This is a genomic window from Kitasatospora sp. NPDC127111 (assembly GCF_042677465.1).
Classification (GTDB): domain Bacteria; phylum Actinomycetota; class Actinomycetes; order Streptomycetales; family Streptomycetaceae; genus Kitasatospora.
Map to the genome: position 1 here is coordinate 57672 of NZ_JBHXTG010000016.1, position 57671 is coordinate 115342.

A 57671-nucleotide genomic window follows, 5' to 3' on the forward strand; every position below is an offset into this window, starting at 1 on the left:
ATCGCGGCCAGCGAGACGTGCTGCTCGGGCGCCCAGGTGCGCTGGAAGGTCGAGGTCGAGGACTGGTAGACCAGCACCCGGGCACCGTCGCGGGCGGCGGCGCGGGACATGTCGGGGAAGGCAGATTCGAAGCAGATCAGCGCCCCGACCGGCAGCGCCGCGCCCGTCCGGTCGGTGGCCGGGAGGACGTGGAAGGCCGTCCCGGGCGCCCGGTTCTCGCCCGCCGCCCGGCTGACGCCGGCGATCCAGCCGAGCAGCGGCCGCAGCGGGATGTACTCGCCGAACGGCACCAGCCGGATCTTGCGGTAGCGGTCGGCGATCCCGTCCGGGGTGACCAGCACCGCGTCCTTGGAGATCCGGCCGTCCGCCTTGCGCGCGTCCTCGCCGGCCAGGATCTCGGCGCCGGTGACGGCGGCGAGCCGGCGCAGCCGGGCCAGGGCGGCGGGGTCGCGGTCGAGGTCGGCGGTGCTGCTGGACTCGCCCCAGACGACGAGGTCGACCGACCGCCCGCCGAGCCCGGCGGTGGCGGCGGCACTGGCCTCGAACCGGGCCCGCGGGTCCTCGACGACGCCGGGTTGGACGAGTGCGACCGTGACGGCGCCGGCGGGGGCGGGCGCGGAGCGGAGCGCGAACAGCAGTGGTCCGGCCGCCAGCACCAGCACGGTGGTCAGCGCCGCGAGGGCTCGCGGCCGCCCCTCGGTGGCGGTCAGCAGGACCAGCACCCCGGTGTTCACGGCCACGACGGCGGCGCTGACCAGCCAGATCCCGCCGGCCGAGGCCAGCGCGAGGACGGTCGGGTGCTGCCACTGGGTGGCGCCGAGCAGCGCCCAGGGCCCGCCGAGGGCGTGCCAGGAGCGCGCGTACTCGGTGGTCAGCCAGACCGCGGGGACGACGGCCAGGGCGAGCAGCGCCCGACGGGTGGTCAGCGGCGGGTGCAGCAGCAGCCACACGGCGAGCCCGAGGCCGGCCTGCAGCGCGCCGAACACGATCGCGAGCAGGGGCAGCGCGGGCCCGATGGACGGGATCAGCCAGTACATCGCGGTGAGGATGAACCCCGCGCCGAACCACCACCCGCGCACCGCCGCCTCCCGCGCCCCGGGCGCCCGCTGCATCAGCAGCAGCCCGGGGACGAGGCCGACCCAGGCCAGTTCCGCCAGCCCGGCCGACGGGAAGGCGAGCACCGGCAGCGCCCCGGCGGCCAGCGCGGCCACCCGTGGGCGGTACCGGCGGGCACGGGCGTCGCGGTCCCGGGCGGCGGACGCCCCGAGGGCGGGCGGGGTGAGGGCTAGGCGGCGTGACATGCCCCGTATTGTCCGCTTGGCCGGGGCACGCCACCAGTATTCCCGTCACCCGAATGGGTGACGGGAACACCGCAGGGCGGGTACACCGCTCGGCCGGGAACACCGCTGGGCGGGAACACCGCAGGCCGGGAACACCGCTCGGCACCAACGCCCCACGGCGGGAACGCCGATGACAGCGGGCGGCCTCAGCCCTCGTCGCCCTCCAGGTCACCCTCGGTCTCCAGGAACGCCGCCTGCAGCTGCTCGATCAGCTCCGGGTCCGGCTGCTCCCAGAGGCCGCGGCTCGCCGCCTCCAGCAGCCGCTCGCTGATCCCGTGCAGCGCCCACGGGTTGGCGCCGGCCAGGAACTCGCGGTTGACCGGGTCGAGCACGTACTCCTGGGTGAGCTTCTCGTACATCCAGTCGGCGACCACGCCCGTCGTGGCGTCGTAGCCGAACAGGTAGTCCACCGTCGCGGCCATCTCGAACGCGCCCTTGTAGCCGTGCCGGCGCATCGCCTCGATCCAGCGCGGGTTGACCACGCGGGCGCGGAAGACCCGGGCCGCCTCCTCGGTCAGCGTCCGGGTGCGCACCGTCTCCGGGCGGGTCGAGTCGCCGATGTAGGCGGTCGGCGCCTTGCCGGTGAGGGCGCGCACGGTGGCGACCATGCCGCCGTGGTACTGGAAGTAGTCGTCCGAGTCGGCGATGTCGTGCTCGCGGGTGTCGGTGTTCTTCGCGGCGACGGTGATCCGCTTGTACGCGGTCTCCATCTCCTCGCGGGCCGGCCGCCCGTCCAGCCCGCGCCCGTACGCGTAGCCGCCCCAGACCGTGTAGACCTCGGCCAGGTCGGCGTCGGTGCGCCAGTCGCGGCTGTCGATCAGCTGGAGCAGGCCGGCGCCGTACGTGCCCGGGCGGGAGCCGAAGACGCGGACGGTGGCCTTGCGCTCGTCGCCGTGGACGGCCAGGTCGGCCTGGACGTGGGCGCGCACGTGGTTCTGCGCGGCGTCCTCCTCCTGGGCGGCGGCCAGGCGCACCGCGTCGTCCAGCAGGGCGACCACGTGCGGGAAGGCGTCCCGGAAGAAGCCGGAGATGCGCAGCGTGACGTCGATGCGGGGGCGGCCGAGCTCCTCGAGCGGGATCGCCTCCAGGCCGGTGACCCGGCGCGAGGCGTCGTCCCAGACCGGGCGGACGCCGAGCAGGGCGAAGGCCTCGGCGATGTCGTCGCCGGCGGTGCGCATCGCGCTGGTGCCCCAGAGCGAGAGCCCGACCGAGGGCGGGAAGGCGCCGTCGTTGTCGGCGGTGTAGCGCTCCAGCAGCGAGGCGGCGAGCGCCTGGCCGGTCTCCCAGGCGAGCTTGCTGGGCACGGCCTTCGGGTCGACGGAGTAGAAGTTGCGGCCGGTCGGCAGCACGTTGACCAGGCCGCGCAGCGGCGAGCCGGAGGGGCCGGCCGGGACGAAGCCGCCCCGCAGCGCGTGCAGCACGGCGTCCAGCTCGTCGGTGGTGGCGGCGAGGCGGGGGACGACCTGGGTGGCGGCGAAGGCGAGCACCTCGGCGACGGCGGCCGGCAGCCCGGCGGCGACCTTCTCGACCGCGCCGGGCGCCCAGTCCTCGGCCTCCATCGCCTCGACCAGGGCGCGGGCCTGCGCCTCGGCGGCGTCGGTGGCGCCCAGCGTCAGCGCGGCCTCGTCCAGGCCGAGGGCCTCGCGCAGTCCGGGCAGGGCGCTGACGCCGCCCCAGATCTGCCGGGCGCGCAGGATGGCGAGCACGATGTTGACCCGGTCGGTGCCCACCGGCGCCTGGCCGAGCACGTGCAGGCCGTCGCGGATCTGGGCGTCCTTGACCTCGCAGAGCCAGCCGTCGACGTGCAGCAGGAAGTCGTCGAAGCCGTCGTCCTCGGGGCGCTCGTCCAGGCCGAGGTCGTGGTCGAGCTTGGCGGCCTGGATGAGGGTCCAGATCTGGGCGCGGATCGCCGGGAGCTTGGCCGGGTCCATCGCGGCGATGTTGGAGTGCTCGTCGAGGAGCTGCTCCAGCCGGGCGATGTCGCCGTAGGAGTCGGCGCGGGCCATCGGCGGGACGAGGTGGTCGACCAGGGTGGCGTGGGCGCGGCGCTTGGCCTGGGTGCCCTCGCCCGGGTCGTTGACCAGGAACGGGTAGATCAGCGGCAGGTCGCCGAGGACGGCGTCCGGGCCGCACTCGGCGGAGAGCGCGGCGGTCTTGCCGGGCAGCCACTCCAGGTTGCCGTGCTTGCCGAGGTGGATCACCGCGTCGGCGCCGAAGCCGCCGTCCTCCTGGGCGGCCGCGATCCAGCGGTAGGCGGCCAGGTAGTGGTGGCTCGGCGGGAGGTCGGGGTCGTGGTAGATCGCGACCGGGTTCTCGCCGAAGCCGCGCGGCGGCTGGATCAGGACGAGCAGGTTCCCGGAGCGGATCGCGGCCAGCACGATGTCGCCGTCCGGGTTCCGCGAGCGGTCGACGTACAGCTCGCCGGGGGCCGGGCCCCAGTGCTCCTCGACCTGCTCGCGCAGCGCCGCGGGGAGCGTGGCGTACCAGCGGCGGTAGTCGGCGGCCGGGATGCGGACGGGGTTGCGGGAGAGCTGGTCCTCGGTGAGCCAGTCCTGGTCGTAGCCGCCGGCGGCGATCAGGGCGTGGATGAGGGCGTCGCCCTCGTGGCCGTCGTCCTCGTCGGCGGTGACGTCGAGGCCGGGCAGCTGGTCGCCGAGGTCCATGCCCTCCTCGCGCAGGCGGTGCAGCAGGCGCATCGCGCTGGCCGGGGTGTCCAGGCCGACGGCGTTGCCGACCCGGGCGTGCTTGGTCGGGTACGCGGAGAGGACGAGCGCGAGGCGGCGCTCGGCGGCCGGGACGTGCCGGAGCCGGGCGTGCTTGACGGCGGTGCCGGCGACCCGGGCGGCGCGCTCGGGGTCGGCGGCGTAGACGGTCAGGCCGTCCTCGTCCAGCTCCTTGAAGGAGAACGGGACGGAGATCAGCCGGCCGTCGAACTCGGGCACCGCGACCTGGGTGGCGGTGTCCAGCGGGGAGAGGCCGTCGTCGCTGGCCTCCCACTGGGCGCGCGACCAGGTCAGGCAGAGCGCCTGCAGGATCGGCCGGTCGAGCGCGGCGAGCGCGCCCGCGTCCCAGGCCTCCTCGTCGCCGCCGGCCTGCGCGTCGGCCGGCCGGGTGCCGCCGGCGGCCAGCACGGTGGTGACGATCGCGTCGGCCGCGCCGAGCTCGGCGAGCAGCTCGGGCTCGGCGCCGCGCAGCGAGGCGCAGTAGTACGCCTTCGCCTGCGCGCCCTGGTCCTCGACGGCCCGGCAGAGGGTCTCCACGAAGGCGGTGTTCCCGCTCATGTGGTGGGCGCGGTAGTAGAGCACCGCGATGGTGGGGCCCTCGGTGACGCGGGCGGTGCGCTCCAGCGGGCCCCAGGCGGGGGCGGAGGCGGGCGGGGCGAAGCCGTGGCCGGTGAGCAGCACGGTGTCGGAGAGGAAGGCGCCCAGCTCGGCCAGGTTGGCCGCGCCGCCGTGGGCGAGGTAGGCGTGCGCCTCGGCGGCGATGCCGGCCGGGACGGTGGACAGCTCCATCAGCTGGGCGTCGGGCGCCTGCTCGCCGGTCAGCACGACCACCGGGCGGGGGCCGGCCAGCAGCGCGTCCAGGCCCTCCTGCCAGGCCCGGCGGCCGCCGAGCAGGCGGACCACGACCAGGTCGGTGCCCTCGACCAGGGCGGGCAGCTCCTCGGGGGACAGCCGGGCGGGGTTGCCGAGGCGGTAGGGGACCGGGCCCTCGGAGGCGCGGGCGCTGAGCAGGTCGGTGTCGGACGTCGACAGCAGCAGAATCATGCGAAGGCCCTCCCGGCCTTGTCGGTGGACAGGACCGCGAGTGCGGGCATGCGGCGGCGCATGGCTTCAAGCCTTCCTCGGGGTCCGCGCCCCGGGCCGGTGGAGGACGGCAGGAGTTCCTGGCTCCCGCGGCCCCCGGAGCTCCGGTGAACCGCGGTCACAGTGGCGGGACCGCACCGGGCTTGCACCGGTTTCCTCCCCTGCGCCGTCGCTGGCGTGCGGACGACCCGCGAGGGACGCCCGGCAGCATCGTACGGGGTACGACTGACCTGGGGGAGTGCCCAGGTCGGGGAGCCCCGTCCCGCTCCGGGAGTGTGACCCGGAGTACGGGGGCAACCGATCGGATCATCTGTATGCTCGCCGCCATGCCACCGACACCCGACGCCACCACGCCGGGCGCCGCCGTGCCCGACCGGGGTCGCGCGGACGCCTGTCCGGGGGCCCTTCGTCTGCACACCGCCGACGACGGCGCCCTGGCCCGGGTCCGGCTGCCCGGCGGACTGCTGACGGTCCGTCAGGCGCTGGCGCTGGCCGAGGCCGCCGAGGCCCTGGGCGACGGCGAGCTGGAGACCACCTCGCGCGGCAACGTCCAACTGCGCGGCCTGGCTTCGGACTGCGGGGCGCAGCTGGCCGACCGGCTGCGCGCCGCCGGGCTGCTGCCCTCCGAGACGCACGAGCGGGTCCGGAACATCGTGGCCTCGCCCGGCCCCTCCGGCGGCCACGCCGACGTGCGGGCCTGGGCGCGCGAGCTGGACGCCCGGCTCTGCGCGAGCGACTGGGCGACCGGGCTCTCCGGCAAGTTCCTGTTCGCGCTGGACGACGGGCGGGGCGACGTCGCCGCGCTCGACGCCGATGTGACATTGATCGCAGGCCCGGGTGCGGCCTCGGGTGCCGGTGCCGGTGCCGGTGCCGGCTCCGGTGCGGGCCCGGGTGCGGGCACCGGTGCGGGCGCGGACTCCGGGGCGGGCGCGGGCGCGCGCTCCGGGGCGGACGGCGGCACGGTGCTGCTGCGCCTCGGCCGGGCCGCCACCGCGCGCGCCGTCCCCGCCGCCGGTGCGGTGGACGCGGCGCTGGACGCGGCCCGGGAGTTCCTGGACGCGCTGCGGGCGAGCGGACGCAAGGCCTGGCACCTGCGCGAGGTCCCCGACCTGCTGCCGCCCGGCACCGCCCCGCTCCCCGCGCTGCCCGGCACCCCGCCGCCGCTCGGCGCCCTGCCCGGCGGGCTCTCCGTCGGCCTGCGCTTCGGCCGGGCCACCGCCGCGCAGTGGCGGGCGCTCGTCGCGGCGTCGGCCGGCGAACTGCGGCTGACCCCCTGGCGCGGCGTCGTCCTGCCGGGGGCGGCCGCCGACCGGCTGCCCGCGCTGGCCGCGGCCGGCCTCCGCACCGCTCCCGGCACCGCCTGGGACGGCGCGAGCGCCTGCACCGGACTGCCCGGCTGCGCCAAGTCGCTGGCCGACGTGCGGACCGACGCGGCCCGCGCACTGGACCGGCCGGGCCCGGGCCCGGACCTGGCCTGTCGGAGCGACCGCGCGGACCGGAGCGACCGCGCGGACCGGAACGACCGCGCGGTCCGGAGCGACCATGCCCCCCGGAGCGCCCGTGCGGACCGTAACGACCATGCCGATTGTGCGGCCCCCGCGGACCCCGCGGACCCCGCGGACCCCGCGGACCCCGCGGACCCCGCGGGGCCGGCGGGCGGCGTGCCCGGCGGGCTGCGGGTGCACTGGTCCGGCTGTGAACGGCGCTGCGGCCACCCGGCCGGGCGATGGGTCGACGTGCTGGCGACCGGGCAGGGGTACCGGGTGGCGGTGGACGGCACCGCCGTGGACGTGACGAACGAGGAGATGGCCGAGGCGGTCGCCGAGGCCCGGAGGACCACGAAGTGATCGAGTACGAGAAGGACGGCGCGTCGATTTACCGCCAGTCCTTTGCCACCATCCGGGCCGAGGCCGACCTCGCCGCCCTGCCCGCCGACGTCGCCCAGGTCGCGGTGCGGATGATCCACGCCTGCGGCATGACCGACCTGACCGAGGACCTGGTGTACTCGCCCGGCGTGGTCGCCTCCGCCCGCGCCGCGCTGCACGCCGGCGCGCCGATCCTGTGCGACGTCAACATGGTCGCCAGCGGCGTCACCCGCAAGCGGCTGCCCGCCGACAACGAGGTGATCTGCACCCTCACCGACCCGTCCGTGCCGGAGCTGGCCCGCACGATGGGCAACACCCGCAGCGCCGCCGCCATGGAACTGTGGCTGCCCCGGCTGGAGGGCGCGGTGGTCGCCGTCGGCAACGCGCCGACCTCGCTGTTCCGGCTGCTGGAGCTGATCGAGGCGGGCGCGCCCCGCCCGGCCGCGGTGATCGGCGTCCCGGTCGGCTTCATCGGCGCCGCCGAGTCCAAGGAGGCCCTGGCCGCGCACCCGTCCGGCCTGGAGCACCTGGTGGTGCGCGGCCGGCGCGGCGGCAGCGCGATCGCCGCCGCCGCCATCAACGCGATTGCGAGCGAGGAAGAGTGACCGAGCGTCAGATCCCCGGTGCGGGCGCGAGTGCGGGCGCGAGTGCGGGTGCGAGTGTGGGCGCGGGCGCAGGTGTGGATGCAGGCGTGGACGCAGGTGCGGCCGGGGCTGCGGGCGCGGGTGCGACCGGCCGGCTGTACGGGGTCGGGCTCGGCCCCGGCGACCCGTCGCTGATCACCGTCCGGGCCGCCGAACTCATCGGCAAGGCCGACGTGGTGGCCTACCACAGCGCCCGCCACGGGCGCTCGATCGCCCGCTCCATCGCCGAGCGGCACCTGACGGGCGGTCAGATCGAGGAGAAGCTGGTCTACCCGATCACGGTCGAGACCACCGACCACCCCGGCGGCTACCGGGGCGCGCTGGACGACTTCTACGAGGAGGCCGCCGCCCGGCTCGCCGCCCACCTGGACGCCGGCCGCGACGTCGTCGTGCTGGCCGAGGGCGACCCGTTCTTCTACGGCTCCTACCAGCACATGCACAAGCGGCTCGCGCACCGCTACCCGACCGAGGTGGTCCCCGGCGTGACGTCCGTCAGCGCCGCCGCCGCCCGGCTCGGGCAGCCGCTCACCGAGGCCGAGGAGACGCTCACCGTCATCCCGGGCACGCTGCCCGAGGAGGAGCTGACGGCCCGGATAGCGTCCGCCGACTCCGCCGTGATCATGAAGCTGGGCCGCACCTTCCCGGCCGTCCGCCGCGCCCTGGAGCGGGCAGGCCGGCTCGATGACGCCCAGTACGTCGAGCGCGCCTTCCTGCCCGGCGAGCGCACCGCGCCGCTCGCCGAGGTGGACGCCGAGACCGTGCCGTACTTCTCGGTCGCGGTGCTGCCCAGCAAGGTCGCGCCGCTGGAGCCCGAGGTGCGGCTCGCCGACGGCCTCGGCAGCGTCACCGTGATCGGCACCGGCCCGGCCGGCCCGCTCTGGCTCACCCCCGAGGCGCGCGGCGCCCTCGCGGCCGCCACCGACCTGGTCGGCTACACCACCTACCTGGACCGGGTGCCCGTCCGCCCCGGCCAGCAGCGGCACGGTTCCGACAACAAGGTGGAGTCCGAGCGCGCCGAGTTCGCCCTCGACCTGGCCCGCCGCGGCCACCGGGTCGCGGTCGTCTCCTCCGGCGACCCGGGCGTCTTCGCGATGGCCACCGCCGTCCTGGAGGTGGCCTGCGAGGACGCCTACCGCGACGTCCCGGTCCGGATCGTCCCCGGCATGACCGCCGCGCACGCCGCCGCCTCCCGCGCCGGCGCCCCGCTCGGCCACGACTACGCCGTGGTCTCGCTCTCCGACCGGCTCAAGCCCTGGGACGTGGTCGCCAAGCGGCTGCGCGCCGCCGCCGAGGCCGACCTCGTGCTCGCCCTCTACAACCCGGGCTCGCAGTCCCGCACCACCCAGGTCGGCCGCGCCCGCGACCTCCTGCTGGAGTACCGCGCGCCGGAAACCCCGGTGGTGATGGCCCGCGACGTCGGCGGCCCGACCGAGCGCGTGCGCACCGTCCGCCTCGCCGAGCTCGACCCCACCCAGGTCGACATGCGCACGATCCTGCTCATCGGCTCCTCCCAGACCCAGGCCGTGGAACGCGGCAACGCCACCGAGGTCGTCTGGACCCCCCGCCGCTACCCGGAGGCGTGAGCACGGGGGGCGGGCGGGCGTCGGCCGAGCGTGCTTGCCGGCGGAACGTGAGTGCCGGCGGAGCGTGCGTGCCGGCGGAGCGGGAGGTCGGCCGGTCCGGCGTCCTGCTCCGCCCGTTCCGTCCCTCCGGCAGGCCGGGTGGGTCGCGGCCCGGCGGGCGGGGGAGGATGGGGGGCGTCCAGAAGCCGGTGCGGAGCAGGGAGCGGTCGTGAGTGAGGTCGGTGGTCGGGCCGGGCAGCTGCGGAGCAGCGGGCTGCGGCACGGGTGGACGACCGGGGCGTGTGCGACCGCGGCGACCAGGGCGGCGTACCAGGCGCTGCTGACCGGGGAGTTCCCCGACCCGGTGGTGATCACGCTGCCGAAGGGGCAGCGGCCGGGGTTCGCGCTGGCCGCCGAACGGCTGGCGGACGGGCCGGGCGGCCCGCGGGCGATGGCCGGGGTGGTGAAGGACGCCGGGGACGACCCCGACGTGACGCACGGCGCGCTGATCCGCTCCACGGTGTGGGCGGGGGAGCCGGGCTCCGGGGTGGTGTTCCGGGCCGGGCCCGGGGTCGGCACGGTGACCAAGGCCGGCCTGCCGCTGCCCGTGGGCGAGCCCGCCATCAACCCGGTGCCCCGGCAGATGATCCGGGACGCGGTGGCCGAGGTGGCCGCGGAGTTCGGCGCGGCCGGGGACGTGGTGGTCGAGGTCTCCGTGGACCACGGGGAGGAGATCGCCCGGTCCACCTGGAACCCCCGGCTGGGCATCCTCGGCGGCCTCTCCATCCTCGGGACGACCGGCATCGTCGTCCCCTACTCCTGCTCGGCCTGGATCGACTCCATCCGCCGCGGCGTCGACGTGGCCCGGGCCGCCGGCCGCACCCACGTCGCCGGCTGCACCGGTTCGACCTCGGAGAAGGTCGCCGTCGCCGTGCACGGCCTGCCGGAGGACGCGCTGCTCGACATGGGCGACTTCGCCGGGGCCGTGCTCAAGTACCTCAAGCGCCACCCGGTGCCGCGGCTGACCATCGCGGGCGGCTTCGCCAAGCTCTCCAAGCTCGCCGCCGGCCACCTCGACCTGCACTCGGCCCGTTCCCAGGTGGACAAGGGCTACCTGGCCGGCCTGGCCCGCGAGGGCGGTGCGGACGAGGCGCTGGCGCGGGCGGTCGCCGCGGCGAACACCGCGCTGGAGGCGATCCAGCTCTGCCGGGCGGCCGGGGTCCCGCTCGGCGACCTGGTCGCGGAGGCGGCCCGCGCCACCGCGCTCGGCGTGCTGGTCGGTTCGCCCGTCGCGGTCGACGTCATCTGCATCGACCGGGCCGGCACCATCGTCGGCCGCGCCGAGCCGGCCGGGCCGGGGCGGCTCGCGGGATCGTGAGCCCGGCTGCGCCCGGCTGAGCCCGGCTGCGCCCGGTGTGGACTCGGCGCGAGCCGGCGTGGAACCGGGCGTGAGCCGGCGTGGACCGTCATGGGCCCGGCGTGAACCGTTGCCGTGATGTGAAGATCTGACACTCATACGGGGTGAGAAACGGACAAATGTGGCGCCATGCCGCTGCTCGATTCTGTCGCTATCTCAGCCATGAGATATGGTCTGCCGGGTGACAGGCGACTACCTCACCCGTATCGGCACCCTCATCCGTACCGCGCGCCAGCACCGCGGTTGGTCCCAGGCGCAGCTCGGCGAAGCCCTCGGCACCAGCCAGAGCGCGGTCAACCGCATCGAGCAGGGCAAGCAGAACGTCAGCCTTGAGATGATCGCCCGCATCGGCGAAGCACTCGACAGCGAGATCGTCTCCCTCGGCTACGCCGGCCCGATGCACCTGCGGGTCGCCGGCGGCACCCGCCTCTCCGGCTCGATCGACATCCGCAGCAGCAAGAACGCCTGCGTGGCGATCCTCTGCGCCTCGCTGCTGACCACCGGCCGCACCACGATCCGCCAGGTCGCCAGGATCGAAGAGGTCTACCGCATCCTGGAGGTCCTCACCTCCATCGGTGTCAAGAGCCGCTGGACCAACGACGGCCGGGACCTCGAACTCACCCCGCCCGCCGAGCTCGACCTCGCCGCCATGGACGTCGAGGCCGCCCGCCGCACCCGCAGCGTGCTGATGTTCCTCGGCCCGCTGATGCACCGCGCCGACAAGTTCGCCATCCCGTACGCCGGTGGCTGCGACCTCGGCACCCGCACCGTCCAGCCGCACCTGACCGCGCTGCGCCGCTTCGGCCTGGAGGTCGCCACCACCGGCGGCGCCTACCATGCCTCGGTCGAGCCGGGCGCCCCGCTGGACCGGCCGATCGTCCTGACCGAGCGCGGCGACACCGTCACCGAGAACGCCCTGCTCGCCGCCGCCCGGCACGACGGCGTCAGCGTCATCCGCAACGCCTCGCCCAACTACATGGTCCAGGACCTCTGCTTCTTCCTGGAGCGGCTGGGCGTCAAGATCGAGGGCATCGGCACCACCACCCTCACCGTGCACGGCGTCCCCGAGATCACCTGCGACGTCGACTACACCCCCGCCGAGGACCCGGTCGAGGCGATGAGCCTGCTGGCCGCCGCCGTCGTCACCGGCTCCGAGCTGACGATCCGCCGGGTGCCGATCGAGTTCCTGGAGATCGAGCTCGCCGTGCTGGAGGGCATGGGCCTCGACTACGACCGCACCCCCGAGTACCCGGCCCACAACGGCCACACCCGGCTGGTCGACCTCACCGTGCGGCCCTCCAAGCTGACCGCCCCGGTCGACACCATCCACCCGATGCCGTTCCCCGGCATCAACATCGACAACGTGCCGTTCTTCGCGGTCATCGCCGCCGCGGCGCACGGCACCACGATGATCCACGACTGGGTCTACGACAACCGCGCCATCTACCTCACCGAGCTCACCCGGCTCGGCGCGGACGTCAAGCTCCTCGACCCGCACCGCGTCCTCGTCCAGGGCCCGACCACCCGCTGGCGCGCCACCGAGATGATGTGCCCGCCCGCCCTGCGCCCGGCCGTCGTCATCCTGCTCGCGATGCTCGCCGCGCAGGGCACGTCGGTGCTGCGCAACGTGTACGTCATCAACCGCGGCTACGAGGACCTCGCCGAGCGCCTCAACTCGATCGGCGCCCGGATCGAGACCTTCCGCGACATCTGATGTCACGTCAACCCGCGGGCCGCCCTCACTCGTTGACGGCGGCCCGCAGGTATGCGACGTCCAGTCCGGTGGCCAGGTAGTCCACGAACGCCTGGTTGTTCAGCGCCCACGGCGAGCGCCGGTCGCGGATCAACTCGACCGCCCGGTCGGTCTCGTGGCCGAGCTCGACCAAGGCCTGCGCCACCACGAGCCCGGAGCGGTTCTGGCCCGCGTGGCAGCGGACCAGCGTCCGCCGGCCCCGGCGGACCGCTTCGGCGACCAGCCCGGCCGCCTCCAGGACGTCGTGCAGCTGCCCGGCGGAGAGCGGCCCGTCGGGCACCTCCCGGACGAGGTGCTCCACCCCCGGAGCCGGGCCGTGCCCGGGCCGCGTGAACAGGCTGACCACCAGGTCGAACTCCCGCTCCACGACGACGGGTTCGAGGGCGCGTCCGGGTGGCGTGACGAAGTGCCCGCCCATCCACAGCCCGGGCACGATCTCGTCCCACGGCCCCATCGGCCCGGGGGTGTCGCGTTCCTTCCAGCGGGTCCGCATCGGCTCTCCGTCGTCCTTCCGGTCGTCTACTCTCCACCGAGGTCTGTCGTGGCGTCCTCCGGGCGTTCCTACTCCCCGGTCGCGCCGTCGAGGTGCTCGCGCAGCAGGTCGGCGTGGCCGTTGTGGCGGGCGTACTCCTCGATCATGTGCGTGAGGATCCAGCGCAGCGAGAACGCCTCCTCGCCGTGGTGCCCGAGCACGTCCAACGACTCGGCGGCGGCGACGAGTTCCCGGGCGCGGTCGCACTCGCCGCGCCAGACGGCGAACGCCTCCCCGGGGTCGGCGTCGTCGACGTCGAACTCGGCGAAGCCGCCGTCCGGATGCCTCCAGATCCCGGGCGCGGCCTCGCGGCCGAACGTGTTGCGGAACCAGCCGCGCTCGATCTCGGCGAGGTGGCGGACCAGCCCGAGCAGCGACAGCGCGGACGGTTCCAGGACCCGCTCCCGCAGCTGCTCGGTGGTCAGCCCGGCGCACTTCATCGCGAGCGTGTCGCGCTGGAAGTCCAGGAAGCTGGCCAGGGTGGCACGTTCGTCCGCGGTCTGTTCGGTCCGGGTGCGCTGGAAGTCGCTCATCCGGGCATCGTCGCAGCACACGCCCGGATCGGCACCCGGTTCACCGAAGGCCGGTGCCGCGCGCGCCGAGCCACTCCAGCGCCGCCGGCACGGACTCGGCGACCGGGACACCGGAGGGCAGCGGCGGCCGCTCCACGACCACCACCGGCAGGCCGAGTTCGCGGGCGGCGGTGAGCTTGGGGGCGGTGGCGGCGCCGCCGCTGTCCTTGGTGACCACCACGTCGATCCGGTGCTCGCGCAGCAGGGCCCGCTCGCCGTCCAGGGTGAACGGGCCGCGGTCGAGCAGCACCTCCAGGGCGGCCGGCATCGGCGGCTCGGGCGGGTCGACCGAGCGGGCGAGGAAGTGCAGGCCGTCGAGGTGGGCGAAGGCGCCGATGCCCTGTCGGCCGGTGGTGAGGAAGACCCGCCGGCCGAGCGCGGGCAGGGCCGCGGCGGCCGCCTCCAGGGAGGCCACGGGGTGCCAGCGGTCCCCGGCCGCCGGCGCCCAGCCCGGGCGGCGCAGGGCCAGCAGCGGCACGCCGGTGGCCCGGGCGGCGAGGGCGGCGTTGCCGGACATGACGGCGGCGAACGGGTGGGTGGCGTCCACCACGGCGTCCACCGCCTCGGCGCGCAGCCAGGCGGCGAGCCCCGCCGGTCCGCCGAACCCGCCGATCCGCACCTCGCCCGCCGGCAGCCGTGGTTCGGCGACCCGCCCGGCGAGCGAGCTGGTCACCCGCAGCGGCGAGCCGGCCAGCGCGGCGGCCAGGGCCCGGGCCTCGGTCGTGCCGCCGAGGATCAGCAGGTGGGGGGTCGTCCGGTGGGTGGTCGCCGCGTCCCGGGTCGTCGCGTGCTCGGCCATCACGCGCCGCAGGGCTCGTGCGGGCGCTCGCGGTCGGCGGAGTAGAGGTGGCTGTCGCGGAACTGCTCGGCGGCCAGCGTCCGGCCCACGATGATCACCGCCGTGCGGACCACGCCCGCCGCCTTCACCTGCCCGGCGATGTCGCCGACGGTGCCGCGCAGCACCAGCTCGTCCGGCCGGCTGGCCATCGCGACGACGGCGGCCGGGCAGTCGGCGCCGTAGTGCGGCAGCAACTGCTCGACCACGTCGTCCACGTACCCGGCGGCCAGGTGCAGCACCAGCAGGGCGCCGCTGCGGCCGAGGGTGGCGAGGTCCTCGCCCTCGGGCATCGGGGTGGCCCGCTTGGCGATCCGGGTCAGGATGACGGTCTGGCCGACGGTCGGCACGGTCAGCTCGCGCTTCAGCGCGGCCGCGGCGGCCGCGAAGGCGGGCACGCCCGGCACCACCTCGTACGGCACGCCGGCCGCGTCCAGACGGCGCATCTGCTCGGCGACGGCGCTGAACACCGACGGGTCGCCGGAGTGCAGCCGGGCCACGTCCTGGCCGGCCTCGTGCGCGGCGACCAGCTCGGCGACGATCTGGTCCAGGTTGAGCTGCGCGGTGTCGACCAGCCGGGCACCGGCCGGGCACTCGTCCAGCAGCTCGCGCGGCACCAGGCTGCCGGCGTACAGGCAGACCTCGGCGCGGGCCAGGACGCGCGCGCCGCGCAGGGTGATCAGGTCGGCGGCACCCGGGCCGGCTCCGATGAAGTAGACGGTCACGAGGCGTCCTCCTGGGGGGTGTTGGGCTTGACGGCGGACCACTGGGTGACCGGCATCGCCTGCCGCCAGCCGGTGAACCCGCCCACCGGGACGGCGTGCGCGACGGCCAGCCGGAGCAGTTCGCCGCCGTGACGCCGGTACCACTCGGTGAGCAGGGCCTCCGACTCCAGGGTCACGGTGTTGGCGACCAGTCGGCCGCCCGGCGGCAGCGCGGCCCAGCAGGCGTCCAGCAGACCGGGCGCGGTGAGCCCACCGCCGATGAACACCGCGTCGGGGGTGGGCAGTCCGGCCAGCGCGGCCGGTGCCGGCCCGGTGACCACCTGAAGCCGGGGGACGCCGAGCGCGGCCGCGTTGCGGGTGATCCGCCCGGCCCGGACGGCGTCCCGCTCGACGCTCACGGCCCGGTTGTCGCGGTGGGCGCGCAGCCACTCGATGGCGATCGAGCCGGAGCCGCCGCCGACGTCCCAGAGCAGTTCGCCGGGCGCCGGGGCGAGGGTGGCGAGGGTGGCGGCGCGGACGTGCCGCTTGGTCAGCTGGCCGTCGCTCTCGTAGGTGTCGTCCGGCAGCCCGGGGACGAGCGAGCCGCGCGGGCCGTCGCCCAGCTCGACCGCGATGACGTTGAGCGGGTCGCCGGCCGGGTGCGGCCAGCCGTCGGCCGGGCCGTCCAGCCGCCGCTCGCCGGGCCCGCCGAGCTGCTCCAGCACTCGCAGCCGGGCGGCGCCGAAGCCGCGCGCGGTGAGCAGGCCGGCGACGGCGGCGGGCGTCTGCGCGTCGGCGCTGAGGACGAGCAGCCGGCGGCCGGGGTGCAGGGCGAGCGCCAGGGTGTCCAGGGGGCGGCCGACCAGGCTGACCACCTCGGTGGACTCCAGCGGCCAGCCGAGCCGGGCGCAGGCGTAGGAGACGGAGGAGGGGTGCGGCAGGACGCGCAGCCGCTCGGCGCCGACGGTCTCGGCGAGGGTACGGCCGATGCCGTAGAACATCGGGTCGCCGCTGGCCAGCACCGCGATCCGGCGGCCCTCGTGCGCGGCGAGCAGGCCGGGGACGGCGGGGCGCAGGGGGGACGGCCACGGCACCCGGGCGGCGGCGACCTCGTCGTCGGGGAGCAGGGCGAGCTGACGGGGGCCGCCGATCACGACCTCGGCGGTGCGCAGGGCGGCGCGCGAGGTGCCGGCCAGGCCGGGCCAGCCGTCGGCGCCGATCCCGACGACGGTGACGGTGCCCGCGGCGGAGGTCGGAGGGGGCAGCTCGGGCACCGGGAGGCTCCACGTCGGTCGGCGAAGGGTGGCCGGGGCAGCCTACCTGGCGGTACGCGGCCGGTCCCTGGTCAGGGGTGGGTCGGTCCGGCGGGGTTGGGGCGGGCGGGAGCGGCGAACGGTCCGGGGTGTGGCGACCACCCGTCGTGGACCCTGTACGTCCAGGTCATGCCGTTCGCCGAGGCGCTCGGCGACCGCGTCGCCTCCGGTACGGGCAAGTCCTGAGGCATCCGGGTTGCCGGAGGTGCGCCCGAGCGGCGTTCCCGGGCGTGGTCAGCGGTGCATCCAGTCCCCGGAGGGGATCAGCGCCGGGTGGGCGCGCAGGTGGGCGGCGACGGCGGGGCCGGCCAGGTAGACCCAGGCGTCCGCCGTCCCGCCGTCCGCGGTCCGGACGGCGAGCCGCTCGCGCACGTACTCGCCGGTGCCGTCCGACCGGCAGTCCTCCAGCCGGTCGAGCGCGGCGAGCGCGGGGCCGTACGCGCCGGGGCGGACGGTGATCAGCTCACCGACGATCCGGCGGCCCGGCGCCGCGTCCGGCACGGCGTACGGGAAGCCGGGACCCTCGTGCAGCGCGGCGCCGTCCAGCACGGCGGGCCGGACGTCGGCGCAGCGCCCGGCCAGGTGGACGGCGTGGTTGCTGCCGCCGGTCCGGAGCGTGCCGTAGACGAAGAACGGCAGCGGGTCGGTGGGCACGGTCCTCTCCTGACGGGCGGGGGCCGACTGACAGCTGACAGCTGACAGATAACAGCCGACAGATTTCAACATCTGTTATCTGTCGGCTGTCAGCTGTTCGCCGGCGGTTGTCCGGATACGGGGTCGCCCACCGTAGCGCCTGTGACCGTCTGGTGATACCCACTGGCGCCCGGCCCCGCTGATGCGCTGTCATGGCGGGTGAACTGCCAGCACCGTTCAAGGGGGACACCCATGACAGCTTCCGTCTCACGGAAGGCCGCCGCGCCTCCCACCGGCACGCCCGTCGACGCCGTGCCCTCGGCGGGGCGGTTGGGCGGGGCGGTCTGGCTGGCCCTGGGCGTGGTGTACGTGGTGTGGGGCTCGACCTATCTGGCGATCCGGATCACGCTGGAGACGATGCCCACCTTCCTGTCCGCCGGCGCGCGCTTCGTCTGCGCCGGTCTGTTGCTGGGCGGCTTCGTGCTGGCGCGCCGGGGGAGGTCCGGACTCCGGGTGGGCGTACGGCAGTTGGGATCCTCGGTGCTGGTCGGCGTGCTGCTGCTGACCGGCGGGAACGGGCTGGTGGTGCTCGGCGAGAACACCATCACGTCCGGTCTGGCCGCACTGCTGGTGGCCGCCGTCCCGCTCTGGACGGTGCTGCTCACGGCGGCGGGCGGCGACCGGCCGAAGCCGGCCGAGCTGGCCGGCGTCCTGCTCGGCCTGCTCGGCCTCGCGGTGCTCTCCGCGCCCGCGATCGGCGGGGCCCTCGCGCCGACGGGTGTGATCGCGGTCCTCGGCGGGACGCTCACCTGGGCGGCCGGTTCGTTCGCCGCCAAGCGGATCCCGATGCCGGGCGACGTCTTCGCGGCGAGCGCCTACCAGATGGTCGCCGGCGGCCTGGGCAACGTGCTGATCGGCCTGGCGCGCGGCGAGCAGCGCGGACTCGACCTGGGCGCCGTCTCCGGGCGGTCCTGGCTGGCGCTCGGCTACCTGGTGCTGGTCGGCTCGCTGGTCGGCTTCACCGCGTACGCCTGGCTGCTGCAGTCCGCGCCGCTGACCCTGGTCGCCACCTACGCGTACGTGAACCCGGTGGTGGCGGTGCTGCTCGGTTCGCTGGTCCTGGCCGAGCCGCTGACCGGCCCGACCCTGGGGGGCGGGGCGATCGTGGTCGCGGGCGTCTGCCTGGTGGTGAGCGTCAGTCGGACGCCGGGGCGGGCTGCTCGTCGGACGTCCGCGCGGAGGTGAGAACGGCGCTCCCGAGAGCGGCGCTCCCGTACTCGTGGGCGCGGCACCCGGTGAGCCCGAAGCGGTGCGGCGCGCGAACCCGGCCCGGGCCGCGGTCGGCCGCCAGGCGGCCGACACCCACCCGTCAGAAGCCCGTTGGCCCCGGATCCGCGTGCAGGACCGGTCGCACCAGGTCGAGCACCTCGGTGAGGTCCCCGTCCTCGCGGAACAGCACGCCCATCGACCGCAGCCGGTCCAGGCTCTCGCCGTACGCGGGGTGGGCGGCCTGTGCCGCGCTGAGCACGGGGCGGACGGCGGTCGGAACGCCGAGTCCGTACGCCTCGCAGAGGATGCCGAGGGCGAGCGTGTCGGAGATCCCGGCGGCCCACTTGTTGATGGTGTTGAAGGTCGCGGGCGCGACGACGATCGCGTCGGGCGGCGGCAGCGGCTTCGGCTCGCCCGGCTTCCGCCAGGCCGAGCGGATCGGGTAGCCGGTCTGCGCGACGACGGCGGCCTCGTCGACGAAGCCGAGCGCGTGCGGGGTGGCGACGACGCCGACCTCCCAGCCCTCGGCCTGGGCGGCCGCGATCAGCCCGCCGGTCTCGGGGGCGAGTCCGGAGGCGCAGACGACGATGTAGAGGAACGGCACGGGCGGGCTCCCAGCTGTCAGGCGGTCCTGCCCATCATCGCCACCCGCCCTCCGCCGCCCCTCGCAGGGGTGCCGGGCGCGGCGACCGGACAGCCGGGGCGGGGCGTCACCCGGCTCAGTCGAACCGGATGTGCCGGATCCCCGTCCAGGCCCGGCGCAGCCTCCCGCGCAGTTCGCCGTCCGTGTTCGGTCCGAGGGTCAGTCCGGTGGAGGCCGCGATCCGGTCGGCGACCTCGGGGACGGTGAGGTGGTCGGTGTGCAGGTGCTCGCCGAACTCCGCGCCGCGCAGCCGCTCCAGGCAATGGTCGAGCTTCGACACGGCGAAGCTCTCGCGGCGCAGTGGCGCGTCCTTCCCGGCGATCAGCCGCACCGCGTGCCCGAATCCGCGCTCGCGTAGCCGTCGCATCACCTCCTCGTGCTCCGCGAGGAGGGCGAAGTGCCGTACGTCGTGGCCGCGTTCGCGCAGTCGGCCGACCGTCTCGGCGAACGGTGACGGTTCGACCACCGTCATCGGCACGATGACCGTACCCGGGTGCGTGGCGAGCGTGCGGTCCAGCACCTCGTACACGCCCTGCCGCCAGGCGGGCAGGTCCTGGAAGTCGCCGCGCAGGTGCTTCGGGGTCATCCGGTGCAGCCCGAACCCGACCTCCTCCGGGTCGCAGATCACGCTGCCGGGTAGCCGGCGCCGCAACTCGTGCGCCGTCTGTGTCTTTCCGCCGCCGAAGGGTCCGTTGATCCAGATCAGCATGCGGCGCAGCCTAGACGGTGGCGCGTGACGGTGGGTGGGCGGCGACCGACAAGCTGACAGGCGGCCGCGAACGGATGACGGCGAACAGATGGCAGCGAACGGAAATCAGCGAACAGATGACAGTCGACAACTTTCAGCGAACATTTTTTGAAATCTGTTCGCCGCGCCCCGTTGATCGCGGCCCCCGCCCTACGCCTCGTCCTGCTGCTCGGTCCAGACGTAGGCGTACGGGAGGAGCTCGTGGACCGGCATGGTGTGCACGGCGCCGCCCGCGGTGACGATCACCCGGATGTCGGGGAAGTAGTCGAGCAGCACTTGGCGGCAGCGCCCGCAGGGCGGGATCACGCCCCGGCTCTGGTCGCCGATGGCGACGATGGTGCGGAGGTCGTACGCGCCCTGGCCGGCCGCCGCGCCGATCAGGGCGGTCTCGGCGCACGGGCCGCCGGTGAAGTGGTAGGCGTTCAGGGCGGTGACGATCCGTCCGTCCGCGTTCCGGGCGGCGGCCGCGACGGTGTGGTTGTCGCCGCGCGCGAAGCGGTGGATGACGTCCTCGGCGGCCGCCATGAGCTCGTGGTCGACGGTGTCTTCGCTGACGGGGGTGACGGGTGTCGGCATGTCCGGTACAGCTCCCTCTCGGCCGGTGGCAGGATCCGATCATGGACACGGACCCCCGGCTCCGCCGACTCTCCACGCCGGTGATGCCTCCGAGTCGCGCGCCTGGCGGCGGCTGCTGCTGCGCGCCTGGCCGCCGCCGCGGCAGCCGCAGCCAGGCGCGGGTCGCGTCTCAGTGTGCGGCGGCCAGCAGCTCCCGGGTGTAGTCGGTGTGCGGGGCGGCGAACAGTCGGTCCCGGTCGGTGGACTCCACCAACCGCCCGCGGTGCATCACGGCGACCCGGTCGCAGAAGTGCCGCACCACGGCGAGGTCGTGCGAGACGAACAGGAAGGCGATGCCGAGCCGTTCGCGCAGCTCCATCAGCAGGTTGAGCACCTGGGCCTGGACCGAGACGTCCAGCGCCGAGACCGGCTCGTCGGCGACGATCAGCCGCGGCTCCGGGGCGAGGGCGCGGGCGATGCCGATCCGCTGGCGCTGGCCGCCGGAGAACTCGTGCGGGTAGCGGTCCAGGTGGGCGGCCGGCAGGCCGACCCGCTCCAGTAGTTCGGCGGACCGCTCGCGCCGTTCGCCGGCCGACAGCCCGGTGTGCAGGCGCAGCGGTGTGTCGAGGGTCTGGGCGACGGTGCGGCGCGGGTTGAGCGCGGCGTACGGGTCCTGGAAGACGAGTTGGATCTCCTTGCCGAGCCGCCGCCGCAGTGCCCGGTCGGGGGTGGTCGCGTCCACGCCGTCGTACCGGAGCCGGCCGGCGGTCGCCGGCTGGAGGCGGGCCAGCACGCGGGAGGTGGTGGACTTGCCGGAGCCGGACTCGCCGACCAGGCCGAGCGTTTCACCGGGGGCGATCCGCAGGCTCAGGCCCTCGACCGCCCGGACGGGTTCCCTCCGCCGGCCACGCAGGTTGCGCGTTCCGGGGAAGGTGACGGTGAGGTCCTCCAGCTCGACCAGCCACCGGTCCGTCGCCCGGCGCGTCCGGCCCGGGAGGATGAGCGGTGGTGACGGATCGTCAACCGTGGGAAGCGGTGTTCCCGGTACGGTCTCCAGGGTGAGCGCCGCGCCCACCAGGGCGCGGGTGTAGGGCTGTTGCGGTGCGGCCAGCAGCGAGGCGGTCGGCGCCGACTCCACCTGCTCCCCGCCGCGCAGCACGAGGGTCCGGTCGGTCGTCCCCGCGACCACACCGAGGTCGTGGCTGATCAGCAGCACGGCGGTGCCGTGCTCGCGCTGCAACTCGGCCAGCAGTTCCAGTACGTGCCGCTGGACCCGGGCGTCGAGAGCGGTGGTCGGCTCGTCGGCGATCAGCACGTCGGGGTCGTTCATCAGCGCCATCGCGATCATCACCCGCTGGCGCATGCCGCCGGAGAACTGGTGCGGGTGGTCGCGGAGCCGGGCGGCCGGGATGCCGACCCGGTCGAGCATCGCGGCCGCCCGCCGCCGGGCCTCGGTGCGGCCGGCCCGGGGGTGGTGAAGCCGGTACATCTCGGCCAGCTGCTCGCCCACGCCGTGGAACGGGCTGAGCGAGGTGAGCGCGTCCTGGAACACCAGGGCGATCCGGCCGCCGCGCACCTCGCGCAGCACCGACTCGCCGGCGCCCACCAACTCCAGGCCCTCCTGATCCGCTCCCTCCGGGGCCGCCCCGCCGCCCCGACCGCCCCTTCCGCGACCACCGTCCCCGCGGTCCCTACTGTTCCTACTCTTCCCACCGTTCCCACCGCCCGCGCCGGGCGTTGTCGCGCCCAGTCGGATCGAGCCCGTGACGGTGGTGGTGCGCGGGTCGTGCAGGCCGAGTACGGCGAGGCCGGTCGCGGACTTGCCGGAGCCGGACTCGCCCACCAGCCCCAGGACTTCACCGCGGGCGAGGTCGAAGGATAGGTTGCGGACGGCGGGCACGGGCGCGCCGCCACGCGGGTCGGCGAAGGTGACGGAGAGGTCGCGGATGCTGAGCACGGGTGTCATGGTGGGGAGCTCCGGTCGGGGTCAGCTGAGGCGGATGCGCGGGTCGAGCCAGGCCACCACCAGGTCGGCCAGCGCGACGAACAGCACCACGAAGCAGGCGGCGAGCAGGACGGCGCCGACCACGGCGGGCAGATCCTGTCCGGCGACGGCGTCGGCGGCGAAGGAGCCGACGCCGTTCAGCCCGAACACGGTCTCGGTGATCACCGCTCCGCCGAGCAGCGCGCCGGCCTCCAGGCCGAGCAGCTGCACCAGCGGTCCGGCGGCGCCGCGCGAGGTGTACTTGAGGTGGGCGCGCAGCCGGCCGAGGCCCTTGGCGCGCGCGGTGCGGACGTACTCCTCGTTCATCGTCTCCAGCAGCTGGGAGCGCGAGAGCCTGGCGAACACGGCCGAGTTGACGAATCCGAGGACCAGCCAGGGCAGCAGCATCCCGCCCGCCCAGGCGGCCGGGTCCTCGGCCGGCGGGGTGTAGGACGGCAGCGGCAGCAGACCGGTGGTGTACACCAGGGCCCACTGGGCGACGTAGCCGAGGAAGTAGATCTGCACGCTCGCCCCGAGCAGGGTGAAGCCGGAGAGCAGCCGGTCGGTCCTGGTCCCGTGGCGCAGCGCCGAGACGAACCCGGTTCCGAGGCCGAGCAGCACCAGGACGGCGAGCGCGCCGGCGGTGAGCGAGAAGGTGACCGGCAGGTGGTCGACCAGCGCCTCGCTGACGGGCTGGTGGAGCCGGTAGGAGTAGCCGAGGCAGGGCGCGTCGCAGTGGATGACCGAGCCGTCGACGTCGTTGACGTCGCGCCCGGCGACGACCCCGGCGAGGTAGTCGGTGTACTGGGTGAGCAGCGGCTGGTCCAGGCCCATGCTGTGGCGGACCGACGCGACCTGGCCGGAGTCGCAGCGCGGTCCGCAGGCGGCGCGGGCCGGGTCGGCGGGGGCGGCGTAGAAGAGGACGAAGGCGGCGGCGGAGACCGCGACCAGGACGGCGAGGGCCTGGAGGGTCCGCCGCAGGGCGAAGGAGAGCATGGGCCGGTCCGAATCGGTTCGGGTCAGGGGCGTCGGGGCGGCCCCGCCCGCGCGTCGGCGCGAGGCACTGTCGGTGGGAGGCGCGGGGGCGGGCGGGGCCGTGGGGGAGGAGGAGGTCGAGGACCTCAGGACCTCAGGACCTCAGGACTTGAGGACTTCAGGATGTCGGGCGCTCAGGCCCTCAGGACTTCAGGTACAGCCAGGCCAGGCCGACCGACCCGTAGATCGGGTGGATGAACGCCCCGCCGACATTGCCGCCGTGCAGCTGGTTCACGGTCGGGTAGGCGAAGGGCAGCACCGGCACGTCCTTCATCACGGTCTGCTCCAGCGCGTACAGCTCCTTGGCCTTGGCGCTCGGTTCGCCGATCCGGTTGATCCGGTCGATCTCCTGGTCCACGGCCGGGTTGCGGTACCGGGCCGAGTTGAGGTCGCTGTTGGCGCGGCCGTCGAAGGAGAACGGGATCAGCGTGGACGGGGTCGGCCAGTCGACCGAGCTGGTCTCCTCGAACAGGTCGTACGGCGAGTCGGCGCGGTGTGCCTCGTCCAGGAGTGCCTTGGGGTCGACCGGCTTCGGCACGACGGTGATCCCGGCCTTGGCGAAGCCGTCGACCAGCACCTGGGCGACGCGCTGCCCGTTGGGCGTGTTGGCGTACGCGTAGGTGAGCGGGGCGGGCGGCTGCTGGGCCTTGGCGAGGACGGCCTTGGCGGCCTCCGGGTCGCCCTCCGGCTTGGCCGGGTACAGGTCGTACTTCTGCCAGTCGACCAGCGCGGGCGAGCTGAGCGTGGTGGCGAGTTCTCCGGCGCGGGCGCCGCCCTGGACCTGCCGGGCCTGCTGGCGGGGGTAGGCGAGGTGCAGCGCCTTGCGGATCGCGACGTCCGGCACCCGTTCGTTGTTGATCACCAGCTGGGTGACGAAGGCACCCTGCCGGCCGGAGACGACCAGTTCCCTGGCCCTCGGGTCGGTGTCGACGGTCTGGTACAGCTCGGGGGAGAGCTGGGTGGCCACCGTGGTGGCGTCGGCGCCGCCGTCCCGGCCGGAGAGGATCTCCTGGTTGATGTTGAGCGCCTCCTTGCCGTAGGTGAACACGAAGCGTTCCGGGTACTGGTTGCGGATCGGGTCGGTCTCCGGCTTCCAGTGCGGGTTGCGTTCCAGCACCATCCGGGTGTTCTGGACGTGTTCGACGATCCGGTACGGGCCGCTGGCGAACGGCAGCCGGTCGTAGTCGGTGCCGGTGTCCTTGTCCTTGCGCACCGGGGAGGAGGAGGACTGCGCGGCCATGTACGGCACGTCGGCCTGCGGCTGCGGGAAGTGGAAGACGACGGTGCGGTCGTCCGGCGTCTCGATCGCGGCGAGGTCGCCGTCCTGCGGGCCGCCGTACTTCTTCCGGGCGTCGTCGTAGCCGGCCTCGCCGGTGAGCCACTGCGGCCAGTACGGCGGGCCGACCTCGTAGCCCTTGCCGAAGCTGCGCTCGATGCCGTACTTGACCTGCTGGGAGGTGATCGGCTGGCCGTCCTCCCAGGCCACCCCCTCCTTGAGCTCGTACGTCCAGGTGCGGCCGCCGTCGGTGGAGGTGCCGGTGTCGGTGGCGAGGTCGCCGACGAGCTTGGCCTTGCCGTCGACCACCTGGTACTGGGTCAGTTGGCGGCCCCAGAGCAGCGAGGTGTTGTACGCGGCGCCCGCGTAGACCTTCTGCGGGTCGAGGTGGCGGAAGTCGACGGTGTTGTAGACGTTCACCGTGCCGCCCGCGCGGGCGCCGGGAACGGCGGGGGCCGGGCCGGCGCTCTCCTTCTCGGTGCCGAGTGCGGCGGTCAGCGGCGAGGTGTCCTTGGCGGCGGCGGCGGCGGTGCTCGTGCCGGAGCCGGAGCCCGCGCCGGCCGAGCAGGAGGTCGCCAGCAGCGCGGTGGCGAGGACGGCGAGGGACGGTTTGATCCAGCGCATGGCGAATCTCTCCTTGCCCCGGGTTCGGGGCGGCCAGGTGAAAAGGGGAAGGGGGTGAAGGACGAAGAGGTGAAGAACGAAGGGGGATGGAGCACGGAGGGAGCGGAGCGCGGAGGGAGCGGAGGAGCGAGGGGGCGGCGGACTCAGCGGCCGGCGCGCGGGTCCAGCGCGTCCCGGACGGCGTCGCCGAGCAGGTTGAAGGCGAGGACGAACAACAGCAGTGCCACGCCCGGGAAGAACATGTAGGTCGGGTCGGCCTGGAAGACCTCGGAGCCGCGGGCGATCATCCGGCCCCAGTCCGGGACGGGCTCGTTGATTCCGACGCCGAGGAACGAGAGGACGGCCTCGGAGGCGACGAAGGTCGGCACGGCCATCGTGGCGTGCACCAGCAACTGGGCCCGGACGTTCGGCAGGAGTTCACGGAACACGATGTGGAATCCGCCCGCGCCCATCGCCCGCGCGGACTGCACGAAATCCCTTTCCCGGAGCGAGCGGACGGAGGACCGGAGGGAAAGTGCGAGGGGAATCCAGCCGAAAGCGGAGAACACCAGGATCAGCACCAGGAACTGCGTCGACTCCGGTTCCGCGGTGCTCGGATCGACCAGCCGGGACTGGATGACCGGGCTGAGCGCGAGCAGCAGGAGCACCGTCGGGAAGGCCAGGAGCACATGGGAGAGGAAGCCGAAGAGCCGGTCGGTGATCCCGCCGAGGTGACCGACGGCGACGCCGGCCAGCACGCCGAGCGCGGTGGTGACGGCGGTCGCGGCGAAGGCGATCAGGAGCGACGTACGGATGCCGTAGAGCAGTTGGGTGAGGACGTCCCGGCCGAGTCCGGGTTCCAGCCCGAACCAGAAGTCGCCGGAGATCCCGCCGTTCGGCGCCATCGGCAGTCCGCCGTCGCTGAGCAGGCCGGGCGTGTTCTGGCCGTAGTGCTCGACCGGGTTCCTGCCGTACAGGGCGGCGATCAGGGGCGCGGCGAGCGCGAGGACGAGGAAGAGGAGGACGACGGCGAGGGCTGCGGCCCCGACCCGGTCGCGGCGGATCCGGCGGAGCGGGCCCGTCGGTGCGGGCATCGGGGCGGTTGTTGTGACTGTTTCGACCAATGCCATGAGAGGCGTACTCCCCGAATTCCTCCGCGGCCCCGTGGGTGGGGGTGCGCTGGTGTGCGTTTCCGGACGGTTCTCCCGGGGGTTTCCCGGTACCGGCCGAGCGCCATCAGATCGGATGCGGCGGAAGTTTCGCAAATCATTCCGGCCTGCTTCGGGCCGGATTCCCCGGCATTGTTTCGGCACGTATGGCGGTGTGGTCCGGCTGCAATTGCGCTGCCATTCCGCTGCAACGCGGCGTTGCAATGAAACGGACATAAGCCGGCAAAGGGATCGGCTCGTCCCGCATTCTGAGACCTCCGCCACAGTCCCTCCGGTGTTGGTACGATCCGGGTGAGCCGCGACTGGCGCGCACGGATGGAATCAACCATCGGGGAGCGGCTCCGTGAACCCTCACGTCGCAGTTGCCGAGCGCCTGGGCCCCTCCGCATCCCTTCGAGGAGACCGCCATGGCCCCGTTCCCGCACACTTCCACGAGCGCCACCGCCAACACCGCCTTCCGCAGCGCCCTGGACACCGTCCGCGAGGTCGAGCCGCGGATCGCCGCCGCCATCGGCCAGGAGATGGAGGACCAGCGCGCCTCGCTCAAGCTGATCGCCAGTGAGAACTACGCCTCCCCGGCCGTGCTGCTCGCCATGGGCAACTGGCTCAGCGACAAGTACGCCGAGGGCATCGCCGGCCGCCGCTTCTACGCCGGTTGTCGCAACGTCGACACCGTCGAGACGATCGCCGCGGAGCACGCCCGCGCGCTCTTCGGCGCCGACCACGCCTACGTCCAGCCGCACTCCGGCATCGACGCCAACCTGACCGCCTTCTGGGCCGTCCTGTCCCAGCGCGTCGAGAGCCCGGCCCTGCAGCGCGCCGGCGTCCGCAACGTCAACGACCTCACCGAGCAGGACTGGGCCGAGCTGCGCCAGGAGCTCGGCAACCAGCGGATGCTCGGCATGTCCCTGGACACCGGCGGCCACCTCACCCACGGCTTCCGGCCCAACATCTCCGGCAAGATGTTCGAGCAGCGCAGCTACGGCACCGACCCGGCCACCGGCCTGATCGACTACGACGCGCTGCGCGAGACCGCGCGCGAGTTCCGCCCGCTGATCCTGGTGGCCGGCTACTCGGCGTACCCGCGGCTGGTCAACTTCCGCACGATGCGCGAGATCGCCGACGAGGTCGGCGCCACCCTGATGGTCGACATGGCGCACTTCGCCGGCCTGGTCGCGGGCAAGGTCCTGACCGGCGACCACGACCCGGTGCCGCACGCCCACATCGTCACCACCACCACCCACAAGTCGCTGCGCGGGCCGCGCGGCGGCATGGTGCTCTGCACCTCCGAGCTGGCCGAGCACGTCGACCGCGGCTGCCCGCTGGTGCTCGGCGGCCCGCTCTCGCACGTGATGGCCGCCAAGGCCGTCGCCTTCGCCGAGGCCCGCCGCCCCGAGTTCCAGGCGTACGCCCGCCAGGTCGTCGACAACGCCCAGGCCCTCGCCGAGGGGCTGCTGCGCCGCGGCGGCACGCTGGTCACCGGCGGCACCGACAACCACCTCGTCCTCGCCGACGTCTCCGGCTACGGCCTGACCGGCCGTCAGGCCGAGGCCGCGCTGCTGGACTCCGGGATCGTCACCAACCGCAACTCCGTCCCGCAGGACCCGAACGGCGCCTGGTACACCTCCGGCGTCCGCCTCGGCACCCCCGCGCTCACCACCCGCGGCCTCGGGACCGCCGAGATGGACGAGATCGCCGCCCTGATCGACACCGTCCTGCGCGGCACCACGCCCGTCGTGACCTCCGCCGGCGCCCCCTCCAAGGCCCAGTACACCCTGGACGCCGCCGTCGCCGAGGGGGTCGCCAAGCGCGCCGCCGACCTGCTCGCCGGCTTCCCGCTCTACCCGGGCGTCGACCTGGCCTGACGCGGCCGCCCGGAGCCGGCTCCGGTGTGACCGGGTGCGGGGTGCGCGCGTGGTGGCGCGCACCCCGCGAGCGGATCGGTACGGCAGCGGATCGGTGCAGCGGATCGGTACGGCAGCGGATCGGTGCGGCAGCGGCTCAGTACTGCAGCGACTTGTACCGCAGGAACTCCTCCAGGCCGTGGCGGCCCAGTTCGCGGCCGAGGCCGGAGTTCTTGTAGCCGCCGAACGGGGCCAGCGGGTTGAAGCGGCCGCCGTTGAGGTCGACCTGGCCGGTGTCGAGGCGGCGGGCGAAGGCGGCGGCGGTGGCGGTGTCCGCGGCCCAGACGCCGCCGGCCAGGCCGTACTCGGTGGCGTTGGCGAGTTCGGCCGCGTGGTCCTCGTCGCGGTAGGCGAGGACGGCCAGCACCGGGCCGAATACCTCCTCCTGGGCCACCGTCATGTCCGCGGTCACGTCGGCGAGTACGGTCGGGCGCACGTAGAAGCCGGTGGGCAGGCCGTCCGGGGCGTCCGCGCCGCCGGCGACGAGCCGGGCGCCCTCGGCGAGCGCACCGGTGATGTAGGCGCGGACCCGGTCCCGCTGGCGGGCGTTGACCAGCGGGCCGACCCGGGTGCGCGGGTCGGCGGGGTCGCCCGGGAGGTACTTGGCGGAGGCCTTCGCGGCGAGCGCGACCGCCTCCTCGTACTGGTCCTCGTGCACCAGCAGCCTGGTCCAGGCGCTGCAGGTCTGGCCGGAGTTGGCGAAGACGTTGGCCACGTTGACGTTGACCGCTCGGGCCAGGTCGGCGCCGGGCAGGACGACGTTGGCGGACTTGCCGCCGAGCTCCAGCGCGACCCGCTTGAGGCCGCGGCCGGCCGTCTCGGCGACGGTCCGGCCGACGGCGGTGGAGCCGGTGAACGAGACCACCTCCACTCCGGGGTGGGCGGCCAGCGCGGCGCCGGCGACCGCGCCGGTGCCGGTGACCACGTTGAACACGCCGGCCGGGAAGCCGGCCTCGTCGACCAGGCGGGCGAACAGCCGGGCCACCAGCGGGGTGTCCTCGGCCGGCTTGAGGACCACCGGGCAGCCGACCGCCAGCGCCGGCACCACCTTGGCGACGATCTGGTGCAGCGGGTAGTTCCACGGCGTGATCGCCGCGACCACCCCGGCCGGCTCGGCGTGCACCACCGAGTTGCCGATCCGCTCCTCGAAGGGGTGGTCGGCGAGCAACGTCAGGTACGACGTGGTGACGGCCAGCGGCAGGCCCGCGTGCACGGCGGTGGCGAAGCCGACCGGCGCGCCCAGCTCGGCGGTCACCGTGGCGGCGATCTCCTCCTGGTGCGCGGCCAGGCCGTCCCGCAGCCGGGTCAGCAGCGCGAGCCGCTCCTCACGGGTGGTCGCCGCCCAGGCCCGTGCCGCCCGGCGGGCGGCCGCCACGGCGGCGTCGACGTCGGCCGCGCCGCCGGCCGGGACGGTGGCGAGCACCCGCTCGGTCGCCGGGTTCAGCACGGGTATCGAGCCGGCGTCGAGCGCGGGCCGCCACGCGCCGTCGACGTACTGGTCGCCGTGTTCCGCGTACGGGACCTCGTACTCCGCGTCCTGCTGCACCGTTGGTCCTCTCGTCCGGTGCCGATCGGCCTCGTGGGCCGACGGGCTGATGGGCTGACGGGCCGTTCACTTGGCATCCGCTGGTCAAAAGGTCAGTCAAGGACGCCCGGACCGCCCGCGCAAGGGTCGAGTCCGGCCGCCGGGACGGCGGAACGGGAGCGGCGGAACGGGAGCGGCGGAACAGAAGGGGAAACGGGAGCGGCACAACGGGAGCGGCGGAGCACCGCACGGCGGAGGGGACAGCGGAGGGGGACGGGACGGCGCGGCGCGGGCGTCACGCCGTCAGCGCGAGCGCGGCCGTGGCCAGCAGCACGCCGGCGACGGCCAGCACCGTGCTGCTCCCGGCGACGCCGCGCAGCGGGACCCGCAGGCCGGCCGAGCGGCACCGCTCGTACCAGAGCAGGGTGGCCAGCGAGGCCCACGGCGTCACCAGCGGGCCGATGTTGGTGCCGATCAGCAGCGAGAGCAGCTGCGTGTGGTTGGCCACCGGCACCGCGGCCTCCCCGGCCAGGTACACCGGCAGGTTGTTGAGCAGGTTGGCCAGGCCCGCGCCGACCGCCGAGGCGCGGAACATCCCGAGCACCCCGCCGTCCGTGCCGATCGCCTCGGCCAGCACCCGGTGCAGGCCGTGCGCGTCGACGGTCTGCACCACCAGGAACATCCCCGGCACCATCACCAGCAGCCGCCAGGGGACCAGCGTGGTCCGCAGCGCGTCCGGCCGCCGGACGGCGAACGCGAGCACCGCCACCGCGGCGGCCGCCCCCGACGCCACCCAGAGCGGGAGGCCGGTGAGCAGCGTGGCCAGCAGGAAGCCCGCGCAGGCCAGCCCGCAGACCCGGAACAGCACCCGGTCGCCCGGCCGGTGGGAGGGCGGCGGCGGGTAGTCGGCGGCGCCCCGGCGGCCGCGCCGCCAGTAGAACCACCACAGGCAGGCCATGGTCGCCAGCACGGCGGCCAGTTGCGGCGCCCACATGACCCGGGCCAGCCCGGCGGGGGAGAGCGCGACCCGCTCGGCGGCCAGCAGGTTGGTCAGGTTGGACACCGGCAGCAGCAGGCTCGCGGTGTTGGCCAGCCAGACCGTGGTCATCGCCAGCGGCAGCGGCGCGATGCCGACCCGCGAGGCGAGGGCGAGCATCACCGGGGTGAGCAGGACGGCGGTGGTGTCCAGGTTGAGGGTGATCGTGGTGACGGCGGCGAAGGCCACGCAGAGCAGGAACAGCCGTGGGTAGCTGCCCCGCCCGGCCCGCGCCACCCCGGCCGCGACCACGTCGAACACCTCGGCGGCGCTGGTCAGTTCGGCCAGCACGATGACCGTGCCGAGGAAGGCCAGCAGCGGCGCGATCCGGGAGACCGCGGCCTCCGCCGAGGCCGCGGGAAGCAGCCCGGTGGCGAGGAACAGCAGTCCGCAGCCGAGCAGTGCCCCGGCCACCCAGTCCAGGGGGTGGAGGCGTCTCACGGTGGGCCAGTAGGCAAGCACGCCCGTCAGGGTCGCACACGGTTGTTCTCACGTCGAGACCGGGGTGGGAGGAGGTTTACCGGACCTCGATCGGTCACAAGCTGTCCCCCATGGGGGCTTTGGACGCGACCCCGGGTGGCCCCGGGCCGATCGACTTCTTCATCAGTTACTCCCCGGCGGACGAGCGGTGGGCGGCGTGGATCGCCTGGACGCTGGAGGAGGCCGGCTACCGGGCGTTCCTGCAGGCCTGGGACTTCGTCCCGGGCACGAACTTCGTCGAGTTCATGGACCGCGGCGTCACCGAGTCCGCGGCGGTCATCGCCCTGCTCTCGCGCAACTACGAGCGCTCCCGGTACGGGCGGATGGAGTGGCAGGCCGCCCTGCGTGCCGACCCCGACGCCCCGGAGCGCCGGCTGCTGACCGTCAGGATCGAGGACATCCCGGTGGACGGCCTGCTCGCCACGCTCACCTACATCGACCTGGTCGGCGTCGCCGATCCCGCCCGCGCCCGGCAGTTGCTGCTCAACCGGGTCGGCCAGGCACTGGACGGCCGGGCCCGGCCGGAGCTGCGCCCCGGCTACCCGGGCGGTGGCGCGACGGGCGCGGGTACGACGAGCGGCGGCGCGGCCGGAGCCGGAGTCACCGGCAGCGGAGTGACCGGCAGCGGAGCGACCGGCACCGGTACGACCGGCACCGGCCCGGTCGCCGGCGCACCCGCCGTCCCGGCGGAGCCGCCGGCACCCCGCCCGATCGGCGGAACCGGCGGGACCGGCCGGACGGGCCGGACCGGCCGGCGCCGCCCCTCCGTCGCGCCCGAGTACCCGTCGGCGGCCGACCGCGCCGGCGGCCGCGAGGGGGTGACGGTGCTCCACCTGGCCGGCCCGTCCTTCGGCCGCGGTAGCGACCCGGCCGACCTCCAGGCCGCGATCTGGGGAGACCTGGTCGAGCTGGCCGACGCCGGCGCCCCGGCGCCCGAACTGGTCGTCGTCACCGGGGACCTCACCGCCTCCGGCAGCCCCCGCGAGTGCGAGCAGGCGCTCGCCTTCCTGACCGGGATCCGCTCCCTGCTCGGCCTGGAACCGCACCGGGTGGCCCTGGTGCCCGGCGGGCAGGACGTCAGCCAGGCCGCCTCGCGCGCCTACTTCAGCACCTGCGAGGCCGACGAACTGCGCCCCACCCCGCCGTACTGGCCCAAGTGGCGGCACTACGCCCGGCTGTTCCAGGAGTTCTACCAGGGCCTGGACGTGGTCTTCGACAGCGCCCAGCCGTGGACGCTCTTCCCCGTCCCGGAGCTCGGCACCGTCGTCGCCGGCCTCAACTCCTCGATGGCGTACAGCCACCGGGCCGACGACCGGTACGGCTGGCTCGGCCCGGAACAGGCCGCCTGGTTCGCCCAGGCGCTGCGCCCGTACGAGCACGACGGCTGGCTGCGGATCGGCGCGCTGCGCCACCCGGTCACCGCCCGGCCCGCGGGCGCCCGCTCCGCCCGCACCGGGCAGGACGCCGAACCGCTGCGCGACCTCGACCGGTTCACCCGGCTCACCGCGCCCCGGCTGCACCTGCTGCTGCACGGTCCGGCCGACTCCCGGGCCTCGCTGCAGACCCTGCACACCGCCGCCGGCGACGTGGGCGTGGTCGGCGCCGGCGGCCCCGGCACCCACCAGCTGCTCCGGCTCACCCGCGACGGGCTCACCCGCTGGCCCGCCCCGGGCGCCGAACCCCAGCGGACGCCCGTCGCCTGGCGCCGGGCCCACCGGGCCTTCCCGGCGCCGCCCGACGCCGTCGAACCGCCCGCCCCGCCGGCGCCGCCGGCCGCCACCGCGCCACCGCCCGCCGCACCGGAACGCGAGACCCGCGAACTGGCCTCCCCGGCCGACACCCTGCTGGCCCGGGTCGCCGAGGTCTGCCGGACCCGCCACCAAGGCGCCCAGATCCGCCCGGTCGCCGGCACCCCGCCGCAGCTCCTCGTCACCTGGACCGAGTCCGGTTTCGTCCGCCAGCAGCGGGTCGCCGCCTGCGTCGCGACCCCGGCCGCCGAGGACGTCGACCGCTTCGTCGACGCGGTGCACGCCGCCGGCACCGCCCCCGACGCCGAACTCGTGTACGACGGACCGCCGCCGCCGCGCGAACTGCGCGACCGGGCCCGGCGCCGCGGCGTCCGGCTGCGCAGCTTCCTGGAGTTCCAGGGACTGCTGGACCTGAGCGGCTACGTCGCCGCCCAGAGCGAACGGCTCAGCACCGACAGCCAGTACCAGCCCGGCCTGTACCTGCCGCAGCGCTACCGCGACGCCGAGCGCCCCGGCGGCGCCGAACGCGAGGGCCTGGTGGACGAGATGCTCCGGCTGCTGGAGTCCGACCACGGCCGCTTCCTGCTGCTGCTCGGCGACTTCGGCCACGGCAAGACCTTCGCCCTGCGCGAGCTGGCCCGCCGCATCCCCACCGAACTCCCGCACCTGACACCGCTGTTCATCGAACTCAGCGCACTCGACAAGGCGCACTCCTTCGACGGCCTGGTGGCCGCCCACCTGACCGCCCACGGCATCGACACCATCGACCTGCGGGCCTTCCGCTACATGCTCCGGCAGGGCCGCATCGTCCTGCTCTTCGACGGCTTCGACGAGCTGCTCAACCGGGTCAGCTACGAGCGGGCCGCCGACCACCTTCAGGTGCTGCTCGACGCCGCCGTGGACAGCGCCAAGATCGTGGTCAGCAGCCGCACCCAGCACTTCAGCTCCCAGGAGCAGGTGCTCACCGCGCTCGGCGAACGGGTCGGCCTGCTCCCGCAGCGCCGCCTGCTCGCCGTCCAGGACTTCACCACCGCCCAGATCCGCGGCTACCTGGTCAACCGGTACGGCGACGAGACCGCCGCCGACCGCCGGATGCGGCTCCTGGAGGCCATCCCCGACCTGCTCGCCCTCTGCCGCAACCCGCGGCTGCTCAGCTTCGTCGCCGACCTCGACCACGACCGGCTGCGGGCGGTGGCCGGCGCCGGCCGGGCGCTCAGCGCCGCCGGCCTCTACCAGGAGGTGTTCACCGCCTGGCTGCGGTTCGAGGAGCAGCGCGGCCACGGTGGCCCGGGCGCCGCGCCCGGCCTCGGCCTGGACCAGCTCTGGGAGGCCGTCACCCTGCTCGCGCTGCGGCTCTGGGAGAGCGGCCGGGGCGCCATGCCGTACGACGAACTGCTGGACATCGCCGGGGTGTTGAACGGCCTGGCGGAGACCGCGCTGCCCACCCCGCAGGTCGCCCACGCGGTCGGCTCGGGCTCGCTGCTGGTCCGCTCCGACGAGGGCATGTTCCAGTTCATCCACGGCTCGGTGGTCGAGTGGCTGGTCGCCCGGGCCGCGGCGGCCGGCCTCGGCGCGGGCCGGCCGGAGCTGCTCGCCCGGCGCCCGCTCAGCCGGCTGGCCGTCGAGTTCCTCTGCGACCTCGCCGACCACCAGGTCTGCCAGCGCTGGGCCCAGTCGGTCCTGGACGGCGGCGGCCCCACCCCGGGGGCGGACGACACCGCGCGCTCCAACGCCGTCAAGGTGCTGGCCCGGCTGCGCGTCCCCGCGCACACCGACCTGCGCGGCGCCGCCCTGGCCGGCGAGGACCTCTCGCACCGCGACCTCTCCGGCGTGGACCTGAGCCGCGCCGACCTCACCGACGCCCGGCTGCTCGGTGCCAACCTGGCGGGTGCCTCCCTGCGCGGCGCCCGCCTGGTCGGCGCCCGGCTGGACGCGGCCGACCTCAGCGGGGCCGACCTGCGCGACGCCGACCTGCGCGGCGCCCGGCTGATCCGCACCGACCTGCGCGGTGCCCGGTTGCGCGGCAGCCGCTGGCAGCGCGCCGCGCTGATCTCCGCCGTCACCGATCCCCGCGTGCTCGCGGCGCCCGAACTGCGCGCCGCCGCCGTCGCCCCCGGCCTGCCCGTCGAGGCCGGCTTCCGGCCCTCCGAGGTCGGCGTCCCCTACGGTTTCGACGTCCGCACCACCCGGCTGCCCGAGCCGGTCGCCTTCAGCGTGGACGGCCACCTGCTCGCCGTCGGCAGCGACGACGGCTCGGTGCTGATCTGCGACGGCGTCACCGGCGTGGCGCTGCGCACGCTCAAGGACCACATCGGCCGGGTCTACGCGGTGAAGTTCGCCGGCGACGTGCTGGCCACCGGCAGCGCCGACGGCACCGTCCGGCTCTGGGACCCGGTCTCCGGCGAGTGCCGGCACCGCCTCGACGTGCACCCCGCCGGCGTCTGGCCGGTCTCGCTCGGAGCCGGCGGCACCCTGCTCGCCACCGGCGACGCGGAGGGCACCGTCACGCTCTGGGACACCTCCGCCGGCCGCCTGCTGCGCAGCCTCCCCGGCCACGCCGCGCCCGCCTACACCGCGGTGTTCAGCCCGGACGGCTCCCGGCTGGTCACCGGCGACCGGGCCGGGGCGGTCCGCGTCTGGTCGACCGCGAGCGGCCGGCTGGAGGCCGAACTCCCCGGCCACCGGGGCGCGGTGTACCGGGCGGCGTTCAGCCCCGACGGCGCGGTGCTGGCCACCGGCGACGGCGGGGTGGACGGCGTCGAGGGCGGCACCGTCCGGATCTGGGACCTCGCGCGGCGGCGGCCGCGGCACTCCCTCACCGGCCACGGCGGCCGGGTCTACACGCTCGCCTTCCACCCCGCCGGGGACCTGCTCGCCAGCGGCGACACCGAGGGGCAGGTCCGGCTCTGGAACCCGCTCGACGGGACGGCGGCCGGCCGGCTGGAGGGCTGCGCCGGCGCGGTCTACCAGGTCGCCTTCGACGCCGACGGCACCCGGCTGGCGGCCGGGGACAGCGACGGCGCGGTCCGGGTCTGGCGGGTCGGCCCCGCGGTCCGCGGCGCCGGGCGGGAGGTGACGCCGCTGCGCCGGCAGCCGCCCGAGCACCGGGGCTCGGTCTGGGCCTGCGAGTTCCGTCCCGCGGACCGGGGCGCGGCGGGGGACGCGGGCGACGGGCCGGGCGAGGCGCCCGGGACGGAGCCGGACACGCTGCTGGTCACCGGTGGCAACGACGGCGCCGTCCGGCTCTGGGAGCCCGGCTCCGGCCGCAGCCGGCTGCTGCTGCGCGGCCACGGCCGGCGGATCGGCTCGCTCTCCTTCAACGGCGACGCCACCCTGCTGGCGGCCGGCGGCAACGACGGCGTGGTCCGGCTCTGGGAGCCGGCCACCGGCCGCCGGACCAGGGAGCTCGCGGCCCGCAGCAGTCGGCTGGTCTCCGCGCGGTTCAGCCCCGAGGGACCGCTGCTGGCCACCGCCAGCAACGACGGCGACCTCTACCTGTGGAACGCCCTCAGCGGCGAGTACCTGCGCGAGATGGACGTCGAGACCGAGCACGTCTGGGCGGAGGCCTTCAGCACCGACGGCGTCCTCGTCGCCACGGCCAACGACGACGACACCGTCCGGATCTGGTACCGCAGCACCGGCGCGCACGTCGCCACCCTGCGGGAACACCGCGGCCGGGTGCGCTCCATCGCCTTCAGCGCCGACGGCCGCCGGCTGGCCACCGGCTGCGACGACAGCCGGGTCCGGATCTGGGACGTCGCGACCGGCCGGATCGCGACCCAGCTCGAAGGCCACCACGACCGGGTCTACGCGGTCGAGTTCGCCCCGGACGGCCACTCCTGGCTGGCCAGCGCCTCCTGGGACGGCGACGCGGTGATCTGGTCCGACGGCGCCGCCCGCCACCGGCTCGGCGGCCACGTCGGCCGGCTCTGGACGGCCGCCGCGCACCCCCGCCGCCCGCTGCTCGCCACGGCCGGCGACGACCGCGTCGTCCGCCTCTGGGACCCGCACACCGGCCGTGACCTCGGCCACCTGCGCGGCCACACCGGCCGGATCCTCGCCGTCACCTTCAGCCCCGACGGCTCGCTGCTCGCCAGCGGCGGGGAGGACGGCACCGTCCGGCTCTGGAACGTCCCCGCCGGCGGCCTGCCCACCCTCCGCGCCACGCTGCTCGGCGCCCCCGACGGCTGGGCCGCCCTGCTCCCCTCCGGCGCCTACAAGTACGAGGGCGACGTGGTCGGCGAGTTCTGGCACGCCGTCGGCATGTGCCGGTTCGAGCCCGGCGAACTCGACACCCACCTGCCCGGCGTCCACCGCCTGCCGCCGGAGGCCGAGCTCTGAGGCCCGGTGCGGCGGGCCCGGTGCCCAGGCCCGGTGCGGCGGGCCCGGTGCCGGGAGGCCCGGCGGCTGGTGGCCCGTCAGCGGTACGGCGCCGGCGGCGCGCCCCGGTCGGGGTGCGCCGCCGGGGGACGGTCCGCGGGTTGCCGGGCCTCAGCCGAGGCGGCGGGTGAGCGGGATGCGGGAGCGGGTGAACGCGGCGGCGAGCAGGCCGGCGAACAGCGGGAGGACGAGCGCGGTGAGCGCGATCCCGGCCCAGGGGACGACGACCGGGCTGGTCGCGCCCGGCAGGTCGACGGCCTTCGCCTGGAGCAGGGCGAGCGCGGGCACGAACCCGTTGACGGTGCCGAGCGCCGCGCCCAGGAAGGCGATCAGCGCGCACTGGACGCCGGAGAGCCGGCGGCGGATGCCGGGCGGGGCGCCGACGGCGGCCAGGGTGGCCTGGTCGCGCCGGGAGTCGGCGGCGGCGAGACCGGTGGCGATGCAGGCGGCGCCGAGAACGACCAGGGCGGCGAAGCCGGTGAGGGCGAGGGCCGGCAGGTCGCCCTTGGGCCGGTAGCCGCGTTCCACGTCGAGCCGGGCCAGCGGCGCCAGCCGGTCGGCGGTGGCGGCGGCCCGCTGCTCGGCCCGGTGGTCCGGCGCGGAGGCGGGCAGCCAGACCGCGCCCACGGGCTTCACGGCCAGGCCGAGGCGCTGCATGGTCGCGGCGCCGACCACGCCGGTCCCGTACCGGGCGGCGTCCTGGTTCGGGACCGCGACGGCGTCGACGGCGATCTCCCGGATCTCCTGCGTCGCGCCGGAGCCCGGCTGCGCGCCGCCGGTGAACCCGCCGGTGAGCTGGAGCAGCACCTTGCCGTCGTGGACCTGCCCGGGGTCGAAGACGACGGCCTTGCCCGCGGCGAGCGCCTGTTCGGCGGCCGGGTCGCGCAGGGCGAAGGCGTTGCGCAGGGCGGTCGCGTCGCCGACGACGAGGGTGCTCGGCCCGTGCAGGCCGCCGCCGCCCTTGACGGTGACGGTGCTGGAGCAGCCCGCGCACCAGGAGTAGAACGCCTGGGCGAGGTCGGCGCGTTCGCCGAGGCCGGGGATGTCCTGCTCGACGGCCGAGCGCAGCCGGGGGAGCTGCGGGTCGTCCGGCGTGACGGCGAGGGTGACGGCGTTGACCGGGGTGAACGGCCGGTAGGCCGCGCGGTCCCGCGCCTCGGTGCTGCCGGTGTAGAGGCCGACGGCGACGGCACCGGCCACGGCGGCCATCACGGCGGCGATGGCGGGGGCGGTGCGTCCGCGGTGGCGGGCGGAGTCGCGCAGCGCGAGCCGGCCGCTGAGCGGCAGGTGGCGGGCGAGCCGGCCGCAGAGCGCGACCAGCAGGGGGGTGAGCAGGAGCAGGCCCAGTTCGGCGGCGACCGAGCCGGCCAGCACCATCAGCGTCATCCGGTCGAGACCGGCCAGGACGGCGATGCCGCGCCCGGTGCCGTCGTCGGTGCCGACGGCGAGCAGGGCGGTGGCCGCGCCCGCGACGAGGAGCACGACGCCGAGGGCGCTGGTCCGGCGGCTCGGCGGCCGTACGGTGTCGCGGTCGTGGAGACCGGCGGTGACGCTCTGCCGGGCGGCCTGCAGGGCGGGCAGCGCGGCGGCGAGCAGCGCGGTGAGCAGGCCGACGGCGCTGATCGCCGCGAGGTCGGTGACCTCCAGGCCGAAGTGGCCGAACCGGCTGCCGGCGGTCTCCTCGATCCACGGCCGGAGCACCGCGACCAGGCCGGTGCCGAGCAGGACGCCGGCCACCGCACCGGCCAGGCCGAGCACCAGGCCGGCGGCGAGCACGACGGCGGCGACGTGCCCGCGATCGCCGCCGGTGGCCGCGAGCAGGGCCAGCTGGCGGCGGGAGCGGCGGGCGCCGACGGCGAAGGCCGGTCCGGCGAGCAGGGCCACCTCCAGCAGGGCCATGGCGGCGACGGTGGCGGCCACGACGACGGTGTTCCGGCGGCCGGAGCCGCTCGCCGCGTCGCCGGGGCCGGCCGACGGGCCGCGGTAGGAGTCCGCGGCCCCGGCGGGCGGGTCGACCGCGACGGTGCGGGAGGTGGCGGTGAACCCGTGCGCGTTGAGCCGCTGGACGCCCGACCGGTCGAGTACCTGGCCGGCGGGGAGCCGGACCAGCCAGGACGCCTTGTCGGCGGCCTGTTCGGAGACGCCGGTCGGCGGCTTGGCGGCCGGGGTGAGGGCGGCGAGCGGCTCGATCACCTCGCCCGGACGGCCGACGAACTCGATCTTGTCGAGGTCGCCGGGGTGTTCCACCACGCCGGTCAGCGTGAACGGCGTCTTCTCCAGGCCCTTGAGGGTGGTGCTGGAGCCGAGGCCGAGCCCGGATTCGCGGAGGAAGGCGCGGGTGACGGCCGCCTCGTGCGGGGCCTTGGGCGCCCGGCCCTCGACCAGGTCGATCCGGCCCCGCCAGGCCGGGTCGGCCAGGTCGGCCTCGGCGGTGTCGGTCTGGAGCAGGCCGTCGTGGGAGGCGGCGCTCGCGGTGGGCCCGGGGGAGGCCGGCAGCAGGACGGCGCCGGGCAGGAGCTCCTTCAGCAGCTCGGCGGGGACGGCGGTGGCGCCGCGGGCCTGTTCCGGCGTCGGCGCCTCGTTCGGCCTGGGCGCGACGGCGTAGGCGCCGTCCTCGGCGAACGGGGCCTGGTGGACGGTGCTGCCGGGCGCGTACGCGGTGACGTACGCGTCGGCCCCGCCGAGCAGCCGCTCGGCCCGCTCGGCCGGGGTGAGCTGGCCGCTGCGGTGGACGACGTCGGCGCCGGCGACGCCGAGGACGGGCAGGGCGACCATGGCGACGACGAGGGCGCTGCGGCCCTTGGCGCGCAGGGCGTCGCGGCGGGCGACGCGCAGCGCGACCTTGAGCGATCGGAGCCTCATCGGGCGGCCCCGATCCCGTCGGCCCGGTGGGTGCGGCCGTGGCGGGCGGCCATCCGCAGCAGGACGTCGGGGCCCTGGCCGAAGCTCTCGTCGACGATCCGGCCGTCGCTGAGGAAGACGACGCGGTCGGCCCAGGCGGCGTGGCGGGGTTCGTGGGTGACCATCATGGCGGCGGCGCCGGCGTCGCAGCGGGCGCGCAGGACGGCGAGGACGGCCTCGCCGGTGGTGGAGTCGAGGGCGCCGGTGGGTTCGTCGGCGAGGACGAGGCGGCGGTCGCCGATCAGGGCGCGGGCGATGGCGACGCGCTGCTGCTGGCCGCCGGACATGTCGTCGGGGAAGCGGTCGGCGAGCTCCGGGATGCCCAGCTCCTCCAGTGCCGCGATCGCCTCGCGGCGGGTCACCCGCCCCGCGGAGCCGTCGAGTTCGCGGGGGAGGGTGATGTTCTCGGCGGCGGTGAGCGCCGGGATCAGGTTGTAGTCCTGGAAGACGTAGCCGACGGAGCGGCGGCGCACCTCGGCGAGCTTCTTGCGGGTGAGGCCGCCGAGGGCGACGCCCTCGACCAGGACCTGGCCGCTGGTCGGGCTGTCCAGGCCGCCCGCGAGGGTCAGCAGGGTGGACTTGCCGGACCCGGACGGGCCCATCACGGCGACGAACTCGCCGGGGTGGACCTTCAGGTCGACCCCGCGCAGCGCCTGGACCTCGGCGGCACCCTGGCCGTGGACCCGGGTGACGTGGTCCAGGTGCAGCACCGGTCGGACGGCGCTCCCGGACGGAGTGGGCCGGGGCACGGGACCGGTCGCAGGCACGGGACTGGTCTGAGGCATGGGTGGTCCCCCTCGGGAAGTGGCATGACGACGGAGGCCGGCGGCCGGCGGTGGAACGTCCCCCGGCCGGACCGGGCCTGCATACCGAGTATGTATACCGGACCGGCCGGGGAAAGTCATATGTAGTCCACCGTCATATGGAGGCGTGGGCGCCCCCGAACGGTTCCGGCCGACCGCCCGGGGCACGCCCTAGGCTGGCCGGGGCCAGCTCCCGGAGGAAAGGTTCATCGACATGGCGGACATGACGCCCCATCGGTACGCGACCGGCACGGCCCCGCGCGCGGAACTGGGCGTGATCGGCGGCTCCGGCCTCTACGCGCTGCTGGACGACGTCACCGAGGTCTCCGTCGACACCCCGTACGGGCCGCCGAGTGACTCGCTCTTCCTCGGCGAGGTCGCCGGGCGCAGCGTGGCGTTCCTGCCCCGGCACGGGCGGGGTCACCGGATCCCGCCGCACCGCATCGACTACCGCGCCAACCTCTGGGCCCTGCACGCGCTGGGTGTGCGGCAGGTGCTCGGGCCGTGCGCGGTCGGCGGCCTGCGTCCCGAGTACGGGCCGGGCACGCTGCTCGTCCCGGACCAGTTCGTCGACCGCACCTCGGGGCGGGTCCAGACCTACTACGACGGCCTGCCCCTGCCGGACGGCACGGTGCCGGAGGTGGTGCACGTGTCGATGGCCGACCCGTACTGCCCGGCGGGGCGGGCGGTGGCGCTGGACGCCGCCCGCGGCGCCGCGTGGGAGCCGGTCGACGGCGGCACCCTGGTGGTGATCGAGGGCCCGCGCTTCTCCACCCGGGCCGAGTCCCGCTGGTACACCGCCAACGGCTGGTCGGTGGTCGGCATGACCGGCCACCCCGAGGCCGTCCTCGCCCGCGAACTCGGCCTCTGCTACACCTCGCTGGCCCTGGTCACCGACCTCGACGCGGGCGTCGAGAGCGGCGAGGGCGTCACCCACGCCGAAGTCCTGGAGGTCTTCGCCCGCAACGTCGACCGCCTGCGCACCGTCCTGTTCACCGCCCTCGGCAACCTGCCCACCACCCGCGACTGCCTCTGCTCGCACGCCCTCGACGGGGTTGTCACCGGCCTGCCGGGGGTCGGAATCAGCGCTTGAGGTAGGCGAGGACGGCAAGGACGCGGCGGTTGTCGTCGGCGGAGGCCTCGATGCGCAGCTTGGCGAAGATGCTCGCGGTGTGCTTGGCGACGGCGCTCTCGCTGATGTGGAGGGTGTGCGTGATGGCGGCGTTGGAGCGGCCCTCGGCCATCAGCTTGAGTACGTCGTGCTCGCGGGCCGTGAGGTCGGCGGTGTTGCCGCGGGCGTCGCTGCGGGCCAGCAGGCGGGCGATGACCTGCGGGTCCATGACGGTGCCGCCGGACGCCACGGTCCGGACGGCGTTGACGAACTGGGCGGTGTGGGTGACCCGGTCCTTGAGCAGGTAGCCGATGGCGCCCTGGCCGCCGGCCAGCAGCTCGTGGGCGTACAGCTGGTCGACGTACTGGGAGAGGATCAGGACGGGAAAGGCCGGGCGGAGGCGGCGGGCCTCCAGGGCGGCCCGCAGGCCCTCGTCGGTGAAGGTCGGCGGCAGGCGGATGTCGACCACGGCGACGTCCGGCTGTTCCTCGCGCAGGGCGCGCAGCAGGGCCGGGCCGTTGTCGACGGCCGCGACCACCTCGAAGCCGTGCTCCCGGAGGGTGCGGGTCAGCCCGTCCCGGAGCAGGAAGAGGTCTTCGGCGAGGACGACGCGCACGGTATCTCCAGGGTCGCGGTGGTCGGGCCGCCCGGCGGGCTGTCCAGGGCGAGGGCTCCGTCGAAGGCGCTCAGCCTGCGCCGGATGCCGTGCAGCCCGCTGCCCCGGGCGGGGTCGGCCCCGCCGCGGCCGTCGTCGCCGACCGTGATGCGCAGCGCGGGGCCGGTGTGCTCCAGGCGGATCCTGACCTCGCGGGCGCCGGAGTGCTTGCCGGCGTTGGCGAGCAGCTCGCCGACCGCGAAGTAGGCGGCGGACTCGACCGGGGCGGGCAGCCGGTCGGGCAGGTGGGCCTCGACGTGGACGTCGAGGAAGCTGTCGAGCGCCAGGGACCGGACGGCGTCGCCGAGTCCGCGGTCGGCGAGGACGGGCGGGTGGATGCCGTGGACCAGGTCGCGGAGGTCCTGCAGAGCCCGGGACGAGGTGGCGCGGACGTCGTCCAGCAGCGCGCGGGCGGCCCGCGGGTCGGTGTCGAGGAGCAGGGTGGCCCGGTCCAGGGTCAGGCCGAGGGCGACCAGCCGGGCCTGCGCCCCGTCGTGCAGGTCCCGTTCGATGCGCCGGAGTTCGGCCGCCTGTGTGTCGAGCGCGTCGGCGCGGGTGTCGGTGAGGTGCTCGATGCGGCGCTCGAGCTCGGTGCGGTACGGCGCGGAGAGCACCCGCCGGCTCCAACGGGCGTGCCAGTCGAGGGCGGTGGGTGCGAGCCGGACGCCTGCCGCGACGAACCCGAGGCCGAGGACCAGGGCGGCCAGCATGGTGGCCGTGGACTCGACGGGGACGAAGGCGTACCAGTTGCCGTCGCCCAGGAGCGGCCAGACGAACGGCTGCACCAGTGCGCCGAACAGCCCGTAGTGGATGAGCGCGAGCGGGAGCGCGACGAGGAGCCCGCCGGTCCACGGTTCCAGCCAGGCCCATCCGAGGTCGTGCCAGAAACCCTCGTCGCCGAGGATGCGGGCCGCCCGGCGGCGGCCGTCCCGGGCGGCGTCCCCGCCGAGTGGCTCGGGCGGGCTGATCGGGGTGCCCGTCCAGCGGGCGGTCCAGGAGCGGTGGCGGTCGGAGAGCCGGCGCAGGGCCGTCGCGGCGGGCGGCAGCAGGGCGCGGCCCAGGCCGACGGGGAGCAGGAGCAGCGCGCCCACCACGAGCCCGCCGGCCGCGGTCACCGCGAAGGCGGCCAGCGACAGCAGTTGGCACCGCCCGGCGGCCACCCAGCCGCGCCGCACCGCGGTCCGTCCGTGCCGCACCGCGGTCCGGCCGCCATCAGGGCGTCCGTCCCCCGCCGCCATGACCACCCGTCGTTCCATGTCCTCAGCGCGCCCCGTGCGGCGCCGTCAGGATCCTATCCGCCGGCGCCCGCAGCACCCACGGCACGGCCGCGAGCAGGCACGCCCCGCCGAACAACAGCATCGGCGCCACCGCGCCGGACTCCTCGTCCATGAAGAGCAGCATCCCGAGGTTGACCAGGGTGTGGAAGCCGCCCGCGAGCAGCAGGCGGTTGGCGCGGACGTGCTCCAGGCCGAGCCCGAGGAGGACCGACATCGCCACGGTGGCGAGCAGGAACCCGGCGGCGTAGGCCGGGGCCTGGGCGAAGACCTGGACGTGCCAGACGCCCCACACCACCCCCACCAGGGCGGAGGCCGTCACCGGGCCGAACCGCGTCCGCACCAGCGGCTGGAACAGGCAGCGCCAGCCGATCTCCTCGCCGCAGGCGCCCACCAGTTGGGCCACCACGATCAACGCGAAGGGGTGTCCGAGCGAGCCCGGGCCGGTCGACCGGGCGGTGCCGTCCGGGGCCGTCACGGCGTACGCGCCCGCGCTCAGGGCGATGATCAGCGGTGCGGTGAGCAGCAGCCACAGCCCCCGTCCCGGCCGCCGCTCCGCCCCGCCCGGGGTCCGCCGGGCGGGCAGGGCGCCGGCGAGCCGGTGCCGGATCCGGGAGGGCCACAGCAGGGCCACCGTCACCACCCCGGCGGCGGGGCCGAACTGGGTCAGCTGGACGACCTCCGTCGGAATCCCCGTCGCGGGCTGAACCGCCCCCAACGCTCCTGCCGCCACGAACGCGACGGCGAGGAACACCCCCGCTTCCGCCTTCCATGCACGCATGTCGCCTGGCCCCCGCTCGTCCGGTCCGTCCGCGTCGCCGTCGGACGCGTCGCCGTCGACTCTGCCGGGCGCGGGGGTGCGGGCCATTGCGGGTAGCTGCCCGGAGGGGGTGCATCCAGGTGCACCCCCTCCGCCAGACGCACTCCTTCGCGGGCGCCCCCCTGCCGCAGGGTGCCATTGCACTGTTACCGTCTGATCATGTCCAAGGTGGAGATTGACGCGCTGACCGCCGAGTTCTTCGGGTCCTTCGACAACCGGGGCGGTAAGTCCGCCGACGTGGGCCGGCTGCGCCGGCTGCTCCTCCCGGGCGCCGTGATCGTCGTGACCGGCCCGAACTACACGGTCTACACCGTGGACGAGTTCATCGCGCCCCGCGAGCAACTGCTCAGCGACGGGCGGCTGGTGGAGTTCTCCGAGTGGGAGACCTCGGAGCGGACCGAGATCGCGGGCGACATCGCCTCGCGCTTCGGCGAGTACCGCAAGTCGGGCATCCTGAACGGCGAGCCGTACGAGGGCACCGGGACGAAGACCATCCAGTTCGTCCGCACCCCGGAGGGCTGGCGGATCGCCGCCTTCTCCTGGTACGACCAGCCCTGACGGCACCGCCCGGGCCGCCCTCCCGGCCGCTGGGGCGCCCTCCCGGCCCCCCGCGAGCGGCGCGGGAACGGCCCCCGAACGGCGCGGGAACGGCCCCCGAACGGCGCGGGAACGGCCCCGAACGGCGCGAGAGCGGCCCGAGAACGGCGCGCGCCGCCGCCCGGTCGGTGCCGGTGCGGCGGCGTCGGTGGTGCGCGGCCCGGGTCAGCGCTTCCTGGCGGGCGCGGCCGGGGCGGCGGCCTGCTTCTGCTGCTCCTTCTCGTGCTTCTCCTTGATCCGCACGGTCTCCTTGCGGACCTCGGCCTGGACGGCGCGCTCGCGCTCCAGCCAGGACGGGTTCTCCTGCTTCAGGGCGTCGATCTGCTCCGTGGTGAGGGCCTCGGTGACCCCGCCGCGGGCCAGGCCGGCGATCGAGACGCCGAGCTTGGCGGCGACGACCGGGCGCGGGTGCGGGCCGTTGCGGCGCAGCTCCTGGAGCCAGGCCGGCGGCTCGGCCTGCAGGGCGTTCAGCTCCTCGCGGGAAACCACGCCCTCCCGGAAGTCGGCGGGGGCGGCGTCGAGGTAGATGCCCAGTTTCTTGGCCGCCGTGGCCGGCTTCATGGTCTGGGTGGTCTTCGGCTTGAGCGATGTCATGGTCATAAGGGTAAGCGAGTGAGTGGCGGCCCCGGTCACGGTCGGTAGCCTTGCTGCGTGACAGAGATGCAGGCGAACCCCTCGTTCCGACTGGCGTATGTTCCGGGCGTGACGCCCGGTAAGTGGGCGCGCGTCTGGGAGCAGCGGCTTCCGGACGTCCCGCTCACCCTGGTCGCGGTGCCGGTGGAGGAGGGCGAGCCGACGCTGCTGGGCGGGGCTGCGGACGCCGGGCTGGTCCGGCTGCCGGTCGACCGGGACAGCCTCAGCGCGATCCCGCTGTACACCGAGACCACGGTGGTCGTCTTCCCGAAGGACCACTGGCTGGCGGCGGCCGAGGAGGTGCCGGTCGCGGACCTCGCCGACGAGATCGTCTTCCACCCGATGGACGACGCGCTCGGCTGGCAGACCCTGCCGGGGCGGCCCGCGATCGAGCGGCCGGCGACGACGGGTGACGCGATCGAGCTGGTGGCCGCGAACGTCGGCGTGCTGCTCGTCCCGCAGTCGCTCGCCCGGCTGCACCACCGCCGGGACCTCACGTACCGGCCGGTGCCGGATGCGCCGCAGTCGCAGGTGGCGCTCTCCTGGCCGCAGGACCGGACGACCGACCTGGTGGAGGAGTTCATCGGCATCGTCCGCGGGCGGACGGTGAACAGCTCGCGCGGCCGCGCCCAGACTGCGGCGCCCGCCCAGCCGAAGCAGCAGCAGGCGGGCGGCAAGCCGTCCGCGAAGCCGGGGGGCAAGGCGGCCGGCGGGAAGGCGACGGGCGGCAAGGCGGCCGGCGGGAAGACGGCGGGCGGGAAGGCGGCGGCCGGCCGGAGCGGCGGCACCGGGAAGCCGGGCGCCGGGCGGGCGGGCGGCGGCCGGTCCGGCGGGGCCAAGCCCGGGGCCGGCAAGTCCGGCGGCGCCCGCCGGGGCCGCCCCGGGCGCTGATCCCCGGCGCTGACTCAGGGCGCCGACCGGCCTGACCGGCTCGGCCGGCGGCCACGGCGCCCCGGACGCCCACGCCCTAGGTGTTCTGCCCCGTGAGGTTGGGGACGCGGCTGGCGGGTGGTCTGCCTGCGCGTGCGGTGTGTCCGCGGTGGTGATTGTAGGTGTGGAGCCAGGCGGGGTAGGCGTCGCGGCGTTCCTGTTCGGTGCGGTAGGGCCTGGCGTGGGCCCATTCGTCCACGCCGTGAACCCCGCACCAACCCCCGTGGTTGGTACACCTAGGCTGGCGGGCCATGAGCGAACACGTGACAGCGGACGGGACCGGGCGGGACCAGGCCGCGACCTGGGCGTGGGTCGAGGCGCAGCTGGCCGGCGGCAGCAGGGTGACCGGGAACACCCGGTTACGCGGTGGCTTCACCTCGGACATGCGCCGTCTGGACATCGAAGGGCCGGACGGGCCGGGGGAGTTGGTGCTCCGCTCGTTCGTCCGGCCGTTCTACCTCCGGCACGCGGAAGGCCTGCTCACCCGCGAGGCGGCCATCCTCACCAGGCTCGCCGCGGACGGCACGGGCGTACCCGCGGCCACCCTGCGCGGGGTGGACGCGACGGGCGAGTTCTGCGCCTACCCGTCGCTGCTGATGACCGTGCTGCCCGGTGCCGTCCGGGTGGACGGTGAGCGGCTGGACGAGCGCTGCCGGCTGCTCGCCGAGCAGCTGGTCCGGATCCACCGCCTCGACGTGCCGGAGCACGAGCGGCCGCGCGACTACCAGGCATGGGTGACCGCGGAGGGCGTCCGGCGCCCGGGGGGGAGCGCGCGTCCCGGGGTGTGGGAGCGGGCCGTCGAGGTCATCCGCCGTCCGCCGCCGGCCTTCCGGGGCCGGTTCCTGCACCGCGACTACCACCCGGGCAACGTGCTGTTCGGCGCGGAGGAGGAGGGGGAGGGGCTGCGGATCACCGGCGTGGTCGACTGGGTGGAGACCTCGTGGGGCCCGGCCGACCTGGACGTCGCGCACTGCTCCACCGCGCTGGCCCTGCTGCACGGCGTACCGACCGGGCTGGAGTTCGCCGACCGCTACCGGGCGGCCGGCGGGGAACTGGCCGAGGACCCGGCCGATCACCTGTACTGGCGGCTGCTCGACGCGCTGGCCTTCGCACCGGACGCGGAGAAGGTCGGGGTCAGCTGGCGCGACCTGGGCCGGGCGGACCTGACCCCGGAGCTGCTCACCGGCCGGCTGGAGGAGTACGTCGGGGAGCTGCTGAAGCGTTACGGCTGAGGCGCCGGTGCCGGGGCGAATTTGTGGCCGGGGCGCCGCGGCCGGGCCCCGGCGGCCGCTCAGTGCCGGTGGCCCTCCGGCGCCGGCACGGCGGGGGCGGCCGGAGCGACCGGCGCTGCGGGTGCGGACGCCGCCGCCCCCGCCTGTGAGCCCGCGTCCGCGCCCGTGCCCGTGCCCGCGTCCGTGCCGACCGTGACGGTGAAGGCGGCGGTGCGGACGGTGTCCCCGTGCTTGAAGTCGAGGAAGAGCCGGTAGGTGCCCGGGCTGGGCGCGGTGCTGGTGAAGGCGACCTCCGGCCCGGGCGTGCTGCTCTCCGGATGGACGTGGAGGTACGCCAGGTCGCCGGCGCGCAGCGCGACCAGGTGGCCGTAGGCGCCGAGGTAGGGCTGCAGGTCGGTGACCGGCCGGCCGTCCCGGGTGACGCCGAGGGTGAGCCGGGCGGGCCGGCCGGGCGTGAGGTCGCCGCCCAGGGTGACGGTGTAGCCGTCCACGGTGGCGGTGCGCCCCGGTTCGGGCAGCGGCGCGGGGCGCAGGTCGCCGGCGGCGTGCAGGTCGGCGCCGAGGGTGAGGCCCTCGGTGGCGCCGCCCGGGGTGAAGTCGGCGAAGACCCGGTACTCGCCGGCGGCGGGCAGGGCGGCCGTCGCGCTCCAGGTGCCGTCGGCGGCCCGGGTGGGGTGCAGGTGCTGGAACGTGGCGAGGTCGCGCGGGGCGACGATCAGGTGCAGCTCCCTCTCGTGCGCGGGGCGGTAGTCGGTGACCGGCCTGCCGTCCGCGCCGAGGATGCGGAACCGCAGGTCGGTGGGGGCGCCGGCGGTCACGAAGGGGTGGTCCAGGCTGAGTGTGTAGCCGCGTTCGGAGATCTGGAGGCCACCGGGCAGGTGGCCGCCGCCGGCCGCGTCGGCCGGTCCGGCGGTGGCAGCGGCCCCGGCGGCCGGCGCCTCGCCGCCGTGCCCGGCGTGGGCGACGGAGGCGGAGGCGGAGACGGGGGCAGCGGCGGCGGCCGGGCGCGGGGCCGGGCCGTCGCCGGTGAGGTGGCCGACCCCGTACGCGGCGCCGAACGCGGTGGTGAGGCCGGTGGCGAAGGCGGCGATCTTCAGGGCGGTGTTCACGGCGGGTGCTCCTTCTGACGTGGTTGGTGGGCGCGGGAGGGGCCGCGCTCAGGCGCGCAGCAGGCGGGCGATGGCGTTCGACGCCTCGGTGATCCTGGCGTCGGCCTCGCTGCCGCCGCGGGCGATGGCGTCCTGGACGCAGTGGCCGAGGTGGTCGTCGAGCAGGTGCAGGGCGACGGACTGCAGGGCCTTCGTGGTGGCCGAGATCTGCGTGAGGACGTCGATGCAGTAGCCGCCGGTGTCGACCATCCGCTGCAGCCCGCGGACCTGGCCCTCGATGCGGCGCAGCCTGCGCAGGACGTGGTCCTTGTCCTCGTGGTAGCCGGTCATGCGGGCCTCCTCGGGTGGTAGGGCGGGGGCGCTCCGGTGCGCTTCGACGCCCTGGATTAGATACCCCCAGGGGGTATCTGGTCAAGAGGGATCGAGGGGCTTGCGCGGCATACCCCCCATGGGTATAACTGAGCTCACATCGAGATACCCCCACCGGGTATTCCAGCGCCATCCTGCCACCCCTCGGAGGAACCCATGTCCTGCTGCTCCACCAACGGCACCTGCACCACCACCGCCACCGTCGGGACGGCCCCGGCCGCCGTCACCGCCGTGTACGCGGTCGCCGGGATGACCTGCGGCCACTGCGAGCAGGCCGTCGGCAAGGCCGTCTCCGCCCTGGCCGGCGTCACCGCCGTCTCGGTCGACGTGCGGGCCGGCCTGGTCACCGTCTCCGCCGACGCCGAGCCGGACGAGGCGGCCCTGCGCGCCGCCATCGACGACGCGGGCTACGAGCTGACCGGCCGCGCCTGACCCCGCACGCGCCTGACCCCCGCCCGCGGGCTCCGGGGCCCCCTACCCCCCAGGGGGTATCCGGGCCCCGGCCGCCCCGGCAGCCGATCACCTTCCGAGCACGACCCGTCAGCACCGCGAGACCCGTGAGGAGCCCCAGATGACCACCCAGGCACCCGCCTCCACCGAGGTGGAACTCCAGATCGGCGGCATGACCTGCGCCTCCTGCGCCGCCCGGATCGAGAAGAAGCTCAACCGGATGGACGGCGTCGAGGCCACCGTCAACTACGCCACCGAGAAGGCGAAGGTGGTCGTCGCCGAAGGCGTCGAGGTCGCCGACCTGATCGCCACCGTCGAGGCCACCGGCTACACCGCCGTCCTCCCCCGGCCCGCCGCCACCGGGACCGCCCCCGGGACCGCCCCCGGGGAGCCGGACGGCGCGGACGACGAACTCGCCCCCCTGCGGCAGCGGCTGATCACCGCACTCGCGCTGGCCGTCCCCGTGATCGCGATGGCGATGGTGCCGGCCCTGCAGTTCGACAACTGGCAGTGGCTCTCGCTGACCCTCGCCGCGCCCGTCGTCAGCTACGCCGCCTGGCCGTTCCACCGGGCCGCCTGGACCAACGCCCGCCACGGCGCGGCCACCATGGACACCCTGGTCTCGCTCGGCACCGGGGCCGCGTTCCTCTGGTCGCTGTGGGCGCTGTTCCTCGGCCACGCCGGCATGCCCGGCATGCGGCACGGCTTCGAGCTCACCATCGCCCGCGGCGACGGCTCGTCCAACATCTACCTGGAGGCCGCGGCCGGCGTCACCGCGTTCATCCTGGCCGGCCGCTACTTCGAGGCCCGCTCCAAGCGCACCGCCGGCGCCGCGCTGAAGGCGCTGCTGGAGCTCGGCGCCAAGGACGTCACCGTCCTGCGCGGCGGCACCGAGGTCCGCGTCCCGACCATCGAGCTCGCCGTCGGCGAACTGTTCGTGGTCCGGCCCGGGGAGAAGATCGCCACCGACGGCGTGGTCGAACAGGGCGCCTCGGCCGTGGACGCCTCGATGCTGACCGGCGAGTCCGTGCCGGTCGAGGTCGCGGTCGGCGCCACCGTCACCGGCGCCACCGTCAACGCCGGCGGCCGGCTGGTGGTCCGCGCCACCCGGGTCGGCGCCGACACCCAGCTCGCCCGGATGGCCCGGCTGGTCGAGGACGCGCAGAACGGCAAGGCCGCCGCCCAGCGCCTGGCCGACCGGATCTCCGCCGTCTTCGTCCCGATCGTGATCACCCTGGCGCTCGCCACCCTCGGCTACTGGCTCGGCACCGGCGAGGGCTGGAGCGCCGCCTTCACCGCCGCCGTCGCCGTGCTGATCATCGCCTGCCCGTGCGCCCTCGGCCTGGCCACCCCGACCGCCCTGCTCGTCGGCACCGGGCGCGGCGCCCAGCTCGGCATCCTGATCAAGGGCCCCGAGGTGCTCGAGTCCACCCGCAAGGTCGACACCGTCGTCCTGGACAAGACCGGCACCGTCACCACCGGCCGGATGACCCTGCTCGCCGTCCACACCGCCGACGGCGTCAGCGAGGAGGAGGCGCTGCGCCTGGCCGGTGCGCTGGAGCACGCCTCCGAGCACCCGATCGCCCGGGCCGTCGCCGCCGCCGCGCTCGACCGCCTCGGCGAACTGCCCGCCGTGGAGGGCTTCGAGAACGTCCCCGGCCTCGGCGTCCAGGGCGTGGTGGACGGGCACGCGGTGCTGGTCGGCCGCGAGCGACTGCTCGCCGACTGGTCGCAGTACCTGCCCGAGGCGCTGCGCGACGCGAAGGCCGCGGCCGAGGCGGCCGGCCGGACCGTCGTCGCGGTCGGCTGGGACGGCGCGGCGCGGGCGGTGCTGGAGGTCGCCGACGCGGTCCGGCCCACCAGCGCCGAGGCCGTCGCCCGACTGCGCGGGCTGGGTCTCACCCCGGTCCTGCTCACCGGGGACAACGCCGCCGTGGCCGTGGCGGTGGCCGCCGAGGTCGGGATCGCGGCCGAGCACGTGATCGCCGAGGTGCTGCCGGAGGACAAGGTCGCCACCGTGCGGCGGCTGCAGTCCGAGGGCCGGGTCGTGGCGATGGTCGGCGACGGCGTCAACGACGCGGCCGCGCTCGCCCAGGCCGACCTGGGGCTCGCCATGGGCACCGGCACCGACGCCGCGATCGAGGCCGGCGACCTCACCCTGGTCCGCGGGGACCTACTGGCCGCCGCCGACGCGATCCGGCTCTCCCGCCGCACCCTGGCCACCATCAAGAGCAACCTGTTCTGGGCCTTCGGCTACAACGTCGCCGCCCTGCCGTTGGCAGCGGCCGGCCTGCTCAACCCGATGATCGCGGGCGCGGCGATGGCGTTCTCGTCGGTCTTCGTGGTCGGCAACAGCCTGCGCCTCCGCACCTTCCGCTGACGCCCCGCCGGTCACCCGGCCCCTTCGCCGTCAGCCCTCCGCCTCCGATCCTGCCCCGCCCGCCGTCGGCCCTCCTCCCCGATCCGCCCCTCGCCTTTTCGGGTGAGGGGCGGATGTTTTCGGGTGAGGGGCGGATGTCAGGTCCGGGGTGCGAGCGCGCGGTGGCTAGCGTCGGCCGGGCACCTGTTTGTCGGCCGTGCGGAGGAGGAGACCGTCGTGAGCACCGAACGAACCCGCAGGATCGTCCTGGTCCGGCATGCCAAGTCCGAGCGGAGCGACGTCATCGACGACCACGAGCGCCCGCTCGCCGAACGGGGCCGCCGGGACGCGCCGGCGGCGGGCCGCTGGCTGGCGGGTTCGGGCATCACCCCGGACCTCGCCCTGGTCTCCACCGCCGTGCGCACCCGGGAGACCTGGAAGCTGGTCGTCCCCGAGCTGCCGGAGCGGCCCCGGACCGCCTACGAGGAGCGGATCTACGCGGCCAGCCCCGGCGAACTCCTCGTCCTGCTCACCGAGTTGTCCGAGGAGGTGCACGACGTGGTGCTGGTGGGCCACAACCCCGGGATCCACGCCCTGGCGGTCACCCTCGCCGGCGAGTCCGAGGGCGACCTGATGGCCCGGATGAACGACGCCTTCCCCACCTCGGCCGTCGCGGTGCTCGATTACGACGGCTCCTGGAAGGCGATCGAGCCCGGTGCCGCCCGCCTGGTCGCCTTCTGGACGCCGCGCGGCTGACCGCCGTGCAGCCGGCGGCCGCGCAGCCGACCGCCCGCCCCCGACCCGGCGCGCACCCTGCGCGCACCCTGCGCGCACCCGGCCGCGGTGCCTCACCGCACCCGGCCGTCCCAGCTCCACGCTCCGGCGGACACCTTGGGCAGGCCCGGCAGGGCGATGCGGCCGGTGCACCAGAGCAGGGTGTCCCCGGGGGCGTGGCCGGTCGGGGCGGCCGGGAACAGCCGGGCCAGGGCCGGGGCGGCGAGTTCGTCCGGCACCGACCGGTCGAGGCCGAGCGCGTTCGCCAGGTCCGAGCCGTGGACGAGGAGTTCGACCGCCCCCATGGCCGCGAACCCCGGTCCGTCCGAGTGCCCCCACGGGTGCCAGGCCCGGGCGTCCGCCGGTGCGTCCCGAACCGCGCCGGCCAGCAGGGCGGCCGCGATGCGCAGGCCCTCCAGGCAGTGCGGGATCGGCGCGGCCGGGTCGAGCGAGCCGAACAGGGTGACGTAGCGGTCGGCCGGACGGGCCGTCAGCAGGCCCGCGTAGCCGAGGACACCGAGCGCGAGGTGGTCGAGGGTCGCGCGGCAGGTCCAGTCGCCGCCCTCCGGGCGGCGTGACCAGTCGGCGTCGGCGCCCCGGTCGAGCAGCCCGGTGGTCCGGGCGCCGGCCTCCGTCACCAGCGCGGGCCAGTCGGTGCCGGCGGAGGCCGGGGCGACGGCGGTCACCGGCGGATCCCCTCGATCAGGCGGGCGTAGCTGTCGCCGCCGTGGCCGGCCTCGATGGCCTCCTCGGTCCGGCGGGCGAGGAGTTCGGGCAGAGCGGTGTCGATGCCGCGGGCCCGGGCGGCGTGCAGCAGGTGTTCCATCGCGGCGAGGTGGACGGTGAGGCTGGCGTCGTCCCCGGGGTAGTGGCCGGCGTCGGCCTGGGCGGCGTAGCGGCCGATGAAGCCGGCCACGGCGCCGGACAGCCAGCGGGTGGCGACCGGGGTGAAGTCGGTGGCGCGGACGCCGTCCGCGCCGACCAGGGCCACGCCCTGCAGCCAGCCGCTGAGCGAGGACCACATCAGGCCGAGCAGGGCGGTGTCGTAGAGGCCGGCGAGCCCGGCGTCCGGGCCGAGGTCGACCGGGTCGCCGAGGACGGCGAGGGTGTCGCGGTGGCGGGCCAGCGCCTCGGGTGCGCCGCCGTAGAGCAGGGTCGCCTCGGGGCCGCCGATGCCGGGCGGGGTGATCATGATCGCGCCGTCGAGGTAGTGGAGGCCGTGCCCGGCGGCCCAGTCGGCCAGCTCGCGGGCCTGTTCGGGGGAGCCGGAGGTGAGGTTCACCAGGGTCCGCCCGGGCAGCAGGTGTGCGGTGCCGGCGAGGACGGCGCGCAGGGCGTCGTAGTCGAGGACGCAGGCGACGATCAGCGGGCCCGCCGCGACCGCGTCGGTCGGCGTGGCGGCGCGGACGGCGCCGCGGGCGACCAGCGGTTCGGCCTTGGCGGCGGAGCGGTTCCAGACGGTGGTGGGGTGGTCGGCGGCGAGGAAGGCGGCGGCGAGCGCGGTGCCCATCGCGCCCAGGCCGAGGACGGTGACGGGCTCGCGGGCGGCATCGGCGGGGTGAGCCGGGTTCAGCGGCACGGGGTGGTCTCCCTGGTCTCGGGTGGGGTGAGGTCTTGATCGACGTCACTCACTCTCGTCGCCCGGCGTGACCGCCGACAGTGGCAGGATTGCCCTTCGCCGCACCATTCCTGCCAGTAGGCTGCCGGGCATGAGCGCCTTACCGCACACCCCCGCACGCGGCCCCGGCACCGTGGCCGTCGCCGTCCTCGACCACAGCGAGCTCCCGCTCTGGGACCTCTACGAACTCGGCATGGCCTGCGCCGTCTTCGGCATCCCGCAGCCCGAGCTCGCCGAGCGCTGGTACGAGCTGCGGCTCTGCGCCGAGACGCCGGACGCCGAGGCGCCGCCCAGGCCGCCCGGCGGGTTCGGCTTCTCGCTGCGCGCCGAGTACGGCTGGGAGGCGCTGGCCGACGCGGACACCGTGATCGTCACCTCGGTGCCGGACGCCTGCGTGACGGGCGAGCGCGAGGTGCCGCCGGCGCTGGTGGCGCAACTGCGGCGCGCGGCGCGGGCCGGGGCGCGGATGGTGTCGCTGTGCACCGGCGCGTTCGCCCTCGCGGCCGCCGGACTGCTGGACGGGCGCCGGGCCACCGCGCACTGGTCGCACACCGCCGACCTGGCCCGCCGCCACCCGGCCGTGACCGTGGACGACAGCGTGCTCTACGTGGACGACGGGGATGTGCTGACCAGCGCGGGCGTGGCGGCCGGCCTCGACCTCTGCCTGCACCTCGTCCGGCGCGACCTCGGCGCGCACGTGGCCAACCAGCTGGCCCGCAAGCTCGTCGTCCCGGCCCACCGCCCGGGCGGGCAGGCCCAGTTCGTGGACCTCTCGGTACCCGTCGCGGACGACGACAGCCTCGCGCCGGTCCTGCAGTGGGCCACCGCCAACCTCGAACAGCCGCTGACGGTGGACGAGTTGGCCCGACGCGCCCGGATGAGCCCGCGCACCTTCTTCCGCCGCCTGCAGGCCGCCACCGGCACCACCCCGCTGCAGTGGCTGCTCAACCAGCGGCTCGCCCGCGCCCAGTCGCTGCTGGAGGCGACGGACCTGCCGGTCGAGCAGATCGGCGAGCGCAGCGGCCTCGGCAGCGCGACCAACCTGCGCCGCCACTTCACCGCCCGGGTCGGCGTGACCCCGACCGACTACCGGCGGGCCTTCACGGCCCGGGCGGCCGTGGGCGGCCGCTGAGGCGGCCCCCGGCGTTCGGGTCCCGGCGGCGGCCCCGGCGTTCGGCCCCGGCGGCGGCCCCGGCGTTCGGCCCCGGCGTCGGCCCCGGCGTCGGCCCCGGCGCCCGGCGTTTCGAGCCCCGGCTCCCCGGATCCGGCGGCTGGCGTTCGGCCCCGGGATCGGGCCCGCGAGCGCGGAAGGCCGGGTGCGCCGGCGGCGGGAAAAGTGCTGGCCGCCGCCGGCCGCGCGCTGGCATGCTGGCCGGGTGGACCGACCGGAGATCTGGCTCAGCTTCGACCCCGACCTGCAACTCTTCCTCACCTCCGCACGGCGGGGCGAACGGACGGCGCTGCGCACCGACGGCGCCTCGACGCTCGGACACGTGGTGGAGTCGCTGGGCGTCCCGCTCACCGAGGCCGGCGCGCTGTTCGCGGACGGCCGGCGGGTGGACGAGTCGCACGTCCCCGCGCACGGCGAGGTGATCTCGGTGCGGGCCGTGCGGAGGCCGCAGCGGTTCGCCGCGCCGGTCACGTTCCTGCTCGACGTCCACCTCGGTACGCTCGCGCGCCGGCTGCGCCTGCTGGGCATCGACGCCGCCTACGAGAACCCGGACATCGGGGACGCCGCGCTCGCCGCGCGCTCGGCCGCCGAGGAGCGCGTCATGCTCTCGCGGGACCGGGGCCTGCTGCGGCGGCGCGAACTCTTCGCCGGCGCCTACGTCTACAGCCACCGCCCCGCCGAGCAGCTGCGGGACGTCCTGTCCCGCTTCGCGCCGCCGCTCGCCCCCTGGAGCCGGTGCACCACCTGCAACGGGACGCTGCGCAGCGTGGCCAAGACCTCCGTGCAGGACCAGCTCCGGGACGGGACCGAGCGCTCGTACGACGCCTTCGCGCAGTGCACCGCGTGCGGGCAGGCCTACTGGCGCGGTGCCCACCACGCCAGCCTGGACGCCATCGTGGCCGACGCGGTGCGCGAGTTCGGCACCCCGGAGCTCACGCCCCAGGCCTGAGCCCCGCCCCCGGCGGAAGTGCCGTCCCGCCGCCCTGGCTCGGCGTGAGGCCCGGCCCGGCCCGGCTTGGCCCGGCCTTGTGGCGGTCGGGATCAGATGGCGGCGACCAGCGCGTAGCCGCTGCCGCTCATCGACGCGCACAACTCGCGGCAGCGGCCGAACCGCTCGGCGAAGCCCGGTTCCTCCCGCCAGGCGGCGAGCGCGGCCGGGTCCGTCCAGGCGGCGAAGGAGACGAAGTGGTTCGGCCGCCGCAGGTCGCGGATCAGCCGGGCCGAGCGGAAGGCCGGGTGCTCGTCGCGCGTCCAGGCCAGGAACTCCGTCCAGCGCCGGACGAACTCCTCCGCGCTGCCGTCCACGACCTCCCAGGTGCCGGAGGCGAAGTAGTCGGTCGTGGTGCGTGTCGGCGTGGTCATCGTCCTCACCCCTCTCGCGGGTCGTCTGCCACGCTACGCGGCGGGTGTTCCCGGGGCGTTCCCGCGGCTCCCCGCCCGGTCCGCACCCACCGTCCGTACCCTCCGTCGCCCTTCGTCCCCCTCCGTTCCCCTCCATTTCCCTCCGGACCGTCCGGACCCGCCGGAGCCTCCC

Annotated in this window: 45 protein-coding genes, 1 pseudogene and 2 riboswitches (1 of these 48 only partly in view); of the genes and pseudogenes, 17 read left to right on the forward strand and 29 right to left on the reverse strand. The window is 75.4% G+C overall.

Annotation, left to right across the window (positions count from 1 at the left end):
- Both lnt and cobN read right to left on the reverse strand, forming a co-directional pair.
- Positions 1–1301: the 5' portion of an apolipoprotein N-acyltransferase gene (lnt, locus tag ACFVHB_RS13320; RefSeq protein WP_380319811.1), read on the reverse strand. Its footprint begins 268 nt before the window's first position; 1301 of the gene's 1569 nt are visible here — the first part of the coding sequence; it begins with the start codon at positions 1299–1301; its stop codon lies off the left edge, out of view.
- A 185-nt stretch (positions 1302–1486) separates the two neighbouring features.
- Positions 1487–5107, reverse strand: coding sequence for a cobaltochelatase subunit CobN (gene cobN / locus ACFVHB_RS13325; protein ID WP_380319814.1), 3621 nt, complete (start codon positions 5105–5107; stop codon positions 1487–1489).
- Positions 5108–5220: 113 nt separating this feature from the next.
- A riboswitch (cobalamin riboswitch) is annotated at positions 5221–5305 on the reverse strand.
- 155 nt (positions 5306–5460) lie between these two features.
- Here cobN and ACFVHB_RS13330 point away from each other — a divergent pair.
- From ACFVHB_RS13330 to ACFVHB_RS13350, 5 genes are all read left to right on the forward strand, one after another.
- Positions 5461–6993: a nitrite reductase gene (locus ACFVHB_RS13330; protein ID WP_380319817.1), complete on the forward strand. Its 1533-nt coding sequence runs from the start codon at positions 5461–5463 to the stop codon at positions 6991–6993.
- Positions 6990–7616: a precorrin-8X methylmutase gene (locus ACFVHB_RS13335; RefSeq protein WP_380319820.1), complete on the forward strand. Its 627-nt coding sequence runs from the start codon at positions 6990–6992 to the stop codon at positions 7614–7616. The genes ACFVHB_RS13330 and ACFVHB_RS13335 overlap by 4 nt, the downstream gene beginning before the upstream one ends.
- An 86-nt stretch (positions 7617–7702) precedes the next feature.
- Positions 7703–9238 (forward strand): precorrin-2 C(20)-methyltransferase, encoded by a 1536-nt coding sequence (locus tag ACFVHB_RS13340; RefSeq protein WP_380319823.1) that lies wholly within the window; start codon positions 7703–7705, stop codon positions 9236–9238.
- A 208-nt stretch (positions 9239–9446) separates the two neighbouring features.
- Positions 9447–10595, forward strand: a complete 1149-nt coding sequence (locus tag ACFVHB_RS13345; protein ID WP_380319826.1) for a cobalt-precorrin-5B (C(1))-methyltransferase — start codon at positions 9447–9449, stop codon at positions 10593–10595.
- Between the two features lie 220 nt (positions 10596–10815).
- Positions 10816–12348 (forward strand): UDP-N-acetylglucosamine 1-carboxyvinyltransferase, encoded by a 1533-nt coding sequence (locus ACFVHB_RS13350; RefSeq protein WP_380319829.1) that lies wholly within the window; start codon positions 10816–10818, stop codon positions 12346–12348.
- Positions 12349–12373: 25 nt separating this feature from the next.
- Here ACFVHB_RS13350 and ACFVHB_RS13355 read toward each other — a convergent pair whose 3' ends face one another.
- From ACFVHB_RS13355 to ACFVHB_RS13380, 6 genes are all read right to left on the reverse strand, one after another.
- Complete coding sequence (locus ACFVHB_RS13355) at positions 12374–12880, reverse strand: protein phosphatase (protein ID WP_380319832.1); 507 nt, start codon at positions 12878–12880, stop codon at positions 12374–12376.
- A 68-nt stretch (positions 12881–12948) separates the two neighbouring features.
- Entirely contained in the window at positions 12949–13452 is a 504-nt protein-coding gene (locus ACFVHB_RS13360; protein WP_380319835.1) for a DinB family protein, read from the reverse strand.
- Positions 13453–13492: 40 nt separating this feature from the next.
- Positions 13493–14290, reverse strand: coding sequence for a cobalt-precorrin-6A reductase (locus ACFVHB_RS13365; protein ID WP_380319956.1), 798 nt, complete (start codon positions 14288–14290; stop codon positions 13493–13495).
- Positions 14290–15051, reverse strand: a complete 762-nt coding sequence (gene cobM / locus ACFVHB_RS13370; RefSeq protein ID WP_380319837.1) for a precorrin-4 C(11)-methyltransferase — start codon at positions 15049–15051, stop codon at positions 14290–14292. The genes ACFVHB_RS13365 and cobM overlap by 1 nt, the downstream gene beginning before the upstream one ends.
- A complete protein-coding gene (gene cbiE / locus ACFVHB_RS13375; RefSeq protein WP_380319959.1) occupies positions 15048–16295 on the reverse strand; it encodes a precorrin-6y C5,15-methyltransferase (decarboxylating) subunit CbiE in 1248 nt (415 codons plus the stop codon). The genes cobM and cbiE overlap by 4 nt, the downstream gene beginning before the upstream one ends.
- Before the next feature lie 282 nt (positions 16296–16577).
- The gene (locus ACFVHB_RS13380; protein WP_380319840.1) at positions 16578–16997 is read right to left on the reverse strand and encodes a gamma-glutamylcyclotransferase family protein; all 420 of its coding nucleotides are present in this window, start codon (positions 16995–16997) and stop codon (positions 16578–16580) included.
- A gap of 231 nt (positions 16998–17228) precedes the next feature.
- On the opposite strand from ACFVHB_RS13380, the gene ACFVHB_RS13385 reads away from it, so the two are divergent.
- Positions 17229–18221, forward strand: a complete 993-nt coding sequence (locus tag ACFVHB_RS13385) for an EamA family transporter (RefSeq protein ID WP_380319842.1) — start codon at positions 17229–17231, stop codon at positions 18219–18221.
- A 124-nt stretch (positions 18222–18345) separates the two neighbouring features.
- Here ACFVHB_RS13385 and ACFVHB_RS13390 read toward each other — a convergent pair whose 3' ends face one another.
- The 7 genes from ACFVHB_RS13390 to ACFVHB_RS13420 all read right to left on the reverse strand — a co-directional run bounded on the left by ACFVHB_RS13390 (position 18346) and on the right by ACFVHB_RS13420 (position 26183).
- Positions 18346–18849, reverse strand: a complete 504-nt coding sequence (locus ACFVHB_RS13390; RefSeq protein WP_380319845.1) for a flavoprotein — start codon at positions 18847–18849, stop codon at positions 18346–18348.
- Positions 18850–18964: 115 nt separating this feature from the next.
- Complete coding sequence (locus tag ACFVHB_RS13395) at positions 18965–19597, reverse strand: AAA family ATPase (RefSeq protein WP_380319848.1); 633 nt, start codon at positions 19595–19597, stop codon at positions 18965–18967.
- Positions 19598–19786: 189 nt separating this feature from the next.
- Entirely contained in the window at positions 19787–20212 is a 426-nt protein-coding gene (locus tag ACFVHB_RS13400; protein WP_380319851.1) for a cytidine deaminase family protein, read from the reverse strand.
- A 169-nt stretch (positions 20213–20381) separates the two neighbouring features.
- Complete coding sequence (locus ACFVHB_RS13405) at positions 20382–22157, reverse strand: dipeptide ABC transporter ATP-binding protein (protein WP_380319854.1); 1776 nt, start codon at positions 22155–22157, stop codon at positions 20382–20384.
- Positions 22158–22178: 21 nt separating this feature from the next.
- Positions 22179–23171, reverse strand: coding sequence for an ABC transporter permease (locus ACFVHB_RS13410; RefSeq protein WP_380319857.1), 993 nt, complete (start codon positions 23169–23171; stop codon positions 22179–22181).
- 181 nt (positions 23172–23352) lie between these two features.
- On the reverse strand, positions 23353–25110 hold the full coding sequence (locus tag ACFVHB_RS13415; protein ID WP_380319860.1) for an ABC transporter substrate-binding protein: 1758 nt from the start codon (positions 25108–25110) through the stop codon (positions 23353–23355).
- A 143-nt stretch (positions 25111–25253) separates the two neighbouring features.
- Positions 25254–26183 (reverse strand): ABC transporter permease, encoded by a 930-nt coding sequence (locus ACFVHB_RS13420; RefSeq protein ID WP_380319863.1) that lies wholly within the window; start codon positions 26181–26183, stop codon positions 25254–25256.
- A 363-nt stretch (positions 26184–26546) separates the two neighbouring features.
- Positions 26547–26644: riboswitch (ZMP/ZTP riboswitch) on the forward strand.
- A 21-nt stretch (positions 26645–26665) separates the two neighbouring features.
- Here ACFVHB_RS13420 and ACFVHB_RS13425 point away from each other — a divergent pair.
- Positions 26666–28123, forward strand: coding sequence for a glycine hydroxymethyltransferase (locus ACFVHB_RS13425; protein ID WP_380319866.1), 1458 nt, complete (start codon positions 26666–26668; stop codon positions 28121–28123).
- Between the two features lie 136 nt (positions 28124–28259).
- Here ACFVHB_RS13425 and ACFVHB_RS13430 read toward each other — a convergent pair whose 3' ends face one another.
- Both ACFVHB_RS13430 and ACFVHB_RS13435 read right to left on the reverse strand, forming a co-directional pair.
- The gene (locus ACFVHB_RS13430) at positions 28260–29708 is read right to left on the reverse strand and encodes an aldehyde dehydrogenase family protein (RefSeq protein ID WP_380319869.1); all 1449 of its coding nucleotides are present in this window, start codon (positions 29706–29708) and stop codon (positions 28260–28262) included.
- A gap of 274 nt (positions 29709–29982) precedes the next feature.
- A complete protein-coding gene (locus tag ACFVHB_RS13435; RefSeq protein ID WP_380319872.1) occupies positions 29983–31164 on the reverse strand; it encodes an SLC13 family permease in 1182 nt (393 codons plus the stop codon).
- Positions 31165–31274: 110 nt separating this feature from the next.
- Between ACFVHB_RS13435 and ACFVHB_RS13440 the strand changes: the two genes are divergently transcribed.
- A complete protein-coding gene (locus ACFVHB_RS13440) occupies positions 31275–37292 on the forward strand; it encodes a TIR domain-containing protein (RefSeq protein ID WP_380319874.1) in 6018 nt (2005 codons plus the stop codon).
- Between the two features lie 150 nt (positions 37293–37442).
- On the opposite strand, the gene ACFVHB_RS13445 is transcribed toward ACFVHB_RS13440, so the two are convergent.
- Positions 37443–40193, reverse strand: coding sequence for an FtsX-like permease family protein (locus tag ACFVHB_RS13445; protein WP_380319877.1), 2751 nt, complete (start codon positions 40191–40193; stop codon positions 37443–37445).
- Positions 40190–41017 (reverse strand): ABC transporter ATP-binding protein, encoded by an 828-nt coding sequence (locus ACFVHB_RS13450; protein ID WP_380319880.1) that lies wholly within the window; start codon positions 41015–41017, stop codon positions 40190–40192. Before ACFVHB_RS13450 ends, ACFVHB_RS13445 begins: the two co-directional genes overlap by 4 nt.
- A gap of 232 nt (positions 41018–41249) precedes the next feature.
- On the opposite strand from ACFVHB_RS13450, the gene ACFVHB_RS13455 reads away from it, so the two are divergent.
- Positions 41250–42128, forward strand: a complete 879-nt coding sequence (locus ACFVHB_RS13455) for an S-methyl-5'-thioadenosine phosphorylase (RefSeq protein ID WP_380319883.1) — start codon at positions 41250–41252, stop codon at positions 42126–42128.
- Here the strand turns inward: ACFVHB_RS13455 and ACFVHB_RS13460 are convergent.
- From ACFVHB_RS13460 to ACFVHB_RS13470, 3 genes are read right to left on the reverse strand one after another with little or no spacing between them, the layout of a single operon-like run.
- Positions 42118–42762 (reverse strand): response regulator, encoded by a 645-nt coding sequence (locus tag ACFVHB_RS13460; RefSeq protein WP_380319886.1) that lies wholly within the window; start codon positions 42760–42762, stop codon positions 42118–42120. The genes ACFVHB_RS13455 and ACFVHB_RS13460 overlap by 11 nt on opposite strands.
- Positions 42714–44057, reverse strand: coding sequence for a histidine kinase (locus ACFVHB_RS13465; protein ID WP_380319889.1), 1344 nt, complete (start codon positions 44055–44057; stop codon positions 42714–42716). Before ACFVHB_RS13465 ends, ACFVHB_RS13460 begins: the two co-directional genes overlap by 49 nt.
- A gap of 4 nt (positions 44058–44061) precedes the next feature.
- The gene (locus tag ACFVHB_RS13470) at positions 44062–44856 is read right to left on the reverse strand and encodes a type II CAAX prenyl endopeptidase Rce1 family protein (RefSeq protein WP_380319892.1); all 795 of its coding nucleotides are present in this window, start codon (positions 44854–44856) and stop codon (positions 44062–44064) included.
- A gap of 198 nt (positions 44857–45054) precedes the next feature.
- Between ACFVHB_RS13470 and ACFVHB_RS13475 the strand changes: the two genes are divergently transcribed.
- Positions 45055–45453: a nuclear transport factor 2 family protein gene (locus tag ACFVHB_RS13475; protein ID WP_380319895.1), complete on the forward strand. Its 399-nt coding sequence runs from the start codon at positions 45055–45057 to the stop codon at positions 45451–45453.
- Positions 45454–45657: 204 nt separating this feature from the next.
- On the opposite strand, the gene ACFVHB_RS13480 is transcribed toward ACFVHB_RS13475, so the two are convergent.
- The gene (locus ACFVHB_RS13480; RefSeq protein WP_380319898.1) at positions 45658–46086 is read right to left on the reverse strand and encodes a DUF5997 family protein; all 429 of its coding nucleotides are present in this window, start codon (positions 46084–46086) and stop codon (positions 45658–45660) included.
- A 57-nt stretch (positions 46087–46143) separates the two neighbouring features.
- On the opposite strand from ACFVHB_RS13480, the gene ACFVHB_RS13485 reads away from it, so the two are divergent.
- The gene (locus ACFVHB_RS13485) at positions 46144–47016 is read left to right on the forward strand and encodes a LysR family substrate-binding domain-containing protein (RefSeq protein WP_380319901.1); all 873 of its coding nucleotides are present in this window, start codon (positions 46144–46146) and stop codon (positions 47014–47016) included.
- A gap of 76 nt (positions 47017–47092) precedes the next feature.
- Here ACFVHB_RS13485 and ACFVHB_RS13490 read toward each other — a convergent pair.
- Positions 47093–47251, reverse strand: a pseudogene (locus ACFVHB_RS13490) (IS481 family transposase); the annotation flags it as partial.
- 55 nt (positions 47252–47306) lie between these two features.
- On the opposite strand from ACFVHB_RS13490, the gene ACFVHB_RS13495 reads away from it, so the two are divergent.
- Complete coding sequence (locus tag ACFVHB_RS13495) at positions 47307–48287, forward strand: phosphotransferase family protein (RefSeq protein ID WP_380319904.1); 981 nt, start codon at positions 47307–47309, stop codon at positions 48285–48287.
- Between the two features lie 59 nt (positions 48288–48346).
- On the opposite strand, the gene ACFVHB_RS13500 is transcribed toward ACFVHB_RS13495, so the two are convergent.
- Entirely contained in the window at positions 48347–49396 is a 1050-nt protein-coding gene (locus ACFVHB_RS13500; protein ID WP_380319907.1) for a hypothetical protein, read from the reverse strand.
- Between the two features lie 48 nt (positions 49397–49444).
- Positions 49445–49726 carry a metal-sensitive transcriptional regulator gene (locus ACFVHB_RS13505; protein WP_380319909.1) on the reverse strand — a complete coding sequence of 94 codons (282 nt, stop codon included), beginning with the start codon at positions 49724–49726 and terminating at the stop codon, positions 49445–49447.
- A gap of 195 nt (positions 49727–49921) precedes the next feature.
- On the opposite strand from ACFVHB_RS13505, the gene ACFVHB_RS13510 reads away from it, so the two are divergent.
- From ACFVHB_RS13510 to ACFVHB_RS13520, 3 genes are all read left to right on the forward strand, one after another.
- Entirely contained in the window at positions 49922–50197 is a 276-nt protein-coding gene (locus ACFVHB_RS13510) for a heavy-metal-associated domain-containing protein (protein ID WP_380319912.1), read from the forward strand.
- A 139-nt stretch (positions 50198–50336) separates the two neighbouring features.
- A complete protein-coding gene (locus ACFVHB_RS13515; RefSeq protein ID WP_380319915.1) occupies positions 50337–52595 on the forward strand; it encodes a heavy metal translocating P-type ATPase in 2259 nt (752 codons plus the stop codon).
- 216 nt (positions 52596–52811) lie between these two features.
- The gene (locus ACFVHB_RS13520; RefSeq protein ID WP_380319918.1) at positions 52812–53330 is read left to right on the forward strand and encodes a SixA phosphatase family protein; all 519 of its coding nucleotides are present in this window, start codon (positions 52812–52814) and stop codon (positions 53328–53330) included.
- A gap of 92 nt (positions 53331–53422) precedes the next feature.
- Here ACFVHB_RS13520 and ACFVHB_RS13525 read toward each other — a convergent pair whose 3' ends face one another.
- Positions 53423–54034: a maleylpyruvate isomerase N-terminal domain-containing protein gene (locus ACFVHB_RS13525; protein WP_380319920.1), complete on the reverse strand. Its 612-nt coding sequence runs from the start codon at positions 54032–54034 to the stop codon at positions 53423–53425.
- The gene (locus ACFVHB_RS13530; RefSeq protein WP_380319962.1) at positions 54031–54921 is read right to left on the reverse strand and encodes an NAD(P)-dependent oxidoreductase; all 891 of its coding nucleotides are present in this window, start codon (positions 54919–54921) and stop codon (positions 54031–54033) included. Before ACFVHB_RS13530 ends, ACFVHB_RS13525 begins: the two co-directional genes overlap by 4 nt.
- Positions 54922–55057: 136 nt before the next feature.
- Between ACFVHB_RS13530 and ACFVHB_RS13535 the strand changes: the two genes are divergently transcribed.
- The gene (locus ACFVHB_RS13535) at positions 55058–56098 is read left to right on the forward strand and encodes a GlxA family transcriptional regulator (RefSeq protein ID WP_380319923.1); all 1041 of its coding nucleotides are present in this window, start codon (positions 55058–55060) and stop codon (positions 56096–56098) included.
- A gap of 244 nt (positions 56099–56342) precedes the next feature.
- Entirely contained in the window at positions 56343–57086 is a 744-nt protein-coding gene (locus tag ACFVHB_RS13540; protein WP_380319926.1) for a Mut7-C RNAse domain-containing protein, read from the forward strand.
- Positions 57087–57178: 92 nt separating this feature from the next.
- Here the strand turns inward: ACFVHB_RS13540 and ACFVHB_RS13545 are convergent, their stop codons facing one another.
- Positions 57179–57499, reverse strand: coding sequence for a putative quinol monooxygenase (locus ACFVHB_RS13545; RefSeq protein WP_380319929.1), 321 nt, complete (start codon positions 57497–57499; stop codon positions 57179–57181).
- Between the last annotated feature and the right edge of the window lie 172 nt (positions 57500–57671).

Excerpts from the sequence above, each read along its gene's own strand:
- ACFVHB_RS13360 (WP_380319835.1), bottom strand. The coding sequence starts at position 13,452 with ATGAGCGACTTCCAGCGCACCCGGACCGAACAGACCGCGGACGAACGT.
- ACFVHB_RS13545 (WP_380319929.1), bottom strand. The coding sequence starts at position 57,499 with ATGACCACGCCGACACGCACCACGACCGACTACTTCGCCTCCGGCACC.
- ACFVHB_RS13330 (WP_380319817.1), top strand. The coding sequence starts at position 5,461 with ATGCTCGCCGCCATGCCACCGACACCCGACGCCACCACGCCGGGCGCC.
- ACFVHB_RS13505 (WP_380319909.1), bottom strand. The coding sequence starts at position 49,726 with ATGACCGGCTACCACGAGGACAAGGACCACGTCCTGCGCAGGCTGCGC.
- ACFVHB_RS13510 (WP_380319912.1), top strand. The coding sequence starts at position 49,922 with ATGTCCTGCTGCTCCACCAACGGCACCTGCACCACCACCGCCACCGTC.
- ACFVHB_RS13515 (WP_380319915.1), top strand. The coding sequence starts at position 50,337 with ATGACCACCCAGGCACCCGCCTCCACCGAGGTGGAACTCCAGATCGGC.
- cobN (WP_380319814.1), bottom strand. The coding sequence starts at position 5,107 with ATGATTCTGCTGCTGTCGACGTCCGACACCGACCTGCTCAGCGCCCGC.
- ACFVHB_RS13395 (WP_380319848.1), bottom strand. The coding sequence starts at position 19,597 with ATGCTGATCTGGATCAACGGACCCTTCGGCGGCGGAAAGACACAGACG.
- ACFVHB_RS13450 (WP_380319880.1), bottom strand. The coding sequence starts at position 41,017 with ATGCCTCAGACCAGTCCCGTGCCTGCGACCGGTCCCGTGCCCCGGCCC.
- ACFVHB_RS13440 (WP_380319874.1), top strand. The coding sequence starts at position 31,275 with ATGGGGGCTTTGGACGCGACCCCGGGTGGCCCCGGGCCGATCGACTTC.
- ACFVHB_RS13495 (WP_380319904.1), top strand. The coding sequence starts at position 47,307 with ATGAGCGAACACGTGACAGCGGACGGGACCGGGCGGGACCAGGCCGCG.
- ACFVHB_RS13415 (WP_380319860.1), bottom strand. The coding sequence starts at position 25,110 with ATGCGCTGGATCAAACCGTCCCTCGCCGTCCTCGCCACCGCGCTGCTG.
- ACFVHB_RS13455 (WP_380319883.1), top strand. The coding sequence starts at position 41,250 with ATGGCGGACATGACGCCCCATCGGTACGCGACCGGCACGGCCCCGCGC.
- ACFVHB_RS13465 (WP_380319889.1), bottom strand. The coding sequence starts at position 44,057 with ATGGAACGACGGGTGGTCATGGCGGCGGGGGACGGACGCCCTGATGGC.
- ACFVHB_RS13420 (WP_380319863.1), bottom strand. The coding sequence starts at position 26,183 with ATGCCCGCACCGACGGGCCCGCTCCGCCGGATCCGCCGCGACCGGGTC.
- ACFVHB_RS13475 (WP_380319895.1), top strand. The coding sequence starts at position 45,055 with ATGTCCAAGGTGGAGATTGACGCGCTGACCGCCGAGTTCTTCGGGTCC.
- ACFVHB_RS13470 (WP_380319892.1), bottom strand. The coding sequence starts at position 44,856 with ATGCGTGCATGGAAGGCGGAAGCGGGGGTGTTCCTCGCCGTCGCGTTC.
- ACFVHB_RS13385 (WP_380319842.1), top strand. The coding sequence starts at position 17,229 with ATGACAGCTTCCGTCTCACGGAAGGCCGCCGCGCCTCCCACCGGCACG.
- ACFVHB_RS13535 (WP_380319923.1), top strand. The coding sequence starts at position 55,058 with ATGAGCGCCTTACCGCACACCCCCGCACGCGGCCCCGGCACCGTGGCC.
- ACFVHB_RS13365 (WP_380319956.1), bottom strand. The coding sequence starts at position 14,290 with ATGGCCGAGCACGCGACGACCCGGGACGCGGCGACCACCCACCGGACG.
- ACFVHB_RS13405 (WP_380319854.1), bottom strand. The coding sequence starts at position 22,157 with ATGACACCCGTGCTCAGCATCCGCGACCTCTCCGTCACCTTCGCCGAC.
- ACFVHB_RS13480 (WP_380319898.1), bottom strand. The coding sequence starts at position 46,086 with ATGACATCGCTCAAGCCGAAGACCACCCAGACCATGAAGCCGGCCACG.
- ACFVHB_RS13425 (WP_380319866.1), top strand. The coding sequence starts at position 26,666 with ATGGCCCCGTTCCCGCACACTTCCACGAGCGCCACCGCCAACACCGCC.
- ACFVHB_RS13355 (WP_380319832.1), bottom strand. The coding sequence starts at position 12,880 with ATGCGGACCCGCTGGAAGGAACGCGACACCCCCGGGCCGATGGGGCCG.
- ACFVHB_RS13445 (WP_380319877.1), bottom strand. The coding sequence starts at position 40,193 with ATGAGGCTCCGATCGCTCAAGGTCGCGCTGCGCGTCGCCCGCCGCGAC.
- ACFVHB_RS13400 (WP_380319851.1), bottom strand. The coding sequence starts at position 20,212 with ATGCCGACACCCGTCACCCCCGTCAGCGAAGACACCGTCGACCACGAG.
- ACFVHB_RS13410 (WP_380319857.1), bottom strand. The coding sequence starts at position 23,171 with ATGCTCTCCTTCGCCCTGCGGCGGACCCTCCAGGCCCTCGCCGTCCTG.